We start from the raw sequence: 57,671 nt of genomic DNA on the forward strand, positions 1-57,671 counted from the left end.
GTAGTCCAGGGTGCGGTCGGACGCCACCTGGATGTCCTGGTCGTCGGGGACGATCTTGCACGAGACGATGATGTTCATGATATGCGGGTCCTTTCCTTCGAAGGCTGAATCCGATAAGTACGCAAGCGGGAGGCGCGACGCGGAGGGGGGGGGTTCGCGCCGCGCATCTCGCCCGCAAGGAGAAGAGGAGGCTTACTGGGCGTACTTCTTCGCCACCTGGCGACCGGCGATGTAGGCCATGATCTCGGGCGTGCCGCCACCGAACATATTGCCGCGCATGTCGGCCCAGATGCGGCCGATGCGCACCTCGGTGGTGTAGCCCAGGCCGCCGTAGATGGCCAGCGCCATGTCGGCCACGTTGAAGCACTCGGTGCAGCCGTAGCGCTTGAGCAGGGCGGAGTCCAGCTGCACGGAGATGCCGTTGTCCAGCTCCCACAGCGTCTTGTACAGCATGTTGCGGGTGTTCTGCACGCGGATCTCCATCTCGGTGAGCTTCTCCTGGATCATCTGGAAGTTCGCGATGGGCTTGTTGAATGCGATGCGCTGGTTGGCGTAGGCCGCCGCGTCCTCGAGGGCCGCCTGCGCCAGGCCCACCTGCTCGGCCACGAGGAAGGCGCGCTCCACCTCGAAGTTCTTCATCAGCATCATGAAGCCGTCGCCCGGCGCGCCCATGCGGTCGTCCTCGGTGAGCACCACGTCGTCGAAGTACACCTCGCAAAACGGGATGCACTGCTGCCCTATCTTGTGCAGCGACGCGGTGGAGATGCCCGCGCGGTCCATGTTCACCAGCCACAGACTCATCTTGGCGTTGTCGCGCGACGGGTCCTCGTCCTTGGCCACCACGATGGTGTAAGGCAGGTGCTCGCCCATGGTCACCCACGTCTTCTGGCCGTTCAGGCGGTAGGTGCCGTCGTCTTGCCTCTTGGCCGTGCAGCTCATGTTGCGGTTGTCGGAGCCCGCGCCCGGCTCGGATATCGAGAGCGAGCACAGCGGCCAACCCGTTTCGAGATAGGCGTCCATGCACTTCTGGATCTGCTCGGGCGAGCCGAACTCCACGATGTCGAACATGGTAAGCGAGTTCTGGTACAGGATGTGGTTGCAGCCGCTCGAGTGGTACAGTTCCTCGATCATCAGGCCCAACGTGACTTTGTCAGCCGGAATTCCGCCGTACTCCTCAGGGATGCCCATGAGGCCGAAGCCCATGTCGCGGTACGCCTCGGCCACCTCGTCGGGCATCTTCTGCGTCTCGTACATCTCCTTGATAACGTCTTCGGTGAAGTAACGCTCGCAGAACTCGCGCACGCTCTCAAGAAGAAGCTCTTGCTCGTCGGTCAAAGAAAAGTCCATCTCGTCCTCCGTTCATTTCCGAACATAGCGCCGGAAACACCCGGCCTCTTGAGTCAAAGGATACGCCGCACGTTCAAACGAATGGACCAGCAAATCTTTTGATCTGGGTAAAAACGGAGCACTTTGTTATCCACTTTTTGGTTTTTGTGGTCATAATGAGGGCAGCGGGAACAAGGATGACGGGGGCACCGTGGAGGTGCGCGCCTCGTCGTTCGCCTGCTGCGATAGACAGGGTTCGTTTTTTGGGAGGTTGATCATGGGATCGCCAGCAACCATGCTCGAAATCGCCGAGTCGTTCGTCGCCCTGACGGAAAGCAAACCGCCGGAGAAGATATCGGTGTCGGACATCATCGCCCAGGCAGGCAAGAATCGCAAGACGTTCTACTATCATTTCACCGACAAGAACCACCTGATAGCCTGGACGTTTCGCCACGATCTAGCCTGCGAGCTGCACCGTCGTTTCAACGCGGGCCAGCTCGTGTTCGAACAGCCGACGGACGATCCGTGCTCCTCCCTTCCCTATTACGTTTTCATCAAGAAGGGCGTGCGCTCGCTCGACGGCTCGGAGTTCTTCGAGGCGTTGGCGGCGTGCTTCGAGGGGAGGCGTGCCTACTACGCGCGCGTGCTGCGCATGAGCGAGGCGGGTTGCCTGAAGGACTATCTGTACGACCTGTACCTTCCCGCCGTGCGCTCCGACATCGCGTTCGTGTTGAGCAACCGGCGGCTCAAGGATGCGAGCGTCGAGTTCCTTGCCGAGTTCTACACCGGCGCGTTTCTGTCCTATCTCGTGCGGCGCACCTGCGACCTGCATCGCGCCCGCCTCATGGAGGGCGTTGGACCTTTCGCAAACATCGTGCACTCCTCGTTGGAAAACGAGATCAAAGAGCAGCAGCTTCGGCGCATGCTGTAGAAGCCGCCACGCCCGACTGCGAGCGAGAGAGGCGGGGCGCAAAAACGGGGCGCCGAAGCGCCCCGTTCCTTCTAGCATCCGTCACGTTTGCTTACTTCTCGGGGTAGAACCCGCTCGGCTCCTCGCCCAGGTTGATCATGATGTTCTTCGTCTGGGTGTAGTGCTCGAGCATGATCTTGTGCGTCTCGCGGCCGATGCCGGACTCCTTGTAGCCGCCGAACGGCGCGCCGGAGGGAATCTGGTTGTAGGTGTTCACCCACATGCGGCCCGTGCGCACGCCCTGCGCCACGCGGAAGGCGCGGTTGATGTCGCGGGTCCACACGGCGCCGCCCAGGCCGTACACCGAGTCGTTCGCCAGGTCGATGACCTCTTGCTCGTCGGAGAACTTGATGACCACGGCCACAGGCCCGAAGATCTCCTCCTGCGCCACGCGGCAGGAGTTGTTCGGCACCTCGATAAGCGTCGGCTTCATGAACGCGCCCTTGGCGAGCTCGCCCTCCGTGATGCGCTCGCCGCCGCAGAGCACCTTGCCGCCCTCCTGCTTGGCGATGTCCACGTACTCGAGGATCTTGTTGAGCTGGTTCTGGTCCACCTGGCTGCCCATCTGGGTGTCGTCCTCCCAGGGCATGCCCACCTTCACGTTGCCGAACACCCGGCACGCGTCCTCGACGAACTTGTCGTAGATGCTCTCGTGCACGAAGATGCGGCTACCGGCGCAGCACACCTGGCCCTGGTTGAACAGGATGCCCAGCTGGATGCCGTCGAGCATCATGTCCCACTTGCAGTCGGGGAAGATGATGTTCGCGGACTTGCCGCCCAGCTCGAGCGTGGCCGGGATCAGGCGCTCGGCCGCAGCGCGGGCCACGTCGCGACCCACTTCGGTGGAGCCGGTGAACGCGAGCTTGCTGATCTTCGGGTTGTCGAGGATGTACTGGCCCGACTTGGAACCGCGGCCCGTGACCACGTTGAACACGCCGGCCGGGATGATGTCCTCGGTGAGCTTGGCCAGCTCGAGTACCGTGAGCGAGGTGGTGGAAGAGGGCTTGAACACCGTGCAGTCGCCGGCGGCGAGCACGGGGGCGAGCTTCCAAGCGGCCATGAGGAACGGGAAGTTCCACGGCACGATCTGGCCGACCACGCCGATGGGCTCGTGCAGCACGAGCGACATCATGTTGCCGGGCAGCAAGTCGGCTTCGCCCGTATCTGCCAGCAGCACGCCGGCGAAGTAGCGGAAGTGATCGACGGAGAGCGCCACGTCGATAGCGCGCGTCTCGCGAATGGGCTTGCCGTTGTCGAGCGACTCAAGAAGAGCGAGCTTCTCGGCGTTGGCCTCGATGACGTCGGCGACCTTGTTCAGGATGATGGCGCGCTGGGCCTTGTCGGTCTTGCCCCAGGTCTCGAATGCCTTCCACGCCGCGTCGACCGCGCGATCGACGTCGTCCTTCGTCGCGTCGGCGATGGTGGAAAGCTGCTCGCCGTTGGCCGGGCAGAACACGTCGATCGTGCCGCCGTCCGAGGCGTCGACCCACTGGCCGTCGATGTAGAGCTGATAGGATTTCTGAGCGGGATTTTCCATTCGTGCATCCTTTCATCCGGCGACGGCGGCGCCGTCACCCCCAACCTCGCGGCCAACCCGACCGCTCCCGTCAGCATACCGCGCGCATCGCCCACCTGTCAGTCGTTGTTTTGTGGAAACCCGTCAACGGTCGGGAAACGCTGTCGGCGCAGTAACAATTCAAAGCGGATCGTTGGGGATTGCACGGCGTCAACGCGCGGCGGACGGCCAGCCGACACCGCCAAGCCGGTCCCGGATGCGCAAAAATCACCGATCTCCCCCTCCAGGAGCCCGGAAGCGCCTCGCCACGCATGCGCTCAGCACTAATGAGCTAGCGTTTTTCCTGCTCGCAGGAAGCATATACTGCAAGACAGGCCGCGCCGCCTCGTCAAGTAGGGGGAGATCGGTGATTTTTGTGCAAGCAGGCCCGGACGGGCTGCCAAGGCGCGCTCGCGCCGTACCAACACTTCGGGTGAAGCAAAGAGGATGCCGACTCCCTCTTGAAAGCCAGGGCGGCCCGTCCGAAGACGGGCCGCCGCAAAAAACTCCGGAACGTGCGCGCCGCGATTAGCCGCGCTTCTCCTGCTTGTCGTTGAGCAGGCGGTTGAGGGCGTTCAGGTACGCCTTCGTGGACGACACCACGATGTCGCCATCGGCGCCGCGGCCCGTGTAGATGTCGCCCGACGGGTCGGTCACGCGGATGGTCACCTCGCCCAGCGCGTCGATGCCGCGCGTGACGGACTGCACGGCGAATTCGGTGAGGTCGTTGTCCACCTGCACGATCTTGTTCACGGCCTTGCACATGGCGTCGATGGGGCCCGTGCCGTACTCGCATGCCGTGACCGTCTGGTCGGCCGCGTTCTTCAGGGTGACGGTGGCCGTGGGCGTGAGCGGGAAGCCGCAGCTGATCTGCACGCCTTCGAGCGTGTAGAGCGCGCTCTCGTTGCGATCGCGCTCGTTCACGAGGCTCTCGAGGTCCTCGTCGTACACTTCCTTCTTCTTGTCGGCCAGGTTGAGGAACGCCTCGTACACCTGGTCGAGCGCCTCGCCCTCCAGCTCGTAGCCCAGCTCCTCCAAGCGGTGCTTCAAGGCCGCATGGCCCGAGCGGGCCGTGAGCACGATCTGGCTCGTGCCGGCACCAACGTCGGCCGGGTCGATGATCTCGTAGGTGTCACGCTTCTTCAGCACGCCGTCCTGGTGGATGCCGGAGGAGTGCGCGAAGGCGTTCGCGCCCACGATGGCCTTGTTGGCCTGCACGTTCATGCCGGTGATGGACGACACGAGGCGGCTCGCCTTGCAGAACTCGCGCGTGGCGATGTCGGTGTGGGCGTCCAACTCGTCGCCGTGCATCTTGATGGCCATGACCACTTCCTCCATGGCCGTGTTGCCCGCGCGCTCGCCCAGGCCGTTGATGGTGCACTCCACCTGCGTGGCGCCGTTCTTCACGCCCTCCATGGCCAAGGCCGTGGCCATGCCCAAGTCGTTGTGGCAGTGCACGGACACCGTGACGTTCTCGATGCCGCGCACGCCCTCCATGAGGTACTTGATGCGCTGGCCGAACTCGGTGGGCAGCGAGTAGCCCGTCGTGTCGGGGATGTTCACCACGGTGGCGCCGGCGTCCACGACGGCCTGGATGACGCGCACGAGGAAGTTGTAGTCGGAACGGCCCGCGTCCTCGGCGTAGAACTGCACGTCCTCCACGTACTTCTTGGCGTATTTCACGCATTTGACGGCGCGCTCCACGCACTCGTCCTCGGAAATGCGCAGCTTGTCGCGCAAGTGGCTGGGGCTCACGCCCAGGCCCGTGTGGATACGGGGGCGCTTGGCGTACTTGAGCGCGTCGGCGGCCGAGTCGATGTCCTTCTCCACGGCGCGCGTGAGGCCGCAGACGACGGCCGCGTCGCCCGCGAGCTCCGCGATGCGGCGCACGGACTCGAAGTCACCGGGACTCGAGATGGGGAAGCCGGCCTCGATGACGTCCACGTTCAGACGCAGCAGCTGACGCGCGACCACCAGCTTCTCCTCGGTGTTCATGGAAGCGCCCGGCGATTGCTCGCCGTCGCGCAGCGTGGTGTCGAAGATGTCGATCTTGCGCGTCATGTGCGTACGTCCTTTCCGTCACGTGCCCGTCGCCATCGCGCCCGGTGGAAACCATAGACGACGGGCGGCTCAATTTGGTTTGACTATCATAGCAAATATGCCGAGTGCGGAAGTGGGAAATCACGACGAACGCGCAAAGCGGCCCCGCTTCGTCGCTCGTCGCCCGATCTTACTTCGACACGCGCCGCTTGCGGGCCGCGAGCGCTGCAGCCGCCGTAGCGAGGGATGCCAGCGCCAAGCCCACGACGAGCGGAGCCGCCGCGTCGCCCGTGCTCGCGAGCGCCGGCGACGAGGGAGCCTCGCCACCGCCCGACCCGGTGCTTTCGGCCGCAACGGACGCGGACTCGAACACCGGCTCGTCCGCATCCTCGCCCGCGCCGAACCTCCACGCGCCCGCCCCCGCGCCGACCAGCCGCGCGCCGTAGCGGCTGTACAGCGCGTCGCCGTCGACCGCAAGTCGATAGAGCTTACCCGCCTCAAACGCTTGCGGTAGAACCAGCCTGACAACCAAGCCGTCCTCCGAAACCTGCACCTGCGAGCCGTTCGCATCGAGACGGGCCAACTCGGCGCCGTCGGGCGCGCGCACCGCGAAGAAGCCGTGGCCCCGCTCCACGGGTTGGCTGAACGTCAGCTCCAACGTCGCGGTGGCCGGGTCGTAGGAGACCGCGCCGTTCGCGGCTGAGAGCCGTGTCAGCGTGAGCGGCGCCGTGCACACGTTGAGCGACACTTCGGACTTCGACGTGCACGCCCCCGTCGACGACTTCCCCACCTCGATGGTCTCGATGATTTCCTGGGGCGTGTCGCTCGTGATGGCGAGCGAGGTCTTCCACTCCGCGCTTCTCTGGTCGCGTATGCGGTCGTAGCCGTCGCGTCCGTCCGGCGCGATGGTCACGGGGCCCACGTACCAGTCGTCGTGGCCGTTGCCGCCCTTCTCGCCGCTGACGGAGTAGCGCCCCTCCGCGCTGTCCTGGGTCACCGTGAGCGTACCGGGAAGCAAGGTGATGTCGTAGCAGTCGTCGCTTGCGCCGTAGAAAGCGATCTCATGCGTGCCGAGCTCCCACCAGCCGGAGATGCGCGGCGCACCCACGCTGTCGATTACGTCGGGCGTCTCGCCGTTCACCAGCCCTTCCACCGTATACGTGTAATCCGGCTCGTCCTCGCCGTACAGGATGGCCTGGTCATCGGCCTTGATGGCGCAGGGGGCCTTTTCGACGGTGAGATACCCGGTGAAGCACCCGTCCTCGTCCCTGTCGCCGTTCGCCGTGTAGTACGGCTCGTCGATGGCGATCTTGACCATATAGCGCCCCTCGCTCACCTCGGTGCTCGGCAACGTGGGCGGCTCGGACGTCAGCGTGTACACGTTGTAGCCTAGATCCTCGCGCCACAAGGGCCGCCAGTACTGCACCGTGTAGTGCGGGTTGCCGGGAAGCTCCAGATCGAAGGCTGCCGGCTTGCCCGTGTAGGTCTTCGTCTGCACGAGATCGTCGGAGTCGAGGTCCACGACGCGGTTCTCGATGCGCGGCCACGGGTAGCCGTCGCGCTCGGCCAGCACGGCGGGCGCGGGGAAGTTCATGGTTTGCGCGGGCACGCCCTCTTGCGCCGCAGCCCCCTCGTTCGCCCGCGTCTGCCAATGCGTCGGCTCCGAGAACTTGAGCGCGGACAACGCACCTTCGCCGGTCATATCGACGATGGAAAGCCCGCCCACGTTGTCGTACTCGTCGTCCTTCACGGAGCCGCCGTTGGATACAAGCGCTCCTTCGATCTGCATGTTCGATTCCGTTGCATACCAGCAGTTCTCCACCTTGCCCCGCAGTCCCGACGAGTAGGACGCGACGCCGCCGGCATAGCTCGCCTCGATGGCGGGCGCGGTCACGCGCCCGCCGTTGTAGCAGTCTTCGATGGTGCCGTACGCATAGTAGCGGCCGACGATGCCGCCCACGTAGGCGTGCTCCTGCTCCTCGACGGAAACCTCGCCGATGTTGAGGCTCTCGGTCACAGAGCTGTCGGCGAAGGGAACGGAAGAGGCCATCTCGCCCACAACGCCGCCCGCCTCGTTTCTGCCGAGCACCCGGGCATGGTTGGCGCATCCCTTGATCCTCGACGGGTCGCCCGAAGTCGGGCCTTCCGAGGACCCCGCGACCCCGCCCACCCCTTCGCCGCCCGTCACCTTGCCGGTGTTGTACGAAGCGTACACGCCGTCGATGCGGTAGACGGAGCCGACGAGGCCACCGGTCGCATCGTTGCCCGTCACGCTGGCCGTGTTCGAGCCGGACTCGATCCGCGCGCCGTCGCCTTCCGCGCGTCCGACCAGGCCGCCGGTCGAGTAGCCGCCCGTCACCTTGCCGTCGTTCCCGGCAGAACGCACGACGGCGTTCGCAGCGGCCATGCTGCCCACGATACCGCCCGTGCACCTGTCGCCGCTGATAGCGCCGACGTTCGAGCATCCGTCCAGCACGGCGCCCGCGCCCTCGATGCGGCCCACCAAGCCGCCAACCCCCTCAGGGTTCTTCGCTTCCTCGTCGACGGACACGGCGGCGGCGTTGGCGCATGCGGACAGGATCGCGCGCGCACCCGTCACAAGCCCGTAGATGCCGCCCACGCCGCTGTCGCCGCGCACCGGTGCCGTGTTCGTATACGACGCGAGCGCGAAGTCGTCCGCCGCCAGCTCGCCGACGAAACCGCCGGTCGCGTCATGCCCGACAACGCCTCCGCTGCAGGAAACGTCTTCCAAATGCGCGCCCGCACCCGACAGTCGCCCGACGACGCCGCCGATCTTTCCGCCCCAGCAGGAGACGAGACCGTCGTGGGAAGCCCCTTCCACCTGCACGCTGATGCCCGACAGGCTGCCCACGAGCCCGCCGGTTATCGAGGCGCCCCAGGTCTTGCCGACGCACGAGCAGCCCGTTATCCGCGCGTTCGCACCGGACAGCTCGCCCACCAGACCGCCCGTCATATCATCGCCTTGAACCTCGCTGCGCACGGTGCAATCGGAAATCTGCGCGTCATCGCCCGCAAGCCTTCCCACCAGGCCGCCCGTGCGATCGCCGCCCCACAGGAAGTCCGTTTCGACGCGGCAATCCTGAACATGCAGCCGATCGCCGGTCACCGCGCCCACCAGACCGCCCACGCCGTCGGCATCCGGCGCCATGATGTCCTCCTCGCACGCGCACGCGCGGATGAGCACGTCGTCGCCGGACACGAGGCCCGCCACGCCGCCGGCCATGCTGCCTTCGGGCATCGCGCTGCCTATGCAGTTGTACAGCATCGCGTTGCTGCGGACCTCGCCCGCAAGGGAGCCGCACGGTTCGCCGTCGGCGCGCGGAACGCCGTCCACCTTCACGTTCATGATCCTACCGCCGTCGAGCACGGCCGCCAATCCAGCCATGTCGTATGACAGCGTGACGGTATGTCCCATGCCGTCGAATTTGCCGCGATATCCCTGCGCGCCGCCCAACCCGGCGAACGCCGTGCCCAGGTAGATGTCGTTTGCCAGCACGTAGTTCTGATCGGGATGGTTCGCGGCCTCAAGCAGATCGTCTGCGGTGTAGAGGAAGGCGAACTCCTCGAACACCGGCTCCTCCGAACCGTCGAGCTCCTGGCTCTCGAAGTCGTGCCGCGACACGACGCCGGAGTATCCGACGCCGAGCGCAGCCGCCGCCCCACCCGGCGCGAACGGGGCCAGCAGCGGATAGCAGCGCAGCTCGAACGCGCCGTCATGCGATGTCGAGCGCGCGCTCGTGTACGACCACCGGCCGTCGCCCAGCTCGTCGCGCAAGCCCTCTTCCAACATCTGGTCGGTCGTGCGCCCCTCGACGCGGACGTCGTTGTCGTTGGTCGAGTTGTTGCCCACCGGGGAGAGGTTCACGCGGTCGGCGTTGTAGTACAGATCGCTCAGGCGGGAGTTCCCCGTGCTCTTGTTGCGCGTGCCGACGAATGTTCCCACGTCGTCCGAGCCCGAAACGCCGCCCGCCACGTAGCATTCGCTCAAGCTGCGCGGCTGGGGCGTGTCCGTCATGTCGCCTGCGATGCCGCCCACCGCGCTTTCGCCCTCCACGTCGCCCGTGGAGTAGCAGTACGCGATATCCGCACTCGCGTCGCCCACGACGCCGCCCACCCGCAGGTTGCCGTGCACGGCTCCCTCGCTGAAGCAATCTTCCAGGTAGTGGCCGCTCAGATAGCCCACCACACCGCCGCATCCCGTACCGGTTCCCGTCACGGCGCCGTAGTTGGCGCATAGGCCGAGCGCGTGGTCCAACCCGATGGGCACCTTGAAGATCACCCGCGAGGCCGACGTGGAGCCAGCGATGCCGCCCACGTTGTCCACGCCGCTCACGTCGCCGTCGTTCAAAAGCGACTGGGCCATGCCGAACGTCTTGTTGTCGCCGATCACGCCGCCGACTTCTGAGCGGCCCTGCACGGTGCCGTGGTTCACGCACAGTAAGACGCCGGCGTTGTTGGCGCCCACGATGCCGCCCACGCCGTCGCCCGTGCCCGACACGGCGCCGTGGTTCACGCATCCCGTGATGTAGCAGTCGTAATCGATTTCGGGGCTGATGCTGCCCACGATGCCGCCGACCGAGCCGTCGCCCGACACGGTGCCGTGGTTCTCGCAGTTCTCCAGAACGCCCTTGCCGTCCAAATGCGCCAGGATGCCGCCCGTCAGCGAGTTGTTGTCGGAACTGGTGTTCGTCACGGCACCGTGGTTCGCGCAGTTGATCGCATGCGCGTCGTCGTTGAAGTAGAGGAAGCAACCGGCCGCATCGGCAACCGTGCCCGTGATGTTCCCGTAATTGACGCAGCTTTCGAAAACCGCGTTGCCCTCCGCGCGGGCTGCGATGCCCGCACCCTGCCCCTCGAGGTCGAGATGGCTCTCGCAAGACGCGATGCGGCCCGACGACGACAGCGCGATGCCGCCGACGGCCGTTCCCTGCAAGTCGCCGTCCGCGGTGCAGCCTTCGATGACGCCGCCGGCCTCGTTGAAACACGCGATGCCGCCCACCAGGCCCACCGGCCCGATGGCGCAGTCCAGCTTCACGTTGCGGATGGTGCCGCTGTTCTCGTACGCCAGCGCCGAGGCGTACATGGCGGCGGCGGGTTCGAGGGAATTGGACGTGGTGACCGCTCCGGTTATGAGCAGGTTCTCGATCAGGCCGGCGTTCTTGCGGAACATCGACAGGAAGGAGATGCCACCGTCGGCCGTCCCACGCACGAAGCGAACGTCCATCGCGAGCTCGATTCGCGCGCCGTTGCCGTCGAAGCGCCCGGTGAACGTCGCATCGATGGGAGCGAAATCGGACTTCGGCCGAAACGTCGAGGGGGCGAGGTAGTAGTTCCCGTCGGCCGGATACGCGGGGTCTTTCCCGACCTTCGCCAACTCGGCATCGTTTTCGATGTAGATGGCCTCCTGCGGGCCGCTCCCGTCACCGAAATCATGCTGCTTCATCGTGGGAGCGCTCGCGTCGAGAACGTTGGAAGCCGCATCCTCGGCACCGTCGGGCGCGGGCGCGTCCGCGGCGTCTTCAGACGACGGGGCCTCGCCGGACACCGTGTTCTCGGGCACGGGCTTGGCGGCGCCGTCGGCTGCGGTTTCGCCCGTCGCCTCCGGCGGGGTCTCGCCGGGCGCCGTCCCGCCGGTTGCGGTTTCGCCGGGAGTAGTCTCGCCGGCCGGGGGCGTCGCCCCAGGCTCCTCGGCGAAGGCGGCCGCGGGCACGAGCCCCAGCGCCAAAACCAGCGCCATCGCCATCGAAAACGCGCGCTTCCCCAAAGTTTCCATGCGACCACCCCGTTCACGTCGAGCCGTCCGAAGTCGTCCGCACGAACACGGCCAGCCTGTGCGGCGCGGGCGATATCGGCTATGAAATAAGTGTACGTCGCATCGTGACCAGGGCGCGGATCCGTACCTGCCAGATCGGCCCCATTCGTGCCAGAACCGCCGCACCTGCGGCAAAAACGTCCTGGTTGGGGACTGTCCCCAATCAGGACATGTTCAGCACTTGCACTATCGGAACAACGGCCGCTACCAAGTCGGTCTAAAGGAATGGCCCCGGTGCAATACCGAGGCCATTCGATCAGAGCCGCTTGAGAACTTTATGCAACCGTCCAATATTCGGAGTCTCGTTCATTTTCGATGCAACCCCTACGACAAGAACGTTGTTCCGTGTGCCTAGGCAGACTTTTCCAAGAGAATCATTCCCGCATTGCAATCGGCTTCCTTGGTGGATGCGGTTCGTTCCCGGGAAGCGTACCCTGCAGCCGAAACCGTCAGGCGGTAATCCGCCTCCTTCAGGTCCCTGAACCAGAAGTCGCCGAATTCGTCGGTTGCCGTCTCCAGGGCCTCGAAAGAACCGTCAAGAGGCTCTAGGGACACCGTCGCCCCTATGACCACCTCGTCGGCCGCGTCGTCGATGACCTGACCAGCGACCCAGCGCTGGGGAAGATTGAGGTAATAGACGTTCGATTCGGGGTCGAGCCTCTCCGCCTTGCCGATCTCTTCCGCAAAGTCGCTTTCATCGCCGAAGCGCAAGCCTCCCACCGGGCAGGCGTCGACGCAGCGCGGGACGCTCCAGCCGTCGTCTATCAGGTGCGCGCAACCGGTGCATCCCTGGGGGATCTCCAGCGCCTCGTTCCAATAGATGCCCTCGAATTTCTCCGCCAAGTCCTTGCGGCCCTTCGCCTTCTTCGGATCGATGACGATCAGCCCGTCGTCCCTGTCCATAAGCAACTCGGGAGCGTAATCCCGAACAGCATCGCTTTGAGCTCCGATTATCGGCGTGTACGTGATGTTGACCTTCGGGACGCTTCCGTGCACCTCCTCCTGCACCTTGCACCAGAATTGCCCCGTGTCCGGCTGCTCCGCGGCATACGGAAGCCAAGCGGTACCGCAGTGCTCGTCCTTGCAGGCAATTTGGCAGCTATGGCAGCCATTGCACCTATCGACGTCTATTACAAACACTTTCCTGGACATATTTCCATCCTCTCCACGGAGTCTCATTTAAGCTTGAACGATTTTCGTGCTGGCGAGAGCGCCCTCGGACTTGTCGAACGGCCGATTGAACTGGTCGGGGTATTTCTCGGCCAATTCGAAAACATCGACCTTTTCGATGCCGACGAGGAAGCCGTTGGTCACTTCGCCGGGCGCGTTCTTGGACGTCGTTGCGGTCGGGCAGATGAGGTTGTTCGCGCCGCCGCGATCGAGCCCGCCCGTGCCGAGGACGATGCCGTCCACACGCGCTCCATGGTCTTGGCTCAACACGTTCTCGCGGATGCGCTCGGTTATCATCGCCCCGCCCAAAACGCTGCCGCGTTCGTTGTGCAGACGAACGATGTCGCCGTCCTCGATGCCAAGCCTTTCGGCATCGCGCGGGTTGATCCAAACGGGTTCGTACTGGTACCCGTCGGGCCCGGTGACCTTGCATGTCGCAATCTCGCGGAACCAGGTGATGTCGTCTCCCTGCGCATGAACGCGCCAGCGAGGATGATTCGACATGAGCAAGAAAGGATAGTCCTTGGCCCGATCGCTCGACAGGCGCTCTTTGTGCTCGTCGGACTCTTCGATCCAATGCGGAACCTCAGGTCGCTCAGGGTCGTTCGGCCAATGCTCGTGGATGCTCAGCGAGTAGAACTCGATCTTGCCCGTCGGCGTTTCGAGCGGGTTGTTCTCAGGGTCTTCGTAGAACGCGCGCATGCCGACAGGATCGCTTTTCCAATCGGCTTCGTCCTTGAAGCGAATGGGCAGGTATCCCTTTTCTTGGAATTTCTCAAACGGCATATGCTCGCTGCATCCGCCGAATTCGTAACCGACGCGCTTCATCGTTTCAAACGACGGCTCGCCCATGATGTGGCCTACCTGGTCGGGCGCGATCTGTCCACCCGACTTGCCGGCAACGGCGCCCTTCAAATCGGGGGAATAGCACCACTCTTCCATAAGCTCTTCCGCCATGCCGAGCTTTTCAGCGATAGCCAATACGGCTTCCGCATCGGACTTGGCCTCGCCAAGCGGATCGATCGCCGGCAACTCGTCGACCACCATGTCGTTTTCACCGCACTGGAACGACGTCCCGATGTCGTCCTGCTCGAATTTGGTCGAGATGGGCAAGATGATATCGGCGAACAGCGTGTCGTTCTCCATCCAAGGATGCTGCACCAGGTAAAACTCTATCGATTCGTCGCGCAGGGCCTCTTGCATGGTGTTCCCGCCGTTCCAGCACGTCGACCAGCAAGGAGTGTCCGTCCAGATCATATGTATGCGCTCGGCACCAGGAAGCGGGAACTCGTAGTCGACGTACTGATCCTCCAGCGGCATGTTACACACGACGCGTCCCGGCCAGGTGAGCTTTTCCCCTTCGGGCATGAGGATCGCTTTCGGAACCAGCGTTTGCGGGATGAAGCTCGTGAGGTACGTTCCTTGGACATGCCCGGAATAAGCCGCCCACATGAAGGTGCCCCATTCGCCCTTGGGAAGCGAGTTCAAGCCCTCCATGCCGAACAACCCCCACTCGATGAACTTGAACATCGTGCGGCCGGGAGCCCCCACGCCCTGCATCGCGAGAAGGGCGACCTCTAAACGCGCGGGCTCCGTCGAGAAGCAGCTGCGGATGTACCCGCCGCCGTTGCAGTGAGCCGTTGAGACGTTGTGCGTTGCCCAATAGCGCGCAAGCGCCTTGATCTCCGCCGCCGGAACGCCGCATTTCGACTCTGCCCACCGAGGGGTTTTGGGAATGCCGTCCTCGCCGCCCATGACGTAGCGTTCGAACCAGTCGAACCCGTCCGTATGCGTTGCGACGTACTCTTTTTCGTACGTTCCCTCCTCGATCCAGGTATAGGCTATTCCCAGCCAAAGGGCAGCGTCGGTGTTCGGAAGCGGGGTTATCCATTTGTCCGCATGGATCGCCGCGCCGTAATTGAGGTCCGGGCAAATGTATATCTGCTTGATGCCGATCTCCGACCAGAAATAGCTGATCTTGGAGGCCATGAATCCGCCCCAGCCCCAGGGCGTGGTCTCGGGATCGCAACCGACGCAGATAACGGCGTCGGCATTTTCGCTGATATCCCAAAGCGTGTTCTCCTGCAAGGCCTGCTGGCCGAGCGGATTCATGCCCCACATGTGCTTGGCGCCCCAATACCAGCCTTCCCAGCTGTCCGGCTGCCTTGCTTGAAGGGTGAAGCCGCCCATCAGGCCCATGAGACGAGTGTTGCAGCCATGGCTTGCATGTATGACCTTGGTTTCGCCATGCCCGTCGCCCTGGCAGAGAATCGAGTAATTCCCGTACGTGTCTATGACGCGACGAATCTCATCGGCGCAAATCTGGGTCGCCTCATCCCAGCTGATGCGCTCGTACTTCGAGATGCCGCGGTTTTGCGGGTTCCTCTCGCCCTGGGGGTCCCAATCCACGCGTTTGAGCGGGTAAGGAACGCGGTTCGGAGAATAGACGCGCTTCTTGTAGGCAAGCGCCATGGGCGACACCGTAGTGGTCATGCCGCTCGTAAGGGTGTGGCCCCTCACCTCGATCTTCCATGGATTGATCTCGTCTTCGGCGTATTCCTCGTCGAAATGCACGGGGCGGATGCGGGCGATCTTGCCGTCTTTGACGTCAACGGCAGCCGTATTGCTGCCCGATGCGAATCCGCACCATCCCGTGGTCTTGTAGACCGTTTTGTCCTGTGTGCTTGCCATGGCCTCCTCTTTCTCTCATCCGACCAACAAAGAAACTTGTCGATCGAGCTCCTGAAAACAAGCCTAGAGCAAGCAGGTCTTTTTCATTCCCGCTCTTTGCTTCACTATAGTTAAGCAAACCTGAAGGTTGCCGGATGGTCGAGCCCTACCAGGTTCTATTCGTCGTTCTTTTTTGCGGATTCCTCGATCGTCAGATTTGAAGACGCGCTGAATTGGAGCAGCTTCGGAATGACCGATATAGCCGATGCGGCCTGCACTCCCCTTTTCAGCGTTTTCAGAATAGGCTCGAGGTCATCGGTTTTCACGGTTGGATACATCACGAGTATGGATCGCCATATTTCCGGCTCCACGATCGGAAGATGCCGTTTTTCCGAAAGCATCGTTAGGGGCGCGGTCATGAGAGACGACCGGAAATGTATCACGTTCGGGTCGACCATGGATGCAAAGTACTCTTCCGAGCTGGATTCCTGAACGTTTTCCCAGTTCATTCCGATCTCGTCGAGAAATTCATAGTACCAAGGGCTGACGCCATCGAGATCGGTCGGCACGGTAACCTTCAGATGGGTTATCTCGTTGCATTCGATCGAGTCCTTGTCCGAGAACGGAGGTTTGTTTGGAAGCGATACGAAAAGCTGCTCTCTCGTCAATTCAAAGGAATCGAAGCCTGGTACGGAACGAGATTTCGAGAGGAAAACAAAATCGTATAGCCCTTTGATCAATCCCGATAGAACCGCAGGCTCGTCATCGATCGTCACCTTGAAATTCAAATCCGGATGAGCGTTGGCCACGTACACCATCTCCGAATTGGCCAAGGTGGGATAGAAAGAGCCAACCCTTATCGTTCGCGCATCGATTCGTTTCCGACGCGCTATCTCCTCCTCGATCTCGTTCGCGAGAAAAAGGATTCTTTCAGCGCGGTCGAGCACGATTTTCCCATAGAGGGTCGGCTTCAGGGGAGAATGCGTGCGATCGATGAGCGTGCATCCCAATTCGGATTCGAGCTTCTTGATGTTTTGGCTCAGGGCGGACTGCGAAATATAGAAGTTATCCGCAGCAACCTTCATTGAGCCGCTGTGGATCGTGTTCACAAACAAATTCAATTGGAATAGATTCATCGGCGATCCCCCCCCCCGCACAGAACGAACTTCATTCTTGCACAACGGATTCCACCTTTGCAAGCATGCGGATCTGCGGCGGATGGCGGATTCGAACAAAGGCGGCGGCGAGCGCGCTCCATGCCCTCTTCGTTCGTTTCATCTGCCCTTCTATGAAACAGGGCGATTCCTCTCCGGAACCGCCCTTCTCGCCTTCGCAGTCATTCAGGTCCGTGCGATTGACCGAATGCTCGCCCTTTTCGCTACAGCTTCACGTACCAGAGGTTCTTCAGCTCGGGGATCTCGGCGCGCAGGCGGTCCAGCACGGCGTCATCGATCGCGCCTTCGACGTTCATGTAGACGAGTGCGCACTGGTCCTCGGGCTTCGCGCCGATCTGCATGGTGGTGATGTTGATGCCGGCCTCGCCCAGGATGGTGCCGATGGTGCCCATGCGGCCCGGAGCGTCCACGTACTCGAATATGAGCGACTGGCGGCCCGGCGCGATGTCTATCTTGTACCCCAGAAGCGACACGATGCGCGCCGTCTGCGCGGCGTCGCCGCGGGTGCAGGCCACCTCCGTGCCGTCGGCCATGACGGCCACCGTGGAAGCGTAGCCGTCGGCGTCGGGGCGCGCCTGCGTCTCCACCTTGATGCCGTGGCGCTTGGCCACGGCATCGGCGTTCACGGGCGTGACCGTGGCCCGGCCCTGGTAGGACAAGAGGCCCTTCACCGTGCCCGCCACGAGGATGGACGGGTCGGCGGCGGCGAGCGCGCCGGCGGCCGTGAGCTTCAGGTACTGCGGCACCTCGCCGTGGATCTGCGCCAGCATGCTGCCCATCATCTGGCAGGCTGGCACGTACGGCCCCACCGCGTCCATGACCTCGGGCGGCACGGGTGCCATGTTCACGGCCGTAGGCACGATGGAGCCCGCGAGCCCGGCGGCCACGTACTCGGCCGTCTGCACGCCGGCGCGCAGCTGGGCCTCCTTGGTGGACGCGCCCAGATGCGGCGTGAGGATGGCGTTGTCGAACTCGTGCAGCGGGCTCTCCGTGCAGGGCTCGCTCTCGTACACGTCCAGGCCCACGGCGCCGATCTTGCCGGCGGCCAGAAAGTCGGCCAGCGAGTCCACGTTGTAGATGCCGCCGCGCGCCGCGTTCACCAGGATGACGCCGTCCTTCATGCGGGCGTACTGCTCGGGCCCGAACATGCCGATGGTCTGCTTGGTCTTGGGCAGGTGCACGGTGATGAAGTCGGCCAGCGGCACGATGGCGTCCACGTCGTCGTAGAGCGTCACGCCCAGCTGCTCGGCGCGCTCGGGGCTGCAGTACGGGTCGTAGCCGACGAGCTTCATGCCGAACGCGCTCGCCCGCTCGGCCACCAGGCCGCCGATGCGTCCCAAGCCGAAGATGGCGAGCGTCTTCTCGAAAAGCTCTACGCCCGTGAACTTGGAGCGCTCCCATTTGCCGGCGTGCATGGAGGCGTTGGCCTGGGCGACGTTGCGCGCGCAGGCCAGCATGAGGGCCATGGTGTGCTCGGCGGCGCTCACGATGTTCGACGTGGGGGCGTTGCACACGATGACGCCGCTGTCCGTGGCGGCCTCCACGTCCACGTTGTCCACGCCCACGCCGGCGCGGCCGATGATGCGCAGGTTCTTCCCCGCCTCGATCACGTCGCGCGTGACCTTCGTGGCCGAGCGCACGATGAGCGCGTCGTAGCCGGGAATCTCGGCGACGAGCTCGTCGGGCGACATATCCAGCTTCACGTCGACCTCGTAGCCCTTGTCGCGCAGCAGCGCGACGCCCGCGTCCGCCAGCTTCTCGGCAACCAGAACCTTCTTCGTCATAACGGCAACCACCTCTGCAAGAGTTCGATTCCTATGTTTTTCGCTTTACTGCGCTGGAGCATTCTATCTTCCGCCGGCGCAACGGCCCCCATGATAAAACGAAACCGCCCGCCCTTTAAGGACGAGCGGCGAAATAACCTATGAATTGCGAAAGCAGCGAGCGCATCTAAGCCCTCTGTGCGGCCTCAAGCAGCATATCCCGCGAAACGGGTTCAAACGTCGAGAGCTCTTCGGCGCGACGCCTGACAAACGACGAGAGGGAGCTCAAGAAGGCATCGGGGAAAGGATGCGCCTCGCTGTTGGTGAATTCGAAGGAGGCCAACCGGTTCAGCTGCCCGACCTGCACCTCGCCTATCAAACGCCGCGCCTGCTCGTCGAACGTCACCTGCGGCCACGAGGGCAGCACGAAGTTCGATTCCGTCGCAAACGAGTCCGCTTGGTCGAACGTCAAGTTGAAGAACAGCGAGCGTCCATTGTCGAACACGGGAGCGCATCCCAGATACTCGCCCGTGCGGCTTGCACGCAGCACGCCGAAGTTCGTCAGATGGCGATCCGTGTTGTATACGAGGGAGTCGAACACCATCATCGACGCGTAGTGCTCGAACCTGTCCAAGCCCCAAAGAAGGTACGATCGGGCCGCCGCCGTGTGCGATGACTGGTCGAACGCCAGCGCTTGGGGCACGTAAGACACCTCGGGCGTGCAAAAGCAGTCGCAGGTCGAGCATACGTCAGGAGAGGCATCGTCCCATCGCGACAATCCGTACCGCACGGAATGCAATCCCATGGCCTCGGCCACTTGGGACGCCAAGAATTCCACGCGCGCCTCGCCGTACTCGGCGCGGGCATCGGTGCTGCCCTTGTAGAGCCGTCTGGTTCCGTCCGACTCGATGCGCCATGCCTTGCGCAAAGCGCCGTTGGTGGTGAGTTCGGGCGTGGCGGGCGTAAGACCGCGCTGGTCGCTCACGACGCCGGTGTAGGCGACGGCGGCCAGCACCGACGAAAAGCCGTTCTCGTACAGGTTGCAATCGGCGAAGGAGTCGTCGCATCCCTCCGGCACGATCCAATAGGAGTCGTTGAGGGAAAGACCGCGACTCACGGCGAGGATGCCGCTGCGGTCGTTCACCGACAAGCCCAAGGACCGGCAAAGCTCGGTGGCGAACCGACGGTTCTGCGGCAGAGCCCGCGTAGAAAGCCAATGCCAGAGGCCTTCGTCGGTGAGGCGCAACCCTGCGGGAAACAAGTTCTCGCACGCGGCGTCGTATTCGTGGAGCACGGCGGGCTCGTCCTCGCCGAACGAGAAGCGCGCAAGCGTTCGGTCGAAGAGTCGGAGCTCGTATATGTCGGCGCTGCGGATCATAGCGGCATTGTAGCATGCGAAGCGCTCCGGCCGACGGCCGTCACCGCGCCGAGAACCAGAGCGCGCCCGAAAAACAAGGCGATGCGCATGCGCTGTCGGCCCAAAAACGCGCTTTTCAACCCCAAAACGCGTTTTTGGGCCGACAGCGCATGCAGGAGAGGGGCCGGGCAATTCAGTGTCGGGCCCCTCTCCGTTGCGGCCGGTCGGCGAACCTACCGGCGCGCGAAGTTGAACATCGAGCGGATGTTGGCGCCCACTTCCTCGATCTGCGCCTCGGCGTGCTCCTTGCGCTGCTCGAGCAACCACTTCTGGCCGTTCTTGGAGTCCTCCATGAACTCGTGGGCGAAGCTGCCGTCCTGGATGCGCGCGAGGATGGTTTTCATGGCGGCCTTGGCCTCGTCGGTGATGACCTGGGGGCCGGCGTAGTAGTCGCCGTACTCGGCCGTGTTCGAGATGGAGTAACGCATGTTCGCCATGCCGCCCTCGTACATGAGGTCCACGATGAGCTTCATCTCGTGGAAGCACTCGAAGTAGGCCATCTCGGGCGGATAGCCCGCCTCCACCAGCGTCTCAAAGCCGGCGTTGATGAGCGCCGTCACGCCGCCGCACAGCACCGCCTGCTCGCCGAACAGGTCGGTTTCGGTCTCGTTCTTGAACGTGGTCTCGATGACGCCGGCGCGCGCGCCGCCGATGCCCCAGGCATACGACAGCGCCACGTCCTTGGCCTGGCCCGACGCATCCTGCTGCACGCAGATGAGGCACGGCACGCCCGCGCCCTCGGTGAACACGCGGCGCACCATGTGGCCCGGGCCCTTCGGCGCGATCATCACCACGTCCACGTCCGCGGGCGGCTCGATGTAGCCGAAGTGGATGTTGAAGCCGTGCGCGAACGCTAGCGTGTCGCCGGCTTCGAGGTGCGGGGCGATCTCGGCCTCGTACGTGGCGGCCTGCCCCTCGTCGGGCGTGAGGATCATGATGAGGTCGGCTTCTTCGGCCGCGTCGGCCACGCTCATGACCTTGAGGCCCGCCTCCTCGGCGGCCTCGCGCGACTTCGAGCCTTCGCGCAGGCCCACGCGCACGTCGCAACCCGAATCCTTCAGGTTGAGCGCGTGGGCGTGGCCCTGGCTGCCGTAGCCGATGATGGCCACCTTCTTGCCCTGGATGAGCTCCGGGTTCGCGTCCTGCTCGTGGTAGATCGTAACAGCCATGGTTGGTTTCCTTTCTGTTGGCTGGTTTTACCTTTCTATAGCCGGTTGCCCCGTAGGGGCGATCTCCTTGTCATCCTCAGCGAGCGCGGCCCCCTTCGTCATCCTGAGCGGAGGCCGGAGGCCGGAGTCGAAGGATCCCGTGCGGCGTTAGCCGCTACGCTTACTGCTGGCGCCGCACGGGATCCTTCGACTTCGGCGCTGCGCGCCTGCGCTCAGGATGACAGCTGTAGAGCTCGCTCAGGATACCGGTGAGCTCGACGTCCACTCAGGATGACAAGTTGCTACACGTCCTTCGAGTTCCTCGACATCGCTATCTTGCCGGTGCGGGTGATCTCCTTGATGCCGTAGGCGCGGAAGAGGTCCTCCATGCCCTTGAGCTTGCTCTCGTCGCCCGTGGCCTCGATGGTGAGCGAGCTTTTGCCCACGTCGACGATCTTGGCACGGAACACGTTGGCTATCTCGATGATCTCGCTGCGCCGTTCGGGGCTGGCGTTCACCTTGAACAGCACGAGCTCGCGCTCGATGGCGTTGTCGTTGGTGAGGTCGGTGATCTTGTGCACGCTGATGAGCTTGTGCAGCTGCTTGGTGATCTGCTCGTAGGCCACGTCGTCGGCCTTCACGATGGCCGTGACGCGCGACATGGTGGGGTCTTCGGTGGGGCCCACGGACAGCGACTCGATGTTGAAGCCGCGCCGCGAGATGAGCCCCGTCACGCGCGACAGCACGCCGGGCTTGTTCTCCACCAAGACGGACAGGATGTGCCTCATCGCTCTCCCCCTTTCCCGCCTGCGGCGCCGTCCGCCTCGGGCACGTCCGTGCGTACGGCGCCCACCGCCACGTCGATGGCGCCGATGACGTCGTCGAGGGCCTTGCCGGGCGCCACCATGGGAAACACGTTCTGCTCGCGCGAGATGGCCACGTCCAAGAGGTACGGCCCCTCGGCGGCCAGCAGGGCGGCCAGCGCCGCGTCCAGCTCGTCGGGGTCCTCCACGCGCGCGGCCTGCCAGCCGTAGGCGTCGGCCAGCTTCACGAAGTCGGGGTTGGCGTCGAGCAGCGTGGACGAGTAGCGCTCGCCGTAGAACAGGTGCTGCCACTGGTGCACCATCCCCAGACAGCGGTTGTCCATAACGAGCACCTTCACCGGCACGCCGTGGATGGCGGCCGTGGCCATCTCCTGGCTGTTCATCTGGAACGACCCGTCGCCGGCCACGCACACCACCGTCTTGTCGGGGCATCCGATGGCGGCGCCGATGGACGCCGGGAAGCCGAAGCCCATGGTGCCGAGGCCGCCCGACGATATGAACGAGCGCGGCACCTCGCGCGCGACATGCTGCGCGGCCCACATCTGATGCTGCCCCACCTCGGTCACCACGATGCTGCGCTCGGGATCGAGCGCGTCGGAGAGCTTCTCCATGACCACCTCGGGCACGATCTCGTTCGGAGCGTCGCCCACGTTCGGGTGGTAGAACGGGTGGCGCTGCCGCCATTCGGCGATCTGCGCCACCCACGCCGCCGTCTCGGGCTGGGCACCCTCCTTCTCAAGCTGGGCCACGATGCCCCCGAGCACGCCCTTCAGGTCGCCCACGATGGGGATCTGCGCCTCGCGCACCTTGCCGATCTCGGCCGGGTCGATGTCGATGTGGATGACCTCGGCGTGGGGCGCGAACTCGTCCAGACGCCCCGTCACGCGGTCGGAGAAGCGCGCGCCGGCAGCGATGATGAGGTCGCTCTCCGTCATGGCCAGGTTCGCGTACTTGGAGCCGTGCATGCCCACGGGCCCCAGGTTGAGCTCATGCGAGGCGGGGAACGCACCCTTGCCCATGAGCGTGGTGACTACGGGAATCCGCATGAGCTCGGCGAGCGCCTTCAGCTCCGCCGCCGCGCCGGAGGACACCACGCCGCCGCCCACGTAGAGCACGGGGCGCTCGGCACGGCGGATGCGGGCCACCGCCTGCTTGACCTGCTTGGCGTTGCCGCGGTAGGTGGGCTTGTACGAGGGAAGGTTCACCTCGTCGGGGTACTCGAACACCAGCTGCTCGCTGGCCAGGTCGCTCGGCACGTCGATGAGCACGGGGCCGGGACGTCCGGTCTTCGCGATGTGGAACGCCTCGCGGAACGTGGTCGTGAGCTCGTCGACGGTCTGCAGCAGGTAGCTGTGCTTCACCACCGGCATGGTGATGCCCACGATGTCGGACTCCTGGAACGAGTCGGTGCCGATGACGCCGCGCGGCACCTGGCCGGTGATGACCACGAGCGGCACGGAGTCCATGTAGGCGGTCGCGATGCCCGTGACCGTGTTCGTGGCGCCGGGGCCGCTGGTGACGATGGCCACGCCCACGTTGCCCGTGGCGCGCGCGTAGCCGTCGGCCTCGTGCACCGCGCCCTGCTCGTGGCGCGACAGCACGTGCTTGATCTGCTTCGAGTCGTACAGCGCGTCGTATATCTTGATGGCCTGGCCGCCCGGATAGCCGAACACCAAGTCCACGCCCTCGGCCTCGAGCGAGGCCACGACGGCCTGCGCCCCGGTCATGGTGGCGCCCTGCTTGTCGGTCTTGCTGCCCAGGCCGCGCGGCGCGCCCTTGACGGCCGCCGTCGCGCCGGGACGCGGCTGCTGCTGGTTCTGATGCGGTTCGGTCATGAGACGTACGCCCCCTTGTCTGCGGACGAGACGAGCTTCGCGTACTTCGCGAGCACGCCGTGGTCGTGTTTCGGCGCCGGCGGCGTCCACGCCGCGCGGCGGCGATCCAGCTCGGCGTCGCCGATATTGAGCGTGAGCGCGCCGCCCTCGATGTCGACGGTAACGGAATCACCCTCCTCGATGAGCGCGATGGGGCCGCCGGCCGCCGCCTCGGGGCTCACGTGCCCCACGGCCGGGCCCTTCGTGGCGCCCGAGAAGCGCCCGTCGGTGATGAGCGCCACGCTCTTCGACAGGCCCATCCCCACGATGGACGACGTGGGCGTGAGCATCTCGCGCATGCCCGGGCCGCCCTTCGGCCCCTCGTAGCGGATGACCACCACGTCGCCGGCGACGATCTTGCCGGCGTTGATGGCCGCGCAGGCCTCCTCCTCGCTGTCGAAGCAGCGCGCGGGACCGGTGTGGCAGAGCATGGAGGGGTCCACGGCCGACTTCTTCACGATGGCGCCGTCGGGCGCGATGTTGCCGTGCAGCACGCGCAGGGCGCCCACCGGCGAGAAGGGGTTGTCGTGCGCGCGCACCACCTCACCGTCGGCGGGCTTCGTGCATGCGCGCAGGTACTCCTCCATCGGGCCCATGCACGTCACCGCGCTGCGGTCGATGAGCCCCAGCCGGTCCAGCTCGTGCATGACCACCGGCACGCCCCCCACCTCGTAGAGGTCGGTGAGCGGGCGCGGGCCGGAGGGTTGCAGCTTCACGAGGTGCGGCGTGCGCGCGCTCGCGGCGTCCCAGTCGTCCATGGTGATGGGGTGCCCCGCCTCGCGCGCGATGGCCGTGAGGTGCAGCACCGTGTTCGTGGAGCCGCCGAAGGCCATGTCGCATTCCATGGCGTTCTTGATGGCCGCCTCGCTCACGATGTCGCGCGCGCAGACGCCGCGTTCCAGCAGCTCCATCACCTTCATGCCGGCGTGCTTCGCCAGGCGGATGCGCTCGGAGTACACCGCGGGCACGGTGCCGTTGCCGGGAAGCGCGATGCCCAGGGCCTCGGTGAGACAGTTCATGGAATTCGCCGTGAACATGCCCGAGCAGCTGCCGCAGGTGGGGCACGCGGTGTCCTCGTAGTACTTGAGCTCGTCCTCGGTCATGGTGCCGTTCTGCACGGCGGCCGCCCCGTCGAACAGCGTGTTCAGGTCGGTGGTGGGCCCGCACCCGCCCGGCTGCTTGCCGGCGAGCATCGGCCCGCCCGACACGAACACCGTGGGGATGTTCACGCGCAGCGCGCCCAACAGCATGCCGGGGACGATCTTGTCGCAGTTGGGAATGCACACGAGCGCGTCGAAGGCATGGCCCTGCACCGCGCATTCCAGGCTGTCGGCTATGGTCTCGCGCGACACGAGCGAGTAATGCATGCCGTCATGGTTCATGGCGATGCCGTCGCACACGCCGATGGTGGATATCTCGAACGGCACGCCGCCGGCCATATAGATACCGGCCTTCACGGCCTCGGCGATCTTGTCCAGGTTGTTGTGGCCGGGGATGATGTCGTTACGGGAGTTGAACACGGCGACGAGCGGCCGCTCCATCTCCTCGTCGGTGATGCCGTCGGCCTTGAGCAGGCTGCGGTGCGGCGCCCGCGCGACCCCGGTGGTCACGGCTTCGCTTCTTCGATGCATGCCGATCCTTTCTCCTCGTGCGTACCGCCCGCGCGCCCTCGGCGCTGCGGCTGCGGCCCGTGTGCCCATAAAAAAATCCCGCTGCAGGCAAGTCGCTGCACCAGGACCACGGTTAATGAGAAAGGATGCACCTCGACTGACGGAGGTTGCACGCTTCGACGGGTAACGGTTGTCGCCGGCTCAGCCTTACTTGCCCCGCGCGCGGAGCGGAGGTCATCCGTTCGCACGCGAAACGTTCATGCCGAACTGCTCGGAGGGGGCTTTCGGACCGTCCACCGCCGGCTCGCAGCTAACCGCCGGCTCTCTGTCAGATGGATTCGTCCCTACTGGTCCTCGTCATCGCATTTCGATCTATGAGGTTGTTGGGCGTTAGTATACTCCACGATCGTTGAGGCGCAAGAAAAACTTTGACGCTCGAAGGATTCCCGCAGGAAATTCACACGGATGCGGTCGGAGATAGGGGCAGAGAGGTCGACGAGATCTAACGTGCGGCCCGTTGATGCACAAGCGCTTCCACTCGCACAAGATCTTGTTCGGGGTAAAGCGTGTACACGAGGTCGAACGGATTCACCGCCACTTTGCGAACGCCTTCGCCGAACTCTTCCTTGATCGATGCCGGAACCATCGAAGTACCGAATTCGCCGAAACGTTCGATGTTGTCCAAATTCTCAAGGATGCGGTTTTCCACCTTCGGCGACGTCACCGACGCGAGATCGTCGGCGAAACGCTCCGCGTACTCCATCCTAGGCATGCGAGGCCCGCTTGTCGCGCACTGCGGCCATGAGATCCTCGCGAGACGAATAATAGCGCCCGTTCTCGAAGTCGTCGCGGGATTGCCGAAGGGCCTGCGCCATACGCTGCTCGTAAAGCGCCTGCTCGACGGCATCGTCAATTTTCCTTTGCAAAACGTCCTCCGACATGAAAGCGTACTTTCCGCGACCGTTCTCGGTGATGTAGACGATCTCGCTGTCCGCAATCTCCTTGATTTCGCGCTGCTGATTTTTCAGCGCGGTGGAGGGGTAAATAGCCGGCATAATCGTTCTCCTTAATAAGGTTCTTAATTGCGGTCTTTATTAGGAACCTTATTTTACCCTCTTTCAAGCCCGGAGTGCAAAGACAACTGCCCTCGCCACACTACCGATGCGGTAGGCAGTGCCAATGAGTTTTTAATCGCAGGAAGAAAACCCGGCTTACTTACGGAGGATCGAAGATGCGGCCTTCTTGAAATCCAAGAGGTCGCACAGCTCCACGTCGAGCGCAACCGCAAAACAGCGAAGGCCCGCGGTCCTATTCGGAGCCGCGGGCCTTCGCCTCGATGCGCTTCTCGCTAAATAGCCTTACGAATGCGCCTGCTCGAACTTGTCCATGAACGCCACGAGGGCCTCCACGCCGGCCTTCGGCATGGCGTTGTAGATGCTGGCGCGCATGCCGCCCACGCTGCGATGGCCCTTCAGGTTCTCGAGGCCGGCGGCCTTCGACTCGGCCACGAACGCGGCGTCGAGGTCGGCGTCGCCCGTGACGAAGGGCACGTTCATGAGCGAGCGGTCCTCCTTGCGCACGGTACCGCGGAAGAGCTTGCTCTGGTCCAGGTAGTCGTAGAGCAGCGCCGCCTTCTCCTGGTTGCGCTGCTGCATGGCCTCAAGGCCGCCCTGGTCCTTCAGCCACTTGAACACCTTGCCGCAGATGTAGATGCCGTAGGCGGGCGGCGTGTTGTAAAGCGAGTCGGCGTCGGCCTGCGTCTTCCACTTCAGCATGGTGGGCGTGCCCTCGAGCACGTCGTCGCGGATGAGGTCCTCGCGGATGATGGAGATGACCACGCCGGCCGGGCCGATGTTCTTCTGCGCGCCGCCGTACATCACGCCGTACTTCGTGATGTCCACCGGCTCGGACAGGAAGCACGAGGACACGTCGGCCACCAGGTCCTTGCCCTTGGTGTTCGGCAGCGTATGGAACTTCGTGCCGTAGATGGTGTTGTTCTCGCAGATGTAGACGTAGTCGGCGTCGGCGGACACGTCCAGGTCGGAGCAGTCGGGAATGTAGGAGAACGTCTCGTCCTCGCTGCTCGCGATGGCGCGCGCGTCACCGTAGATCTTGGCCTCCTTGAAGGCCTTCTTCGCCCACGATCCCGTGATGATGTAGTCGGCCACGCGGTTCTTCATGAGGTTCATGGGCACGGCGGCGAACTGCTGCGACGCGCCGCCCTGCAAAAACAGCACGCGGTAGTTGTCGGGAATGCCGATGAGCTCGCGCAGATCGGCCTCGGCGTTCTCGATGATCTCGCCGAACGCCTTGGAGCGGTGGCTCATCTCCATGACGGACATGCCGCATCCGCGGTAGTCCAGCATCTCGGACGCGGCCTCGGCCAGCACCTCCTCCGGCAAGACGGCGGGACCTGCTGAAAAATTGTACACCCTGGCCATGCGCGCTCCTTCTCTCTGTCCTGTTCCCCGGTCGGCCGCAATGCGTGTCGGCGAGCGCGTCGTCGCGCAAGCGGGCGGTGGATATGGATGCATTGTACTATGCGCGCGCCGCACGCGTGCAGACGACGGCAGAAAAGATCAGCGGGCGGCGAACCTGCCGCGCAAAGCCGGCACGGGAGGATGCCGGGAAGGCGTCGGAAGGGGAAACGGGGTGTCGGCTTGCTGACTGATCGGCCATACGCGGGAAACGGATGGGCCGATCGCAGGCGGGAAACGTCGCGCGGAGCCTAAACTCCCTCTTCGCATCATGAGAAACCGTTGGACGAATCGGCGCGGCACCGCGATCGGGCGCACGGCGGGCCAACGACTGGAAGGAGGCACGGCATGCCGTACCGCGGACTACCCTATTTCGTATCCGAGCAAGCGGGCGCGGGCAACCGCGTGGACCCTTACGCCTCCGAGCGCCATGCCCTGCCCGACTGCGCTCAAGGCGTTCGCTATTCAAGCGCGCCACGCAGCGACGAGCGCCGGGTGACGCCCTACCGCGCCTGCCAGACCGTGTGCCCGCCACGTGCCCGCGCGTCCCGAGTCGACGCCCAGCCCGCGCTCTCCGACGTCGAGCCCCTGCGCATATTGGCGGCGGTCATGCTCATGGCCGTGGTCGCCGTGGTCGCGGCGTTCGTGGGCATCGGCGTGGCGAACGGTTTCACCGGCATCGTCGACGGAGCCGTCCTCAGCATCGACTCGTCCAATACCGCAAGCGAGAACGTGGCGCTCAGCACGGCGCCGTCGGAATGGGAGCAGGGCACGGTGCCCCAGCTGTACCAGGCCGACTACCAGTGGGCCGATCGCCCTTACGGTTCCGGCACCATGGGTTCCGCCGGCGCGGCTCCGCTGAGCCTTGCCATGGTGCATGCCTGCCTCACCGGCGACACCGCCACAGGCCCCGTCGAAGTGGCCTCCCTGGCGCAGCGCAAGGGCTACGCGGACCAGCCGGACGCCACCGCCCTGCTCACCGACGGCGCCGCCGAGATCGGGTTGACGGCGCGCCCCGTGGAAGCCAGCGAGCTTGCCCTGCGGCGCCAGCTCAACGCGGGCTTCCCCGTCATCTGCGCCGTGTCGTCCGACGCCTTCGGAGGGCACGCCACGTACATCGTGCTGTGCGGCATCGACGAGCACAGCCGCCTCGTCGTCTGCGACCCCGGCAGCGTGGACCGGTCGGAGAAGCGCTGGAGCTTCGACGACGTGCTGTCCGCGAGCACGTCGATGTGGGCCTACGGCGTGGCCGGCTGACGGGCGGCGCAGCCTAGGCGCTCGGCGGCCTCGGAGCTTCGGGGGCCTGGGGCGCGCTCGGCGGCTTCGGGATGCCGGGGGCTCCGGGCGCTGCGGGAATGCCGGGCGTGGGTGCGGCCTTGGCGCCGCAGCTCGGGCACTCGTCGAGCTTAGGGTCGACCTCCGCTCCGCACTTCGGGCACCTCACGGGGCCCATACCGGTCGTTGCTGGTCTGAAGCACATGGTGTCTCTCCTTCTGATCGAATGGTTTCTTCTATCGCTCACGGTCTTGGAACCGGGAACTTCTCCGTTTCACCTCGGCCCGCAGCCGCCGACCGTGGATCGCAGCGGCAAGCCGTTGGCGCCTAACCCGCCGAAACGTCGACATCGCAGGCCTCCGCCGCGGCACTGCCGACCCCTGCGACGATCTCGTTGCGTCGTGCCGCGTCGCGCTCACGCACCTGCCGCCGAAAAGCCCAGCTCAAACCCACGTAGATCGCGAACGCCATGGGAGCCGTCGTCAAGAACGGCACCGCCACGACGCCGGTGGCGTACAGCGCTCCGTTGACGGCGCTCACCACGACCAGCGTGGTCACGCCGCGCCAGTTCACGCTCTCCACCCGGTCGAGCGGCACCCCGCGCGAACCGATCTTCATCGGGCCGCGCACGACGTAGTAGTCGGTGACGAGTAGCACGCACCATCCGATGGTGAGGATGCTGCCGAAGCTCATGAACGCGTTCACCTGGTCCAGGATGCCGCCCAGGATGAAGGCGAGGCCCACGGCGTTGGCCACCACCACGGCGACCGGCCACGCGAGCTTCACGCCGAACAGCGAGTCGAACAGGTTCGACACGGCGTTCGCCCCGCCGATGGAGTTCGACGTCTCAACCTTCATCTGCGACAGGCAGATGATGGCCAGCCCCACCCCGCCGGCGGCGAGCACGAGCGACACGCCGGGATTCGTGATGGCGGCGTGGGCCGCGCCGGCGGCGTCGTAGCCCAGGCCGGAGAAGTAGGCGGCCGACCGCTCGAAGCCGTAGTAGGTGATGAGCGCGCCGAACAGGTACGTGACCACGGCGAACAGGCTGCCCACGAGCGATATAGGCACCAGGTCGCGCTCGCGGCGGGCGAAGCGCGTGAAGTCGGCCGCGAACAGCGCGAGCAGCCCCGACGTCATGATGGCGTAGTTCACGCCGTAGGCGAAGCCCTCCGCCTCGTCCACGCCCGGAATCAGAATGCCGTGCGTGAGCGCGTCGCCCATCTGCCCGTTCGCGGCCACGAGGTACACCACGTAGCCCATGATGCAGAACAGCGCCACCACGAACACCGCGTTCATGCGCGCGATGACCTTCGTGCCGGACAGCGCCATGAACACCCACACGCACGAGATGCCGATGAACAGAGCCCAGCGCATCCACTCCTCGCTCCAGCCAAGGGCGAACAGCACGGCGTTGCCCAGCTGCACGGTGCCCACGGCCAGCACGCCCACGAGCACGAATATCCACACGAGCGACCCGGCCGCTGAGCCCTTGGTACCGAAGATGTACAGCCGGCTGACCACGTTGTTGGGCAAGCCCTCGCGGAGGGTGATCTTGCCCACCAGGTAGGTGAGCGCGAAGCTCAGAGCGAACGTGACGGCCATGGCCACCCCGCCCAGCTGGCAGCCCGCGTAGAACGCCACGATGCCGCCGCCCATGAGCTTGGAGAGGCTCGACACCACCCCCGACAGGATGGACGCGATGTCGGGCCATGCCAGCCGCTCGCTGTCGGGCACGCGCTCGAACAGCGACGTTCGCGCCGCCGCGTCGGGCGCCCTCCCCTGCGCCGGCGCCTTCACCTCGGTGGAGGCCTTGCCGGCAACGGACGACTCTTTCATGATGCACTCCCCCTTTTCCCGCCGAACTAGAAACTCCCGTAGGGGCGGCCTGCTGGCCGCCGGGCGCGGTGAGCGCGAAGCGGATCGGCCGATCGGCGAGCGCTCTGCGCTCGCCGCACGATCGCCTTCCTTGCGAGATCGCCTCGCCGGGCGGGCAGCAGCCCGCCCCTACGAAGCGCCTCCCGCTTTGCGGGCAACGCCGACGGCCTGCTGCACACCGCAGGCCCGCACCCGCACGGCGTGCGGATCCGACACCGCCGCAGGCCCTTACACGATGCCGATGTTCGCCATCACGATCATGACCACCAGCGCGCACAGGCCGGCCCCGATGGAGATGGCGGCGATGTGCTTGTAGGAGTTCTTGTGGTTCAGGCCCATGGCCGCCAGCATGCCGAACATGGCGCCGGAGTTCGGCAGCGCGCCGCCGATGGTAGCCGACGTGGCGATGATCTTAGCAAGCGCGGCGGGATCGACGCCCGTGGCCAGATACGGGTCGAGGAAGTTGCCGGCTATGATGCCCACCGCGCCCGAGCCGGAGCCCATGACGCCTCCCAGAACCGCGGCCATGGTGGCGGCCGACACGTACGTGCCGCCCGGCATGCTGAAGATGGCCTCGTAGATGACGGTGAAGCCCACGGAAGCGGCGGCCACGGTGCCCACGCCCACGGCGGCGGAGGTGAAGAGCGCCGGCCCCAAGGAGTTCTTGGCGCCGTTGCCCATGACGTCGCGCTGGCTCGGGACGTACTTGTTGAACGCGACCATGGAGGCGACGACGGCGACGATCATGGCGATGTAGACGACGTTCGCGATGCCCATCTGGGAACCTGCGATGATGATGACGATGAGCAGGATGAGGGGCAGCAGCGCGACGAGCAGGTTCGGGTTCTTCTTGCCCTCGTCGACGGCTTCCTCGCCTGCGGGGGCTTCGTACACCTCGCCCTTGGCCTGGGCGCGCTTCAAGGCGAACTTGATGTAGAGGCACGACACGACGATGGCGACGACAGAGCCCACGATGCCCATGACGGGCGCGGCGGTCAGGGACACGCCGCAGCCGTTGGCCGCGTTGATCCACGCGATGGCGGGCACGCCGGGAATCATGGCCATGGTGAACGAGCAGGCGGCCAGCGACCAAGCGGCGCAGAACAGGTGCCACGGAATGTTGCATTCCTTGAACAGCGGGCGCGCCAGCGGGATGAGCGCGAACATGGCCACGAACATGGAGATGCCCGCGTAGGTGAGGATGGCGCCCACCGCGGCTATGCCCAGAAGCACCAGATACGGGCTTTTCGTGCCCACCTTGTTCATGATGGCCTGGGCGATGGACCTGGCCGCGCCCGACTTGTCGATGTACTCGCCCAGGATGGCGGCGCCCATGAATATGAGCAGGTTCTTCTGCACGAAGCCCGCGAGCCCGGTGACGTAGGACGACTCGCCGCCCACCATGGCGGCGGCGATGTCCATGCCGTTGGTGAGCGCGATGATGACGGCGGTTACGATGGACGTGACCAGCACGTTCCAACCCTTCATAGCCGCGATGACGAAGAACACGAGCCCGACGACGATGCCGGCGACTCCTATCCATTCCATAACGTTCCCCTTTCGTTGGTTGGTATCCCGATTCCTTCTTGCCCCTCGGCCACGCCACAGGGGCGCTCTCCAGAGCGCCCGCTCGTGCGAAGCGCGAGAAGACGGCCCTCGGTTGCTTTTCCGGCTTCGCCGGAACGGGCGCTCTGGAGAGCGCCCCTACGGATGGCTCTGCACCTTCTCAGTTGGCGCAGTAAGCCGGGGAAGGCCCGCGGCGTCGGTTTCGCTCCGGCGGCCTGCAGGCCGCCGGAGCCGAGAACCGCCTACGCCATGTCGTTGCGCGTGGCCCTCATGAACTCCGCGGTCGAGGCGTGCTTCATGCGCAGCTCGTTTCGGCGGATGGCGCCTTCGTCGAAGCTCTCCAGGTCCTCCTCGCTTTCGAACAGGGTTCCCAGATCGCCGCGTTGGCGGTTGAGGGCGACGGCCTCATCCACGTCGTACGGCACGAGCGGCGTTTTCTCGCGCGGGTTCCATATGAGGAACGCCGGTTTCGTGGCGTCGGGCGCGGGCATGCCCTCGCAGTAGCGCACGTCGCCGTACTTCTCGACCAGCTCGTCGAGCGGTCCGAAATCGAACGCGCGCAGCGGGCAGCTCATCGTGCAGGCCGGCTGCATGCCCTCCGCCAGACGGTCGACGCACATGGTGCACTTGCTCATCTTGCAGTCGGGCTCGTCGGAGGCGAACCGGGGCGCCCCGTAGGGGCACGCGTCGTAGCAGGTGCGGCAGCCCTTGCACTTGTCCTGGTCGACGAGCACCGCGCCGAACTCGTCCTCCTTGTAGATGGCGCCTTCCGGACACGCCTTCACGCACGACGGGTCCTCGCAGTGCGCGCAGGGAAACGCCAGCGAATGAAGGCGGATGCGCGGAAACGTGCCGGTCTCCCATTCGTAGACGCACATCCACTTCTCGGCCCCGGGCTCGAGCCCGTTCCAGTCCTTGCACGCGATGCTGCACGCCTGGCACGCGTAGCAGCGGTTCGCATCGAAGAAAAATCCGTACTGGGTCATCGCCCTACTCCCTTCCCTCGCCGAGCGCACGGCGCAGCTTCAGCGCCACGCTCGCGCCGCGCATGCCGCCGCGCTCGGATTCTCCGCCGAAGCCCTCCGCATCGCCGTCCGCGACCTTCTCCACCTCGACGAGCCCGGCCGTGATGAGCGCGCCCAGGATGTGGGGCAGATGGCCGTCGTCGAGCAGGATGTTCGGCGTGCCGCGCAGGTCCTGGCCGTACTCGTTCATCTCGGCCGGCGTGCCGTCGGTCTGGTACCAGGCGCCGTGGTGCACGGCGGCGGTGCCGGGCATCATGCGGTTGGTCACGTAAGCCGTGAGCAGGACTTCGCCGCGGTCGCTGCTCACACGGCAAACGTCGCCGTCCTTGATTCCGCGCGCCTGCGCTTCTACGCCCGAGATCCACACGGCATGGCGGTAGCAGTCCTCGCGCATGAAGGGGTTGTTGTCGTTGCTGGAATGCTGGCGGTAGATGGACACCGGCGATACGAGCGAGAGCGGGTAGTCCTTCGCCTTCGGGTTGTAGAAGCCGTCGTTGGAGGCCGACCCGATGTCGCCCTCCACGTAGCTGGGGCTCCACACCGGCATGGGGTCGATCTGCCCGCGCCAGCGCGTCTCGGTCATGTCGTGGTCCTTCACGAAGTTCGACGAGAACTCTATCTTGCCGCTCGGCGTGCCGAAGGGGCTGGCTCCCCGCTCCATGGTGGTCTTGAACGGGTAGTACGGCACGTCGATCTCGGTGCGCACGACGGGATGGGCGTTGAACTCCTCCCACGTAGGCCGACGCTCGTAGCCCAGGTACGCCATGACCGTCTCGTTGTCGGCCCACTTCTCGAAGGCCTCGCGGTAGATGTCCTCCTGGGCGTCGACCCAGTGCTCCGCGTCCACGTCGGCCAGACGCGGGTTGTAGCCCTGTACCACCTCGTCGCCCAGGCGCTTGGCGATCTGCGTCCACACCCATTCCTTCGAGCGCACCTCGCCCGGGAAGTCGAGGCCGCGAGCGCAGAACGTGAAGTAGTTGCGCATGCCGTTGGGGCCGCTCACGAAGCGCTGGTGGCCGTACATGTACTCGTCCATGCCCTCGAACTGCCACACCGGGGCGGGCAGGATGATGTCGCAGAGCTCCGCTGTGGGCTGGTTGACGTGCCACTGGAAGCCCCAGTTGAACTCCGTGGAGGCCATGCCGGCGAACCGCTTGTTCACGTTGGAGTGGTTGTTGGCGTAGTTGTTCTCGAAGATGATCATCTGCACGTTCGGCAGCGGCGCGTCGTTGGTGGGCGACCCGATGCGGTGGCGGAACTCGCTCTCGCTCATGCGGCCTTCCCAGTAGTCTTTCTGGCAGGCCAGGATCTCGGTCAGGCAGTTGTTGTTGAACAGCACCGGCACCTGGTAGTCGCCCGGGTTGCGGCCGAAGTCGGCGAGCGGCGCGGGAACGCGGCCCGGGGTGGGCAGGCAGGCGCCCGTCTGGCAGCCGCCGGCGCACGCGATGTTGCCGGTCATGGCCTGCAGCAGCATGGAGGCGGCGGCGCTGTAGTCGCCCATGTGCCGCTTGGCGCAAGAGTAGAAGTACTGCAGGTGCACCGGCTTCGCAGTGCCGTAGAGGCGCGCGAACGCGCGGATGGTGTCGGCCGGGACCGCGCAGATGGGAGCGGCCCACTCGGGCGTCTTCTTGACGCCGTCGGCGCCCTCGCCCATGCAGTAGGCGCGCCACTCCTCGAAGCCCTGCCTGTCAACCCACGCGTCGACGAACTCGTGGTCGTAGAGGTCCTCCTCGTAGAGCACCTGGGCCACCGCCAGCATCATGGCGAGGTCGGTGCCGGGGCGGATGGGTATCCACTGGTCGGCCAGGATCTCGGCCGACTGGGTGTAGCGCGGGTCGATGACGATGGTCTTGCACCCGTACTCGTGCGCGAGCTGCATGTAGTACGACGTGGGACCGAACCACGCCACCACCGGGTCCATGCCCCACATGACGAAGAGCTTCGAGTTGAAGATGTCGCTCGCCTCGAAGCCGGGTAGCGCGTCGGAGAGGCCCTTGGCAGTTTTGGAGAGGTCGACGCCCAGATGCAGCATCTCGCCGGCCGCGTGACCCGACGTGGAATGCTCGCCCCATGCGCCGAAGCCCGCTTCCCACCAGGGAGCCAACGGAAACCCGTTCTTCTCGAAGCTAGGGTACTGCGAGTGGAAGATGCCGTAGGGGCCGTACTTCTCACGGATCTCGACCATCTTCTCGGCGATGGTGTCGAGCGCCTCCTCCCAGCTTATCTGCACGAAGTAGCCCTTGCCGGCGCCCTTCTCGCCCACGCGCTTCATGGGATGCAAAAGGCGCGTCTCGGCGTGGAGCTCCTTCTTCCACGAATGGCCCATGGCGCACGGGCGCATCTGCACGTTGCCCTTCCAGATGTTCTCCCAGCCGCAGTCCTCGCGGCTGTCGTTTTGGTTGACGGAATCATCGGGCTCTATCGCGATGATCTCGCCGTCTTTCACGTGGCACTTCAGAACGCACGCCGAGTCCCAGCACCCGTTGGCCGGGCACGACGTGTAGAAGATGCGCTCGCCCTCGCGCCGCCTCTTGCTCGCATCGATGATGCCTTGTTTGTCCATCGGCTCCTCCTCTTCCGATTCCGCCCCTCGTCTGCGGGCGGTTATCATGCACGGAAGAATAGACCGTTGGAAGGCGACGGTTTGCGCGCGGAGGAACATTCGCCGTCGCGATTGCTTGCGGCGGCGGTCAAGGAAACCTGCCGGTAAAGCGGTGGTTGCCGCGGCTGTCAACGGCAGGTTACAGCAGGCGGGGAGTTCAGTGCTTGCGGAAGTACTTCTCGGGAGCGTTGTCGCGGATGAAGTCCTTGAACTCGAGCGCGAGCGGCGAGATGACGCGGCCCGTGTGCCACGCCAGGTCCACCGGGTAGCGCAGCGGGTCGGTGTCGACCTTGAACCAGATAAGCCCCGGCTCGTTCTTGTAGCGCTCGCGGATGCATTCGGGCACGGTAGCCCAACCCAGGCCCGCCTTCGCGCCGTTCATCATGGCCTCGTGCGTGTCGAAGCGCGCCACCATGTTGTGGTCGCGCAGCGACAGGCCGTAGCGCTCGCGGAAGTGGCGGTTGCCCACCATGTGGCGCCCGGAGTTCCACTCGTAGATGATCATGGGCCACTTGAGCAGCGTCTCCACCTTCACCGGCTGCGGCGTGGAGTTGTAGGGCGGGATGTCGGCCGCGCAGAACGCGAGCTGCTTGTAGCCGAGCGTCTCCCGCGATATCTCGTCCTCGAGCGGCTGGTTCTCCAAGAGCGCGAAGTCGAGCTTGCCGTTCTTGAGCTTCTCCAGAAGGTCGGGCTCGTAGCCCGCGTCCAGGTGCACGAGCGCCTCGGGGTGCAGGTCGTGGAACTTCTTCACGAGCGCGGGGAGCAGCGTCACGCCGTCGGCCAGGCTCATGCCCACCTCGATGGTGCTGTCGAAATGCTCGTCCACGGCGGCCAGCTCGGAGGCCATCGCGTTCTCGAGCGCGGTGATCTTCTTCGCGAACTTCGTGACTATCTGCCCGGCCGCCGTGGGGACGACGCCCGTGGAGGTGCGGTTGTAGAGCTTCGCGCCGTAGCGCTGCTCGATGGCCGCGATCTTCTGTGACAGGCCGGGACGCGACATGTACAGGCGCTCGGCGGCCTGCGAGAGGCTCTTCGTCTCCGCCACGGTCATCAATATCTCGATGTCGTCAAGCTGCATGCGCGATACCCCCTCTTGAACCCTCAAACCCCTCCGTGCATCTTAGCAACCGGCGACCCGGGCGCGCCGTCGCATTTGTTTGCCGCCGCTGCAAACGAATCGTTACAACGCGCTATGACACCACGTTGACCGGGCGCTCTCCTGCGGCCACGCGGGCGACGTTCTCCCATACCGCGCGATGGGCGCGATGGAACATGCCCTCGGTCACGCCGCCGATGTGGGGCGAGAGCACCACGCGATGGGCGGCTTCGGCGGGCAGGGCGAGCAGCGGATGGTCGACGGGAACGGGCTCGGGGTGGAGCGTGTCGCAGCCCGCGGCCCCGATAGCGCCGTTCGCGATGGCGCGAGCCAGCGCCTCCTGGTCGACGATCTCGCCGCGCGCCGTGTTGACGAGCACGGCGTCGCTTTTCATGCGGGCGAGGAAGTCATCGTCCACCATGCCGCGCGTGGCGTCGGTCACGGGCACGTGCAGGCTCACGATGTCGCACGTGGAGACCAGCCGGTCCAGCTCCTCGAAACGCACGCGCAAGCGCTCCTCGTCCTCGGCAGGCAGCGGCGTGCGCTTGTTGTAGACCATCTCGCAACCCCACCTCGCCAGGCGCTCGGCCGTGGCCTGGGCGATGGCGCCGAAGCCCACGAAGCCCACCTTGCAGTCGCCCAGCTCGCGGATGCCCTCCACCATCATGCGCTCTTTCGTCTGTATCTGCCGCCCCGCACGCACCGCGGCGTCGCCCGCCACCGCGTCGCGCAGGCACGCCAGCATGAGCAGGACGGTCTGCTCGGCCACCGCGCCCGCGTTGACGCCGGCGTTGTTGCACACGTGCACGCCCCGCTTGCGCGCCGCGTCGAGGTCGATGGCGTTGTAGGCCACGCCCTCGGAGTGGACGAGCTTGAGGTTCGGCATGGACGAGATGAGCTTGGCGCTCACCGGGCTGATGGCGTCGGCCATGATGAAGTCGGCGTCGCCCGCCTGCGCCAGGATGGCGTCGTCGTCGGTGCCGCGCGGCACGACCTTCAGGTCGACCTCGCCCACGATGGGCAGGTCGGGCAGGTACTTCCTCGTGCGGGCCTCGTCGCCTATCACCAAAAGCAGCATGTGCAAACCCCTTCGCTCGAATACGCCGTCAAAAGCTGCGTCAAAACGCCGTTCGTCGGTCTTGCAGGGCAAGGGCTCTGCCCTTGCCGCCCAACAGGGAACGTTTCCGCGGGCTGACGGCAAGGGCAGAGCCCTTGCCCTACAAGGCGGCCTCGAAGGACGCGCGTTTCCACGGCTTTCGATACAACCCCTTCGATTCTAGCCTTCCGGGCGGTGTTTGGCGAGGGCGGAGGAAGGACGGCGAAGCGCATCCGTCCCTAGGAGAAACCATACGCCCAGCGCCCTGCGGATCACCTCGCGCTCGTCGCACGGCATGAAAAACCGGCTGCCGACTCACCCGAGGGGGAGCCGGCAGCCGGAAGACGGTGAAACCAGGATGAAGCGTGTTCTCGCTAGCCGCGCAGGCGCCTGCGGGCGATGAGGGCAAAGCACGCGCACGCGAGGACGACCGTGAGCCCGGCAGCCAGAACGGGCATCGCGGCGTCGCCCGTGGAGGCCAGGGCCTTGATGCCGCTTGCGGAGCGGGGCGAGCCAACCGAAGCGCCGCCCGCAGAGCCGGCTTCGCTCCCTCCCTGCTCGAACGTGCCGAGCTGCTTGGCGGAGGCGAATGCGGCTTTGGCCTCGATCAGGTCCTTCGTCGCCGCGTCGACCTCGTCTTGCAGAGCGAGGGGGTCGTCCAGCACGGCCTGGGCCCGGGCTATCGCCGCGCGGTACGCGTCGAGCACCCCTTGCGTGACGAACTCGGCACCGGATGCGACCTCGCCGGGGCCGGCCGCCACCGTCGCGGCGGAGACTTCCTCGCGCGCCTCCTTGACCAGCGAGGCCAACGCGGAGGTGTCGGCCTTCAGGCCCGCCCGCTTCGCATCGTCGAACGACGACGAGGCGGTCGCCAGGTCCCTCAGGGCGGCGTCCACGCCGTTCTGCGTGCGAGACGCGTCCTGCAGCTCCGATCGCGCAGAGGCCAATGCCTGCTCGTATGCGTCGAACTGTCCCTGCGTGACCCACTTGTTCCGAGCGAGGACGTCGGTTCCGTCCACGCTCACCGTCGTGGCGGAAAGGTCTTCGGTGCCGGCCTTCACGGCTTCGGACAGCGCAGCCGTGTCGACAGCGGCGGTTTTGACGTGCGCGTTGAACGTCGCCAGGGCTTCGTTGAGGGCAGCCAGGGAGGCGTCCACCCCCGCCTGAGACGTGTCGGCCGCAACGCCGTTGCCAGCCGCCGAGGCGATGGCGTCGACGACGTCTTGCGACGCTCCGATGGCGTTCTCGAGCGCCTGCAGATCCTCCGAGGTGCACCACGTCTTGCCATGGGGCACGTCTCGGCCGTCCGTCGAGATCGCCGGCCCATCGGCGGCGGCGCGCGCGATGGACAAAGCCGCGGCCAACGAGACCGTGGAGGGGTTGGCGGTGTTCGTAGAGGCTTCGAAAGCCGCCGTTGCGCTCTTTACCGCCTGCAGCGCGGCGTCGACCTCGTTCTGCGTCACCGCCGTGTTCGAGGCGACGGCGCCCTGGGCGTCGACAACGGCCTGCAGCTGATCGACGTTCTCCTGGGTGGCCCAATCCCGGCCGGCGGGCACGTCGTTGCCGTCGACGCTGACGACGACCGCGTCCTTGGCCGCGGCGGCCTCGGCAAGCGACGACTTCAAAGCATCGTAGTCGGTGACCGCCGTCTTCACGGCAGCGTCGAAGCTCGCTCTCGCGTTGCCGAGCGCTTGAGCGGCGGCGTCGATCTCGTCCTGCGTGGCATCGGCCTTCTCCGCCACCGCCTTCGCGGCGGCTATCGCGTTCGTCAGGGCGCTCGCGTCGCTGGAAGCCACGTAGGTCGAACCGTTGGCGACGTCCTTGCCGTCGGCGCTGACCGCGACGGCTTCGAGGGCGGATTCGGCCTCGGAAACGGCGGCCGTCAGCGCATCGAAGTCCTGCACGACCAGCAGCCGGTTGGAACCCGACCAGTCGTACTTCGAAAGCGACTCGTCCTTCGACGTCGTGTAGGTTGCCAGCAAGTTGCTCGGCGAGTACGGATCGTTGACTTTGAACGTGTTCGTGAGCCCGGTATTGGGGAACGCGAACCCGTCGGGCAAGCGCACCAACGAAGTGCAGTTCATAAACGCACTCGTCATGTTCGTCACCGAGGAAGGAACCAGCGGCGCCTCGGTTATCCCCGAGCAATTCTGGAAGGCGCTCTGCAGCGAGGTCACCGATCCGGGAATCGCGGGAGCCGTTTTGAGCGAAGAGCAACCCGAGAACGCCTCCCTCATGTTTTCAACGCCTTCGCTGAGTTCGGGAGCCTGCTCGAGCGCCCTGCAGTTCTGGAAGGCCCGCCACATGTTCGTGACGCCCTCGGGAATCTTGGAAGGACCCGTTTCCATGGCAATGCAGTTCTGGAACGAGCCGAACATGCTTTCCTCGACGCTTTCCGGAATCTCGGGCGCCGCCTTCAAGGAAGTGCAGCCGTTGAAGATATTGGTGATGTACTTCACGCCGTTCGGCAAAACAGGAGCCGTTTCAAGCGCGGCACAGCCGTTGAACGCTCCCGACATGTTCTCAACGGAATCGGGCAATGCAGCGATGGCTTTCAACGAAACGCAGCCGCTGAACGCGTTCTGCAGGTTAACGGCGCCTTCCGGAATGGTTGGCATGGCCTCGAGCGACGCGCAACCGTAGAAGGCGTTGTTCATGTCCGTGACGCTTGAGGGAATCGAAGGGGCCTCGGACAATGCTCCGCAACCGGAAAACATGCTTGCGATAGAAGTCACGCCCTCTGGCAGCTCAGGGGCCTCATCCAGCGACAAGCAGTTAACAAACATGCCTTCCATGTTCTCGGCACCATCGGGAATACGAGGCGGCTTCACCATGGAGGTGCAGCCGCCGAAAGCCGCGTGAAGGTTCTCCACGTTCTCGGGAATGGCAGGGGCATCTTTCAGCGACGAGCACCCGTTGAAGGTTTGGTCCAAACTCGTCACCGTGTCAGGCAGGCTCGCAACGACTTCAAGTTTGTTGCACTGGATAAAGTAGTTCGAGATGTCCGCCGGAGAAACGCCCTCGAAACGAACCGACTTCACTTCAGATTTATAGGCGTTCGCGCACCAAGGCGGTTTGCCGACCGCGTCATAGGTCTTCAAATCTCCCGAACCCGCTATTACCAACTGCCCATCGCTGTAAAGCGTCGCCGTCGCATCGGACGGCGTTTCCTTGCCGATGTCCCACGACCCGATCGCCGTAACGGGGGCCGCGGTGACGAACTCGTACACGATGGGCTTGCCGAGCGATCGAGTGGTCTGCGGCTGCAAGTCGGCGCCGAACACCAGGTAGTACGTCTTGTTGGCCTCAAGACCGCTCGCCGTGATCTTCACGCCGTCGTACGAAGGCCAATCGCGATCCGGGTTCACCAAGGAGAAGCCCAGCGTACCGCCGGCGGCGGAGGCGACCGGCGTCAAAGCGCTCGCGTCGAACGAGCCACCCGCCGTCGGGTCGCTGTCGTACACCAGCACTTTGTCGGCGCACGTTCCGGTCCAGGTGTTCAGCAACTGCCAATTCGACCCGCTGCCGTCGGCATGGATCACCATCGAAACCGAACCGTCGTCGGCCAGAGTCATCGGCTGCCGCATCTTGTTGAACCAGCAGGAGCCTATCTTGGAAAGATCGGTGACGACTTCGGACGGCGAAGGGGACATGATGCCGAGCTTCGTTCCACCGTTGCCCTGTTCCCTCCCGTAGCCCGCTTGGTATTCGTCCCCGCTCCACACGGCCGCCTTGTCGGTGAAAGTGTTGAATTCGAACACGATGTTCGCGTACAGGCGGGCCCACTGGCCGGCAGTGCCGTTCTTGACGACGAAATAGTACGTTTGATCAGGGTCGATATTGCTTGCATCGACGGTGCAGACGATGTTCTTCCACCAGTTGTCGGAGGTGCCCAGCACGGACACGTTCGAAGCGTTCCCCTCCCAAACCACGTTGGCGGGATCGCTCCACGATGCGGGATCGTCGCTTTTGGTGACGAGCAGCCCGCCGTGGCCGTCGAACAGGTACACGGGGTTCACGCCCCCGGCGCCCACGTACGTCAACGTGAACTGCAAGGTCGCGGCGTTCGCGTCGTAGGAAGGAAGGATGATGTTCTTGTAGTAATACGGATCGCTGTACGTGCCCGAGCCGGACGTGTCAGTCTTGTTCATGTCGGTGAGCACGGATATCGTCGACCCCGTGACCGCCCCGTTGTCGTAGCCGGTGACTCCCTTCGACAAAGGATCGGTGAGCGACCAGGCCGGGAACCCTTTCCTCGAGGTGCCGCCCGACGACGCGTACCACGGATCGCTGGCCTCGTCCCAAGGCGAGTCCTGCCAGCCCTGGTACGGCTCGTAGCCGTCTTGCTGGCTGTAGACGATCGGCGTCGTCTCGGCATACGCACTCGAGGAGAGCCCGGGAGCCAGCGAAACGGCAAGAATCGCAGCGATCGCGAACGCGAGCGCCAGCCCCAACCTCCTTTTCACGCCCCGGTTTCTCACGGCTTCGCACCCCATACCGTTCCTCCTTGTTCTCCTAGATGGACACGCTTGCGCCAAGCCTCCGCAAACGCGAGGCTGACGCTGTGCAATGGATTTCGCTTTCGCAGCCCTTCGATCGAGAAGCTGCGGAAGCGAAATCTTCGACCTCGATCTCGCCCTCCGAGGCGCATGCGCGCCCCGGAGGGGTTCTCATCGCGAGCGGCTCCGCCGCTCAACCGGTTACGAGATGGTGTAGTTGCCTCCGTACACGATGCCATGGAACGTGACGTTTCCCTCGGCATCGGCGGTTGCCGTGTAGGACGTGCCAACCGGCGTGTCGGGCGTGTTCACCGTCGCACCGGCAGTGGTGCTTCCGTAAGACAGATCGGTCGCCGTAGAGGCCAGGTCGGCTCCGTACGACGTGCCGCGGCTCGTCTGGGACGCGACGTAGCCGCCGTAGTACGTCAAAGTGATTTCAGCGCCCTTGGCCGAATCGCCCAGCACCGAAGCCGCATTGAAAGAGAAATCCCATGTATCGAAGTAGGTTCCGAAGCAGCCCTTCCAGTTGAAGCCGACCGCTGCGTTCCCGCTCGGATCCGTTCCGAACGTTGCCGACGGGCACACGCGGAAGGCGTAAACCCAGTCGCCGCTCCACACGTCGGCGGCCTCGGCAGGATCGGTCGTTATGTTGCCGACGTACGAGCCGGGAGTGCCCGAACTCGAGCCGTCAGTGTACAGAGGGCCGTATGCGGCGACTCCTGCATGGGCATTAGCCATATCGAAAGACATCGAGGAGTTGTTTGCAGCATTCTCAAAATGCACGGCAAAGGAGCCAGGGCCACCGTCCATAGAATTGAAGCCCCAGAACTTGCTGGGGGCCGTGAAAGCCGTCGAGTCGACGTCAACCAAATACGCACCAGAAGAATCGGTGACTCCCCCAGACGCACTGTAAGGAGATTGCATCTGCCCGCCAACAGCGAAAGCCGGGATCGCCAACGACATCGTCAACGCCACAGCCGCGACAAGGCTGACAAGAACGCGCTTCGTCTTGCCCTGTGCCAGACCCTTCTTTTCCTCTTGCTCTGTCAAAACCATATGCGCTCCTTTCATCGGAATACCGCCGTTAGCGGCTGCGTTCTATCGTAACGCCCACGCATTGCCTGACAGGTAATATTCTAGTAACGAAATAATTCAGTCGAACGGAGAAAATCTCATGTTGGCTGTTCGCCGAGAACTGGCCGTTATCTTCCGCCATATTGTCACTTATTCACCGTTGGGCGAACGACCGACGTTTTTCGAAATCCGTGCGTCCGCGAACGATCCGGCCGCAAGCAGGCTGCCCCGACGCGCTGCGATGCGGGACCGAAGGAGAAAGGCTTCGCGGCGCAACGGCTTCGCAACGCCAACAACGTTGCACGGCATGGTCACGTGGCGCTTTGCATCCCTTGCGATGAACGATGCCGCCGTTTCGTGAAACCGGCGCGTTGCCGTATGGTGAAGCGCGAAGGAAAAACCGAGGGGATCGCTCGAATTATCGGACGGCGGCGCGCCTCGGGCCATCCGCACGACGGATGGAAGCAGCATGGTCTACGACAACGTGCTCGAAGCCATGGGGCGCACGCCCCTCATCCGCCTGAACCGCCCCGCAAGACCGGTTCGCCGGCGACCCCCATGGGCTCCAGAACCGCTCTGCCCCTACCCCGCCTGCCTCATGCGGGCGAGCAGGGGCTTGCAGGCGTTGCTGAACACGAGCATGACCAGGGGGCGCACCACAAGGAAGCAGAGCGCGTAAGCCGCCGCGGCGGCAAGGGGGAGCGTGCCGACGTAGGCACCGGCGAACGCGCCCAGGGGAACGCCCGAGAGCGTCACGCCGATGGCGCACATGACGGGCGCCATGATGCACACGTTCACCAGCACGAGCACGGCCGACACGCCCACGCCCTCGCGCCTGCCGCCGCAGATCTTGTCGAGCAGCCAGAAGCTGAGCCTGTTCGCGAACAGGCTTCGCACGGTGAACGCGATGCAGAACCACAGGGGAAACGACGCGAGCAGCGCCAGCGGGTCGAACGAGGGAGCCGGGTGCACGACGACGTTCACGAACAGGATCATGGTCGTGGCCATGCCCACCACGAACAACGTTTGGAACAAGGTGCCCTCGCCTTCCGAGGAGGGCGCGTCGAAGTCGCCGCGCAGGCAGTCGACGTAGGTGTAGTGAAACCGGCGCTCGCCGGGGTTCTCGGAACGGGTCATACGGCACCTCTTCTTCTCGCGATCGCGCCGCACAACGGCGGACGCACGCGGACGCGCAGGCGGCGCGTCCGCGAAACTGATGTCCAGTGGTTTGTTGGTGTTGGTGCCGATCGGGAAACCCGGCGGCGCTGCTCCGCCCCACAAAGGCAAGCAAGATGGCTCCAGTGTAGCGCGCATCGCGCACCAGCGGCACGGTTTCTCCACATTCCGCACCGGCGAACGGCTAACAACCGGCTTTCTCTCCGGACGTTAGCTCAGCAGAGGAACAACAACCGTCCAATTCAAGTATCCGATCAGGCATAAGGCCAGCAGCACGAAAAATTCGGCCGCGACGGATCCAAGCAGCAGTTTTCCCGCAAGGCCGTTTACGGACTCGACACCTGCCCCCATCCTCGCCGCCGCCCAAATCGCGCCAGCAACCGACACCGCGATCGAAGCGGCTAGTATCGGCCAGGCGAAGCACGCGGACAGCACCACGAACAACCCCGCCGGCAGCATCCAAGCACTGAGCATGACCACGATGTTCGCCACCGATGCGATCCCGAGCGAGCAGCCGATGACAAAGCTCCCTTCGGGATGCTTCCGGGCCAACCAGCCATCCAACAAGGCGACCGCAACGAACAGAACCGCAGCCATCGCCGCAGCCGACAAGGCGCCTGGCGACAGCCAGGTATACTCCCCCATCTGGAAAGCAATCAGAGGGTCAAAAGACTCGCTCGCTGGCCCGTCTCCGAACATCGCATCAGCTCCTTGCCGGCATCTTGCAACAGGCTAAAACGGCGGGCATCCGCCTCGGCGCAACCCGCGACTCCGCCGTCTTCGCGCGTGCTCCATTTGCCCAAACCGTCTTCTACTGGTCCCCCTCCGGGGCCACCACGTAGAGTTGGCCGGTTTCCTCGTCGCGGTAGACGGTGCCGAGGTTCTCGTAGGTGCTACCGCTCGCGGCGATGCCTTCTTCCACCGCCTCCAAGTCGCCCTGTATCTCGCGGATGGCGGGGCTGCCGCCCGACGTGCGCACGCTTTCCAAATCGACGTTCCAGTTGGCGATGAGCGCCAGCAGAAGGCCGCAGGCGAACACCAGCATCACGTCCATGAGGTTGCCCATCGACCCCATGGGGTCGCGCTCGCCGTCGTCCAGAAGCTTCGAGCCCGCCAAACGGGAGGCCTTCAGATCACGCTTCGGCATGGAGGGCCGCCTTTCCCTCGAGTGCCGAAGCCGCGGCGCCGGCCGGAAAGCCCGCCCGGCTCGGGAACGCGAACCCCTCCGCATGCAGGACGTCCGCCTTCTCCAAGATCGTGTTCATGGCGCCCTCGACGCTGATCAGGTAGTCGGCGTACCAGCGACGCCGCACCTTCGTCACCAGGAAGCACACAACGGCCACCGCGAGGCCGGCCACGGTCGTGTCGAACGCCACCAAAAGCGACGACGACAGCGTCTCGAGGTCGCCCGAGCTCAGCGCCACGATGCCCGGGCCCAAGGGGATGAGCGTGCCCATCAAGCCCAGCATGGGGGCGATCTTCACGGCGGAATCGGTGAAGGAAAGCGCCTTCTGGTACCGCGCGCTCTCGTCGGCCAGCAGGCGCTTGGCCACCTCGGTGAGGGCGTCTTCGGGCAGGTACATATACGAGACCAGCTCCCTCAGGCCATTCCTTTGGGAGTCCAGCAGGCCGCTTCGGTCGATCACGCCGTCGAGCTGCCCGTAAGACGCCGCGTCGAGGTCGGCGATCAGCCGCGGCAGCGCCACCCGGTAGCGCCGGCGCTCCACCGCCACCTCCACCACCAGCGAGCCGAGCGTGTACACGGCGTACGCGGCCAGGATCACCAGGCAGACGACGGTGGGTATGAGCAGCCCCTGCGATAGCGCGTGCAGCGCGTCGTTGGCGAAGAATTGGTTGAGGAAGTTCATGAGGTCGAAATCCTTTCAGAGAGCTCGAAGATGCGGAGCGGGAAGCGGTTGCGCACTCGGGGTCAGGTTGCCTGCACGACCAGGTCCCGCGCGCATCGGAATCCTCCGGCAACCCAGCGCCGGTGCAGGCAGTTCTTGCACGACGGCCTGCGGTCGATGCATTCTTCCGCGTCGTTGTCCCACTCGAAGGCGGGGCACACGCGCGACCAGCTGTCGTCCGCGTTGCCGATCTCCCCCAGGTCGACCTTGGAGCACGGATGCGCCACGCCGTCGACGACGTCGCACACGACCGTGAGCGCGCCGTCGTGCAGGACGGGCTTCCCTTCCGCGTCGAGGGCGAAGGGAAGGTTGGGGGGCAGGCCCTCGCCCCGCGCGTCGACGAGCCGGACGGGGCCGCGGAAATCGCGGGCGAGACGGCAGGCGACCGCCGCCACGTCGCAGGCCGCCTCGCCCGCGCAGAGCTTCGAGAAGTTCCACTTGCCCCGGAAGCGCCCGTCGTTGCCCCCTAGGCGCAGGCCCACGCCGGCCAGGGCCCCCACCACGCCGGACCCGTCGCCGCCGTGCTCGCTCAAGCTCACCCAGGGGATGCGCCCCGCCAGATCGTAGGCCGATTCGATGCTGCAGAAGTCGACCTTCGCCCGGTACCCGAACGCGACGAGCGCCTCGACCATCCGTCCGTCCTCGCCCTCGAGGCCCGTCCCGGCCCAAAGCGCGGCCCTGGGCACGCGCGCCACGCAGAGCCCCGGGTCCGACGTGGGGGCGCGGTGCTCCGCGATGATGCGCATCGCGCGCAAGCGCATCTCCCCGATGCGCGACGGCGGCATGAGGGCCTCGAACACCATCGAGGAGTTGTGCGAGGTGTAGGGCACGTCGTCGCGCAGCAAAAGCTGGTGGCGCGTCACCTCGAGCCGCAAGCTCCCTCCCAGCTCCACGGCGGCCGATGCGACGAGGCTCGCTATCTCCCCGGTGGACGTCGCGCGGGTCTCGTCGTCGGTGTCGTCGACGCCCACGACAACCGCGACGAGGTCCGAGGCGGCCGAATCCACCGGCGTGTTCATCAGATGGGCGCGCATCTACCTTCCCCCTCCGCTTCCGGATCCGCTGCCTTGGCCCTCTTGCCCGCCGGACCCTTCGGCACGCAGCCCCTCGCCTGCCACGATGGCTTCCCACGTGGCGTCGTCGATGTCCAGCCCCACCACGTCGCGGTAGTAGGAGCGCACCGTTTCCTCCAAATCGACGTCCTCGTAGAGCTGCGGGTACAGCGTCTTTCCCAGCCAGAGCATGCCCAAAAACGTCTCGGGATCGCCGCGCTGGCCCCAGCGGCTCGTGGACACCGGCAGGTTGCGCACCTCGCCCGCCGCCACGGCGGCCATGCCCTGCCACTGCGCGTCGCCCAGGATGGCGCTGCGGGCGTCGGCGGTGCTGCACACGATGACGTCGGGGTTCCACGCGTACACCTGCTCGAGCGTGGCCGTGTAGTCGCCGGTGCCGCCCACGCCGGCCTCGCCGGCGGAGACGTCGACCGCGCCGCAGCGCGCCACCCAATCGGCGCCGAGCGATCCGGACCCGTCCGTCAGCAGCGGGTCGTTGATGGAATGGTACACGCGCTTCCGCTCGCTTTCGGGAACGCTCGCGGCGCGCTCCTCCACGAGGGCGGCCGTTTCGCGGTAGTACTCCGCGACGGCCGCGGCCTTCTCGGCGGCCGCGGGGCCGCACACCCGGCCCACCAGCTCGATGGCGTCCTGCTGCTCCTCCACCGTGGAGTAGTCCACCACCACGTACGGGATGCCCAGCTTGTCGAGCTTGGCGGTCTCCTCGCCCCCGTCGTACAGGTCGCGCTTGACCAAGGCGACGTCGACGCCGGCGGAAAGCAGGGTCTCCACGTTCACGCTGTTCCCCGAAAGCTGCTCGACCGATTCGAGTCCGGGACAGAGTTCTCGCAGCAGCTCGTTGGACAGGACGCCGCCCGGCGCCCCCATGAGCTTGTCGCCCGCCCCCGCCAGCACGCACACGTTGCCCGAGAAGGCGTCCAGCGCCGCGATGCGCTGCGGGTCCGCCGGCACGCTCACCGTGCGGCCGAGCGAGTCGACGACCTCCTTCGTCTCCGTCGCGGAGCCCTGCCCTGCAACGGCCGAGACGTCGAACAGCGTCGCAAGCGAGCCCCCGTTCAGCGCGAACAGCCCCAGGCCGCACACCGCCACGATGAGCAACCCCACCGCTGCCGACGCCAAGACCGTTTTCGCACCGCGTTTCTGCGTTGTCATCGAGCATCCTCTCCCGTCTCGCTCCCCGTCGTGCTCAGGGGAACGATCTGCCTCACGACGGCCGCGCGGCCGTCGTCGAAACCCTCCAAGTCCCCGCCTCGCCGGAACCGAACCTCGGCGACGGCGGCCGCCACGCCGAAGTAGCGCCAGAGCGCGTCGGGCGTCAGCACCTCGTCGGGCGTCCCTTCCCGCGCCACCCGCCCGTGCGACATGAGCGCCACCTTCACGTTCAGCCCGGCGGCCGCCAGGTGGAACGCCTGGTTCGGCGCGTGCGTGGCCATGAGGACGGTCGCGCCGCGCTCGCGCACCAGCCGTTCGACCGTCTCAAGGAACACCAGCTCGTTTTTGAAGTCCAAGTGCGCCGTGGGCTCGTCCAGCACGATGAGCGGCGTGTCCTGCACGAGGGCGCGCGCCAGCAGCACCATCTGCATTTCGCCGCCGGAAAGCGCCGTGCACGCCCGCTCGCGCAAACGGTCGATGCCGCACGTCTTCAGCGCCTCGAGCGCGCGCCGCCGATCGTCCGCGTCCGTCGACCCGAAGCCCGCCTGGTAGGCCGTGCGGCCCATGAGCACCAGATGCTCCACCGTGTAGGGGAACGTGCGCTCGTGCATCTGGGGAACGTAGGCCAGAAGGCGCGCCCGCTCCCAGGCCCGCATGCCAGCCGTGTCGCCGCCGTCGACCTCGATGACGCCGGACGCCGGCCTGTTCTCGCCCAGCACGCAGTCGAGGAACGTCGATTTTCCGCACCCGTTCACGCCCATCAGGCAAACGACCGACCCCCGCTCCACCTCGAGCGAGAAATCCTGCAGCACGCGATGGTCCCCCCATGAGAACCGCACGTCGCGCGCCTTGAGCATCGGAGGGGACGCCGACCGGGCGGCTTCGGCCCCCGCCGCGCGGCCTGCCGTCGGCGACGCCGACGCGCTTGCCGATCCGGTCATCGCCAGCCACCGCCCTTCGTCTTCTTGAGCAGGTACACGAAGAACGGCGCGCCGATGAGGGCCGTGAGTATGCCGAGCGGCACCTCGCTCGCCCACAGGCAGCGGGCGCAGGTGTCGACGACAACGAGGAAGGCGCCGCCGAGCGCCATGGAAACGGGGATGAGGCGCCTGTTCTCGCTTCCCACCAGCATGCGCCCGATGTGCGGCACGATGAGCCCCACCCATCCCACCACGCCGGCCATGCACACGGCGCCGGACGTGGCGAACGTGGCCGCCGCCACGATGACGCCCTTGTCCCGGCCGACCTCGAGCCCCAGCGAGCGCGCCTCCTTGTCGCCCATGGACAGCACGTCCACACGCCCCGCGAACAAGACCAGCACGACGCAACCGGCGGCCATGACGGCGACCGACCAGAAGTTCTCCCATCCCACCGACGAGAGGCTCCCCATGAGCCAGTACACGATCGACGGCAGCTGCGTGTCGGCGTCGGCCACGTACTTCATGAGCGACACCAGCGCCGAGAACACGCTCGACACGATGGTGCCGCCCAGGATGAGCATGATGGTGGGCGCGCTTTTGTACACCCGCGCGATCCAGTAGCTGGCGCATACGGCCACGATCCCGAACAAGAACGCCGACGGGTAGACGGCCGCGCCGCCGCCGAACAGCACGATGGCGAGCGCGGCGCCGAAGCCCGCGCCGTTGCTCACGCCCAGAAGGCCCGGGTTCACCAACGGGTTGCGGAACACCCCTTGGAACGCCGCGCCGGAAGCCGAGAGCGCCGCGCCCACGGCGGCGGCGGCCAGCGCGCGCGGCAGGCGCACCTGCAGCACCAGCGTCGCGGACTCGGGCGCGGGGGCGGCAGGGCCTCCCGGCAGCCACGACACGAGCGCTTGGCACACCTCGGGCAGCGTCAGCGCGTAGCGTCCGCAGAACAGCGACGCGAACACGCAGACGAGCGGCAACGCGAAGATCGCCGCCGACCTGAGGAAGCCGCCGTCAGAGCGCGCCATGCGCGCTCCCTTCGCAATCGCCCGTCGCCACGAGCGCGGCGCCGGTGCGCGCGACATCGCTTTCCAGCACCTCGCCCATGCGCACGGGGGCTTGGACGCTCAGGCGGCGGCAGGCGCGGGCGACGTCGAACAGCCGGTCCTTCGGCACCGGGCGCTCCGTGCGCACGGGCACGAGCGGACGGCGGCCGCCGGCAACGGCGACGGTACCTGTGAACATCCGCGTGGGACAGGCCAGCTCGCGCCGGGCGAACTCTTCGCCGCGCGGGCAGGTGTTGCCCGTCACCCCGCCGTGCTCGGACGCCTCCATCACGCATCCGGTCGGGCACACCGTGCACACGATGCGCTGGACGCCGGCGGGCAGGTCGCCGCCCACGTCGCCCATCCTGCCTTTCGGCTCGCTGACGGAAAGGCCGACCATGCGCGCCAGGTCGTCGGGCAGCGCGGGAGCCGGTTTTCCGGACAGCGCGGCCGCATGGGCCGCCGCGGCGATACCGGTGCGCAAGCCCTCCTGCGCCACCTGGTCCACCAGGTCGTGCGGCACGTTGGCGTTGCCGCAAAGGAACAGGCCCGAAGCGTCGGGCGCGAGCGCCGGGGAGTCCAGCACCTCGCGCTCGGGGACGAGCCCGCACGCCACCAGCAAGACGTTGCAGCGCACGTATTCCTTGCGCGCCAGGTCGAACGATCCGTCGGCCCGCAAGGGCGCCACGGTGACCCCTTGCAGCTGCCCGTAACCGTGGACGCTCGCCAAGCCCCAGCCGTAGCGAAGGGGGATGTCGAAATCCTGGATGCACCGGATATGGTTGCGCACGAGGCCCGTGGCCTCCTGCCCCAGAACCAGGCGCACCTCGGCGCCTTCCAGCGTCATGCGCCGCGCCATGATGAGGCCGATGTCGCCCGACCCCAGAACGACGGCCTTGTCGCCCGGAAACTGGTTGGCCACGTTGACCATGTACTGGGCCGACCCCGCCGTCAGCACGCCGGCCGGGCGGCCTCCCGGTATCTGCAGCGCCCCGCGCGTTCGCTCGCGGCACCCGGTCGCGCACACGGCGGAGCGCGCGACCAGCGTCGCTCGGCCGCCCAAGGATGCTCCGAGGGCGTCGATGCGCAGCAGCCCGTCGGCCGACGGGCCCTCCACCGACAGCACCGTCGCGGCAAGCGCCGTCGGCACGTCGTCGCCGCGCACGCGCTCGATCCAACGATGGGCGAACTCGGGGCCCGTGAGGGGCTCTCCGTACAGGTACAGGCCGAACCCGTCGTGGACGCACTGGGGCAGCACGCCGCCCAGGTACTCCTCGCGCTCCAGCACGAGCGTCCGGTACGGGCCGCTCTCCGCGACGGCGGCCGCAGCCGCCAATCCCGCCGAACCGCCCCCTATGACGACCACGTCGAACACGCCGTCCACGTCGACGCGCCCTTTCGCGGCCGGAAGGTCCAGCCCTTCCGCTACCGGCTTCCCCATGCCCGCTTCACCTGCCTTTTGACCACGCGTCCGCCACGCTCGCCCTTCGCGATCTCCCAAGGCGCGCACCCCAGCTCGTCGGCCATAATCTCCAGGATGCGCGGCGTGCAGAAAGCGCCCTGGCAGCGCCCCATGCCGCAGCGCAACCGGCGCTTCAACCCGTCGAGGGTGCGCGGCGGCAGCGTGTCATGCAAACAGCTGCGGACATCGCCTTCGGTGACGCGCTCGCAACGGCACACCACGTGCCCGTAGCGCTCGTCGGCTTCGAGCAGCGCGCGCTGCTCTGCGGCGGCGCAGTCCATGAAGGGCCTCCGGTGCTCGGGGCCCTGGTCGCGCGGATCGAAGCCGGGCGACTCCTCCAGGCGCAGGCCTTGCTCCCCCAGCAACCGAAGCGCCCGGTCGGCAAGCGCCGGAGCGCTGGTCATCCCCGGGTTCTTGATGCCGAGCGCGCTGACGAAGCCGGGCGCCGACACGCGCACCACGAAATCCTTCTTCTCCTTCTCGACGTTGACGATGTTGGCCCGGATGCCAGAGAACTCGGTGATGACCTGCCCGAAATCCAAGTCGGGCACCAGCTTGCGCGCGACGCGCTTCACGTGCTCGATGCCCGCCTTCGTCGTGGCGTTGTCGGCGAAGGACCGCACGTTCTCGCTCGTGGGACCCGCCAAGAGGTTGCCGTCGACGGTGGGGGCGAGCAGCGTGCCTCCCTCGTCGGTCTCCTGCGCCTGGAACAGCACGTGGCGGATGGGCTCCTTGCCCGCAAGGCCGCCTTCCTGCTTGTCGAACACGACGAACTGGCCTCGGCGGGGGCGCACCACGATGTCGGCCGCGTGCACCTGCACGTCCAACAGCGCCGCCTCCTCTCCGGCCATGTTCACCACGTACGGCGCCCTCGCCCGACGACCGTCCTTCGTGCGCAGCTCCCATCGGCCCGAGACGCGCTCGATGGCGTCGACCTCGAAGCCGAACTCGAACCGAACGCCGTTGGCGGCGGCGTTGCGCGCCGTGGCCAGCGCGAGTTCGAACGGCGAGACGATGCCCGTCGTAGGGGCGACGAGCGCCGCGACGACGCGCTCGGACAGACGCGGCTCCAAGCGGCGGGCCTCGTCGCCCGAGACGACCTCCAAGTCGCCCGCCCCGTTCAGCCGCGCGCGCTCGCGCTTCTCGGCGATATGCTCCACCCCGGCAGGGTGGAACGCCACGTACAGGGCACCCACGCGCTCGAACGGCACCTGCAGCTCGTCGGCGATGGCGTCGAAGCGCACGTTTCCTTCGACGCAGCTCGTCCCCTTCAGGCTGCCGCCCCGCGGGTGGAACCCGGTGTGGACAAGCCCGCTGTTCGCCTTGGTGGCGCCTTCGCCCACGTCGTGGGCGGCTTCCAGCACGCACACGTCCAGCCGGTACCGAGCCAGGGCGCGCGCCATGGTGCACCCCAGGATGCCCGCGCCGATTATCGCTACGTCAACGTCCAAAATCGTCTTCCCTCTCGTCTCTTTCGCCGCGTTCCCGTCGCCCGTGCAGGACGCCCCCCTTGCGGCCAAATCGCTTCTTAATGCGCCGTGCGCCTGCGCCATGCCACGGCGCGCTTTCCCGCTCCCAGCAACGCGAGGCAAACGGCTATCAGGCCCAACGTCAAAACGAACTGCCACGTGAGCTCCGGAACCTCGACGGGAACCGCATCGGTCGCCTTGCCCGTATCGAGGCCGGCCGCTCCTATGGTGTAGAGCACGCCGCCGCCCAGCCCGGCCGCACGGCTCTCGCCGTCCTTCGCCGACGATTCGACGGCGGCTTCCTCGGGCGCCGCAACGGCCTCGGAGGACGCGTCGGGCGAGGTGCCGGTCGATGCGCCCGAACCGTTCGCTCCGCTCTGGTCGAGCCCGCCGCCGGTGGAGTCGGAACCCGCCATGCCGCCCGACCCGCCCCCGCCGTCAGGCACGACGGGCACGGGGTCGGGCGGGGGCGGAGGCGGATCCGGCGGTTCCTCCACCGGCTTCTCGCCGGCGGTGGTGAAGGCGGCGTAGAGGCCGTCGTACACATGGTTGCCGATCGACATGATGCCCGGCGTGACGGACAGATAGTAGGTGGTGCCCGGCTGCAAAGGAGGAACCTGCAGGTAGAGGTACTGCCGCTGCATGCCGTCGTCGGGGTTGTCGCCGTCGGGCGCGCCCTCCCCGTAGTAGAGCCGGTACACCGAGCCGCTTCCCGCGACGAGCGACCCGTATTCGTCCGTCAGGCTGATATGCGCGGCGTTGGCGGCGAACACCGCGCCGGCGGCCACGTTGTTCCCGAAGTACAGCGTGATGGTGCCCAAACCGGTGCTCACGCCCACCTCGCCGTCCGCGACGGACGCGGACACCGGTGCGGCGTGAGCATCCTCGACGTCGAAGAGGAGGCCGAGCAGGCCCGCGCTCAGGCAAAGGCAGAAGGCCGTCGAAAGCACCCTTGCGATCGCCCGTGCGCGCACGTTCGTATGTCCTGCCTGCCCAGCCATATCGGAACCCCTTCGAAGCCTCCCGCGCACGTGAAGGATCGAACCCCTCCTCGCTATTAATCTCTATTCTAGAATAATCTCTTTTTGGGAATAATGCAAACCGCTGCAGAAGCAACCAGCGCCGCCACAACCAGCGGCACGATGGGGGCCTCGTCGCCCGTCTTGACGAGCGGCGCGGCAGCCCCGCCCTGGGAAGCCACGGACGTCCCGCCGGTCGCGGATCCTCTCGAACCGGCTCCGCCCTCGCCCGGGTCGGTCGCCGCGCCCGAGCCGGAGCCCTTGGTCCCCGCCTGCTTGGCCGCGTCGAAGGCGGCGAGCGCCTTGTTCAGCTGCAGAGAGGCGGCGTCCACCTCGGCCTGGGTGGCGTTGGGGTCGGCCGCGACCGCGCGCGCGGCAGCGATGGCGGCGTCCAAGGCGTCCGCCACGTCCTGGGTCACCCAAGACGCGCCCTTGTCCACGTGGGAGGCGTCGGTGTCGACCGCGACGCCCTTGCGGGCGGCTTCCGCCTCGTCGGCGGCGCCGGTCAGCCCGGAGATCGCCGCTTGCGACGCCTTCAGCCCCGCGACGGGCCGGAAGGCCGCCTTCGCGTCGGCCAGGGCCTTGGCGGCGGCGTCGACGTCGGCTTGCGAGGGCTTGTCCTGCTCGGCAAGGGCCTTCGCGTCGGCCAGAGCCTTGTCCAAAGCGTCCTTCGCCGATTCCGTCACCCACGTTTTGTCGGAAGCGACATCCGAGCCGTCGGCGCTGACGACGACCCCGTCGGCGGCTTCGGCGGCGGAGGCGGCGGCGCTGCCCAGCGCGTCGACCGACGCGGAGGCGGCCATGGTGCCGGCGGCCGGCTTGAACGCGGCCAGCGCGTCGGCCAGGGCCTTCGCCGCCGCGTCGACCTCGGCCTGATCGGGGTTCTCCTGCTTCGCGAGCGCCTCGGCGGTGGCAACGGCGTCGTCGAGCGCTTGGGCGACGTCCGCGCCCACCCACGTCTTCGTCGACTCGACGTCGGTGCCGTCAGCGCTGGAGGCCACGCCCTCGCGGGCCGCCTTCGCAGCCGCGGCGGAGGCGGCGAGGTCGCTCACGTCGCCGTCGACGGCCTTGGTGCCGGCAACGGGCTTGAACGCGGCCTTCGCGTCCGCGATGGCCTGGACGGCGGCGTCGACGTCGGCTTGGCGGGGCGCCTCTTGGGCGAGGACGGCCTCGGCGTCGGCGACGGCCTTGGCCAGATCGCCCATGGCCTTCTCGGTGACCCACGTTTTGTTGGAGGCCACGTCGGTGCCGTCGGCGCTCACCGCCACGTCCGCCATAGCGGCCTTGGCGCCGTCGACGGCCGGGCGCAGGGCGCCCATGTCGACGGGGGACACGGTGTAGACGCCGTCCTTCTCCGCCGCTTCGAAGCCGGGGCCGGCCTTGACGGCGCCCGTGAAGGCGAAGCCGTTCTCGTCCAGCGTGAAGCTGACCGCGCGGGACACGACCACCTCTTCGGCGTTGTCCGCCAGAAGCGCGACGGTCTGCCCGTCGGCCACGGCGTCGACCGCGGCGGCCAGCGTGTCGTAGTGCGCGCCGCCGATCTTGGCCGCGCCCGCGTCGAGCACCTTGAGCGCGCGGTTGTCCTTTGCCCAGTTGTACATGACCAGCTTGTCGTCGGCCGGAGCGTAGATCGTGATATCGGCCTTCGAGCCGTCGGCGGATTCGACGTAGAACGCGTTCGACGCGCTTCCGAGGTTGCATGGGATGGTGAACCCGTCCGGCAGGTGGACGAGGGACGAGCACCCGTAGAACGTTTGGAACATCGACGTGACCGTCGAGGGGATCAGCGGCGCCTCGACGATGCCGGAGTCCTCGAACGTCATGACCATGCCGGTGAGGCCTTCGGGGAGGACCGGCGATTCCTTGAGGCTCGTGCAACCTGCGAACGTGGACTCAAGGCCCACGACCGTGCCGGGGATCTCCGGAGCCTTCTCAAGCGACGTGCAGCCGGAGAACATCTGGGTGAGTTTCGTCGCGCTCGCGGGAATCACAGGCGCCTCGGTCAGCTGCTGGCAATCCGAGAACATGCCCGTCACGCTTTTCACGCCCTCGGGGATAGCCGGCGACGCGGTGATCGCCGTCCCCCGGAAAGCGTACGAGGTGTCCGTCACGTTCTCCGGAATGGCGGGGACCTGCGCCAAGCTCGAGCAACCGTCGAATAGTGCGGAGATATTGGTGACCGAGGACGGGATGGCGGAAGCATCCGCAAGCTGCTTGCAGCTCGAGAACGCGCCGCGCATGGTTGCGACGGTGTCAGGCACCGAAGGCGTCGCCTCGATCGCCGTGCCGGAGAACGCGTAGTCGAGCGTCGTCACGCCCGAGGGTATCTCGGGGGGCTTCGAAAGGGACGAGCATTTGTTGAAGAGCCTCGTCCAGTTCGTCAGCGACGCGGGAACGTTCTTCGCTTCGACAAGCGCCGTGCATCCAGAGAAGCTGCACGAGGTCAAACCGGTGAACTTCGCCAAATCGATCGAGGTG

General features: G+C 65.8%; 40 protein-coding genes (1 of these 40 running past the window's edge). 3 read left to right on the forward strand and 37 right to left on the reverse strand.

Features of this window, described 5'->3' with window-relative positions; translation table 11 throughout:
• Window positions 1-192 precede the first annotated feature (192 nt).
• The gene (locus HCH03_RS11805) at window positions 193-1,347 is read right to left on the reverse strand and encodes an acyl-CoA dehydrogenase family protein (protein ID WP_221689665.1); all 1,155 of its coding nucleotides are present in this window, start codon (window positions 1,345-1,347) and stop codon (window positions 193-195) included.
• 256 nt (window positions 1,348-1,603) lie between these two features.
• Here HCH03_RS11805 and HCH03_RS11810 point away from each other — a divergent pair, with 256 nt between their 5' ends.
• On the forward strand, window positions 1,604-2,257 hold the full coding sequence (locus tag HCH03_RS11810) for a TetR family transcriptional regulator (protein WP_080143287.1): 654 nt from the start codon (window positions 1,604-1,606) through the stop codon (window positions 2,255-2,257).
• A gap of 91 nt (window positions 2,258-2,348) precedes the next feature.
• On the opposite strand, the gene HCH03_RS11815 is transcribed toward HCH03_RS11810, so the two are convergent.
• The 15 genes from HCH03_RS11815 to serC all read right to left on the reverse strand — a co-directional run bounded on the left by HCH03_RS11815 (window position 2,349) and on the right by serC (window position 27,816).
• Window positions 2,349-3,833 (reverse strand): aldehyde dehydrogenase family protein, encoded by a 1,485-nt coding sequence (locus tag HCH03_RS11815; RefSeq protein WP_221689666.1) that lies wholly within the window; start codon window positions 3,831-3,833, stop codon window positions 2,349-2,351.
• Window positions 3,834-4,379: 546 nt separating this feature from the next.
• Window positions 4,380-5,912, reverse strand: coding sequence for a 2-isopropylmalate synthase (locus tag HCH03_RS11820; RefSeq protein ID WP_080143289.1), 1,533 nt, complete (start codon window positions 5,910-5,912; stop codon window positions 4,380-4,382).
• 169 nt (window positions 5,913-6,081) lie between these two features.
• Window positions 6,082-11,685 carry an MBG domain-containing protein gene (locus tag HCH03_RS11825; protein ID WP_221689667.1) on the reverse strand — a complete coding sequence of 1,868 codons (5,604 nt, stop codon included), beginning with the start codon at window positions 11,683-11,685 and terminating at the stop codon, window positions 6,082-6,084.
• 390 nt (window positions 11,686-12,075) lie between these two features.
• Complete coding sequence (locus HCH03_RS11830) at window positions 12,076-12,876, reverse strand: carboxypeptidase regulatory-like domain-containing protein (RefSeq protein ID WP_221689668.1); 801 nt, start codon at window positions 12,874-12,876, stop codon at window positions 12,076-12,078.
• 27 nt (window positions 12,877-12,903) lie between these two features.
• Window positions 12,904-15,585 carry a molybdopterin-dependent oxidoreductase gene (locus tag HCH03_RS11835; RefSeq protein ID WP_221689669.1) on the reverse strand — a complete coding sequence of 894 codons (2,682 nt, stop codon included), beginning with the start codon at window positions 15,583-15,585 and terminating at the stop codon, window positions 12,904-12,906.
• 155 nt (window positions 15,586-15,740) lie between these two features.
• The gene (locus tag HCH03_RS11840) at window positions 15,741-16,745 is read right to left on the reverse strand and encodes a LysR family transcriptional regulator (RefSeq protein WP_221689670.1); all 1,005 of its coding nucleotides are present in this window, start codon (window positions 16,743-16,745) and stop codon (window positions 15,741-15,743) included.
• Between the two features lie 197 nt (window positions 16,746-16,942).
• The gene (serA, locus tag HCH03_RS11845) at window positions 16,943-18,523 is read right to left on the reverse strand and encodes a phosphoglycerate dehydrogenase (protein WP_185905051.1); all 1,581 of its coding nucleotides are present in this window, start codon (window positions 18,521-18,523) and stop codon (window positions 16,943-16,945) included.
• Between the two features lie 166 nt (window positions 18,524-18,689).
• Complete coding sequence (locus HCH03_RS11850; RefSeq protein ID WP_221689671.1) at window positions 18,690-19,880, reverse strand: hypothetical protein; 1,191 nt, start codon at window positions 19,878-19,880, stop codon at window positions 18,690-18,692.
• Between the two features lie 212 nt (window positions 19,881-20,092).
• Window positions 20,093-21,088, reverse strand: coding sequence for a ketol-acid reductoisomerase (gene ilvC / locus HCH03_RS11855; protein WP_221689672.1), 996 nt, complete (start codon window positions 21,086-21,088; stop codon window positions 20,093-20,095).
• A 281-nt stretch (window positions 21,089-21,369) separates the two neighbouring features.
• Complete coding sequence (gene ilvN, locus HCH03_RS11860; protein ID WP_080143297.1) at window positions 21,370-21,855, reverse strand: acetolactate synthase small subunit; 486 nt, start codon at window positions 21,853-21,855, stop codon at window positions 21,370-21,372.
• Entirely contained in the window at window positions 21,852-23,726 is a 1,875-nt protein-coding gene (gene ilvB, locus HCH03_RS11865; protein ID WP_221689673.1) for a biosynthetic-type acetolactate synthase large subunit, read from the reverse strand. Before ilvB ends, ilvN begins: the two co-directional genes overlap by 4 nt.
• A complete protein-coding gene (gene ilvD, locus HCH03_RS11870) occupies window positions 23,723-25,396 on the reverse strand; it encodes a dihydroxy-acid dehydratase (RefSeq protein ID WP_221689674.1) in 1,674 nt (557 codons plus the stop codon). The genes ilvB and ilvD overlap by 4 nt, the downstream gene beginning before the upstream one ends.
• Window positions 25,397-25,877: 481 nt before the next feature.
• Window positions 25,878-26,147 (reverse strand): sirohydrochlorin cobaltochelatase, encoded by a 270-nt coding sequence (locus tag HCH03_RS11875; protein ID WP_221689675.1) that lies wholly within the window; start codon window positions 26,145-26,147, stop codon window positions 25,878-25,880.
• Window positions 26,140-26,430, reverse strand: coding sequence for a sodium:proline symporter (locus HCH03_RS11880; protein ID WP_221689676.1), 291 nt, complete (start codon window positions 26,428-26,430; stop codon window positions 26,140-26,142). The genes HCH03_RS11875 and HCH03_RS11880 overlap by 8 nt, the downstream gene beginning before the upstream one ends.
• 303 nt (window positions 26,431-26,733) lie before the next feature.
• A complete protein-coding gene (gene serC / locus HCH03_RS11885; protein ID WP_221689677.1) occupies window positions 26,734-27,816 on the reverse strand; it encodes a 3-phosphoserine/phosphohydroxythreonine transaminase in 1,083 nt (360 codons plus the stop codon).
• A 384-nt stretch (window positions 27,817-28,200) separates the two neighbouring features.
• Here serC and HCH03_RS11890 point away from each other — a divergent pair, with 384 nt between their 5' ends.
• Window positions 28,201-29,109, forward strand: a complete 909-nt coding sequence (locus HCH03_RS11890; RefSeq protein ID WP_080143305.1) for a hypothetical protein — start codon at window positions 28,201-28,203, stop codon at window positions 29,107-29,109.
• Between the two features lie 13 nt (window positions 29,110-29,122).
• Here HCH03_RS11890 and HCH03_RS11895 read toward each other — a convergent pair whose 3' ends face one another.
• From HCH03_RS11895 to HCH03_RS11935, 9 genes are all read right to left on the reverse strand, one after another.
• Window positions 29,123-29,332 carry a hypothetical protein gene (locus tag HCH03_RS11895; protein ID WP_221689678.1) on the reverse strand — a complete coding sequence of 70 codons (210 nt, stop codon included), beginning with the start codon at window positions 29,330-29,332 and terminating at the stop codon, window positions 29,123-29,125.
• A gap of 122 nt (window positions 29,333-29,454) precedes the next feature.
• Window positions 29,455-30,966 (reverse strand): hypothetical protein, encoded by a 1,512-nt coding sequence (locus HCH03_RS11900; protein ID WP_221689679.1) that lies wholly within the window; start codon window positions 30,964-30,966, stop codon window positions 29,455-29,457.
• A gap of 267 nt (window positions 30,967-31,233) precedes the next feature.
• Window positions 31,234-32,553, reverse strand: coding sequence for a GntP family permease (locus HCH03_RS11905; protein ID WP_185905041.1), 1,320 nt, complete (start codon window positions 32,551-32,553; stop codon window positions 31,234-31,236).
• 260 nt (window positions 32,554-32,813) lie between these two features.
• Entirely contained in the window at window positions 32,814-33,557 is a 744-nt protein-coding gene (locus HCH03_RS11910) for a 4Fe-4S dicluster domain-containing protein (RefSeq protein ID WP_221689680.1), read from the reverse strand.
• A 4-nt stretch (window positions 33,558-33,561) separates the two neighbouring features.
• Window positions 33,562-36,159: a molybdopterin-containing oxidoreductase family protein gene (locus HCH03_RS11915; protein ID WP_221689681.1), complete on the reverse strand. Its 2,598-nt coding sequence runs from the start codon at window positions 36,157-36,159 to the stop codon at window positions 33,562-33,564.
• 196 nt (window positions 36,160-36,355) lie between these two features.
• Window positions 36,356-37,276, reverse strand: coding sequence for a LysR family transcriptional regulator (locus tag HCH03_RS11920; RefSeq protein WP_185905038.1), 921 nt, complete (start codon window positions 37,274-37,276; stop codon window positions 36,356-36,358).
• A gap of 112 nt (window positions 37,277-37,388) precedes the next feature.
• Window positions 37,389-38,372 carry a 2-hydroxyacid dehydrogenase gene (locus tag HCH03_RS11925; RefSeq protein ID WP_221689682.1) on the reverse strand — a complete coding sequence of 328 codons (984 nt, stop codon included), beginning with the start codon at window positions 38,370-38,372 and terminating at the stop codon, window positions 37,389-37,391.
• Window positions 38,373-38,764: 392 nt separating this feature from the next.
• Window positions 38,765-42,886, reverse strand: coding sequence for a leucine-rich repeat protein (locus tag HCH03_RS11930; protein ID WP_221689683.1), 4,122 nt, complete (start codon window positions 42,884-42,886; stop codon window positions 38,765-38,767).
• Window positions 42,887-43,090: 204 nt separating this feature from the next.
• Window positions 43,091-43,945: a hypothetical protein gene (locus HCH03_RS11935; RefSeq protein ID WP_221689684.1), complete on the reverse strand. Its 855-nt coding sequence runs from the start codon at window positions 43,943-43,945 to the stop codon at window positions 43,091-43,093.
• A gap of 118 nt (window positions 43,946-44,063) precedes the next feature.
• Here HCH03_RS11935 and HCH03_RS11940 point away from each other — a divergent pair, with 118 nt between their 5' ends.
• Window positions 44,064-44,324 carry a hypothetical protein gene (locus HCH03_RS11940; RefSeq protein WP_221689685.1) on the forward strand — a complete coding sequence of 87 codons (261 nt, stop codon included), beginning with the start codon at window positions 44,064-44,066 and terminating at the stop codon, window positions 44,322-44,324.
• 221 nt (window positions 44,325-44,545) lie between these two features.
• Here HCH03_RS11940 and HCH03_RS11945 read toward each other — a convergent pair whose 3' ends face one another.
• The 12 genes from HCH03_RS11945 to HCH03_RS12000 all read right to left on the reverse strand — a co-directional run.
• The gene (locus HCH03_RS11945) at window positions 44,546-45,100 is read right to left on the reverse strand and encodes a hypothetical protein (protein ID WP_221689686.1); all 555 of its coding nucleotides are present in this window, start codon (window positions 45,098-45,100) and stop codon (window positions 44,546-44,548) included.
• 249 nt (window positions 45,101-45,349) lie between these two features.
• On the reverse strand, window positions 45,350-45,838 hold the full coding sequence (locus tag HCH03_RS11950; RefSeq protein ID WP_221689687.1) for a hypothetical protein: 489 nt from the start codon (window positions 45,836-45,838) through the stop codon (window positions 45,350-45,352).
• 112 nt (window positions 45,839-45,950) lie between these two features.
• Entirely contained in the window at window positions 45,951-46,286 is a 336-nt protein-coding gene (locus HCH03_RS11955) for a DUF2149 domain-containing protein (RefSeq protein ID WP_221689688.1), read from the reverse strand.
• Window positions 46,273-47,007 (reverse strand): MotA/TolQ/ExbB proton channel family protein, encoded by a 735-nt coding sequence (locus HCH03_RS11960; protein WP_221689689.1) that lies wholly within the window; start codon window positions 47,005-47,007, stop codon window positions 46,273-46,275. Before HCH03_RS11960 ends, HCH03_RS11955 begins: the two co-directional genes overlap by 14 nt.
• Window positions 47,008-47,069: 62 nt before the next feature.
• Window positions 47,070-48,080, reverse strand: coding sequence for a hypothetical protein (locus HCH03_RS11965; RefSeq protein ID WP_221689690.1), 1,011 nt, complete (start codon window positions 48,078-48,080; stop codon window positions 47,070-47,072).
• Window positions 48,081-49,271 carry an ABC transporter substrate-binding protein gene (locus tag HCH03_RS11970; protein ID WP_221689691.1) on the reverse strand — a complete coding sequence of 397 codons (1,191 nt, stop codon included), beginning with the start codon at window positions 49,269-49,271 and terminating at the stop codon, window positions 48,081-48,083.
• The gene (locus HCH03_RS11975; RefSeq protein WP_221689692.1) at window positions 49,268-50,212 is read right to left on the reverse strand and encodes an ABC transporter ATP-binding protein; all 945 of its coding nucleotides are present in this window, start codon (window positions 50,210-50,212) and stop codon (window positions 49,268-49,270) included. The genes HCH03_RS11970 and HCH03_RS11975 overlap by 4 nt, the downstream gene beginning before the upstream one ends.
• Window positions 50,209-51,225 (reverse strand): FecCD family ABC transporter permease, encoded by a 1,017-nt coding sequence (locus HCH03_RS11980; RefSeq protein WP_221689693.1) that lies wholly within the window; start codon window positions 51,223-51,225, stop codon window positions 50,209-50,211. Before HCH03_RS11980 ends, HCH03_RS11975 begins: the two co-directional genes overlap by 4 nt.
• Window positions 51,212-52,684 carry a DUF1667 domain-containing protein gene (locus HCH03_RS11985; protein ID WP_221689694.1) on the reverse strand — a complete coding sequence of 491 codons (1,473 nt, stop codon included), beginning with the start codon at window positions 52,682-52,684 and terminating at the stop codon, window positions 51,212-51,214. The genes HCH03_RS11980 and HCH03_RS11985 overlap by 14 nt, the downstream gene beginning before the upstream one ends.
• Entirely contained in the window at window positions 52,669-54,156 is a 1,488-nt protein-coding gene (locus HCH03_RS11990) for an NAD(P)/FAD-dependent oxidoreductase (protein WP_221689695.1), read from the reverse strand. The genes HCH03_RS11985 and HCH03_RS11990 overlap by 16 nt, the downstream gene beginning before the upstream one ends.
• Before the next feature lie 77 nt (window positions 54,157-54,233).
• Window positions 54,234-55,175 (reverse strand): hypothetical protein, encoded by a 942-nt coding sequence (locus tag HCH03_RS11995; RefSeq protein ID WP_221689696.1) that lies wholly within the window; start codon window positions 55,173-55,175, stop codon window positions 54,234-54,236.
• Window positions 55,176-55,243: 68 nt separating this feature from the next.
• Window positions 55,244-57,671: the 3' portion of a leucine-rich repeat protein gene (locus HCH03_RS12000; RefSeq protein WP_221689697.1), read on the reverse strand. Its footprint extends 2,858 nt past the window's final position; 2,428 of the gene's 5,286 nt are visible here — the last part of the coding sequence; its start codon lies off the right edge, out of view; the stop codon is at window positions 55,244-55,246.

Origin of the sequence: Gordonibacter massiliensis (ex Traore et al. 2017) (assembly GCF_019731765.1) — a bacterium.
In the GTDB taxonomy this organism is placed as follows: Bacteria; Actinomycetota; Coriobacteriia; order Coriobacteriales; family Eggerthellaceae; genus Gordonibacter; species Gordonibacter massiliensis.

Bases quoted from the DNA above. Each gene is read 5' to 3' on its own strand.
- HCH03_RS11805 (WP_221689665.1), bottom strand. From the start codon at position 1,347: ATGGACTTTTCTTTGACCGACGAGCAAGAGCTTCTTCTTGAGAGCGTG.
- HCH03_RS11810 (WP_080143287.1), top strand. From the start codon at position 1,604: ATGGGATCGCCAGCAACCATGCTCGAAATCGCCGAGTCGTTCGTCGCC.
- HCH03_RS11815 (WP_221689666.1), bottom strand. From the start codon at position 3,833: ATGGAAAATCCCGCTCAGAAATCCTATCAGCTCTACATCGACGGCCAG.
- HCH03_RS11820 (WP_080143289.1), bottom strand. From the start codon at position 5,912: ATGACGCGCAAGATCGACATCTTCGACACCACGCTGCGCGACGGCGAG.
- HCH03_RS11825 (WP_221689667.1), bottom strand. From the start codon at position 11,685: ATGGAAACTTTGGGGAAGCGCGCGTTTTCGATGGCGATGGCGCTGGTT.
- HCH03_RS11830 (WP_221689668.1), bottom strand. From the start codon at position 12,876: ATGTCCAGGAAAGTGTTTGTAATAGACGTCGATAGGTGCAATGGCTGC.
- HCH03_RS11835 (WP_221689669.1), bottom strand. From the start codon at position 15,585: ATGGCAAGCACACAGGACAAAACGGTCTACAAGACCACGGGATGGTGC.
- serA (WP_185905051.1), bottom strand. From the start codon at position 18,523: ATGACGAAGAAGGTTCTGGTTGCCGAGAAGCTGGCGGACGCGGGCGTC.
- HCH03_RS11850 (WP_221689671.1), bottom strand. From the start codon at position 19,880: ATGATCCGCAGCGCCGACATATACGAGCTCCGACTCTTCGACCGAACG.
- ilvC (WP_221689672.1), bottom strand. From the start codon at position 21,088: ATGGCTGTTACGATCTACCACGAGCAGGACGCGAACCCGGAGCTCATC.
- ilvN (WP_080143297.1), bottom strand. From the start codon at position 21,855: ATGAGGCACATCCTGTCCGTCTTGGTGGAGAACAAGCCCGGCGTGCTG.
- ilvB (WP_221689673.1), bottom strand. From the start codon at position 23,726: ATGACCGAACCGCATCAGAACCAGCAGCAGCCGCGTCCCGGCGCGACG.
- ilvD (WP_221689674.1), bottom strand. From the start codon at position 25,396: ATGCATCGAAGAAGCGAAGCCGTGACCACCGGGGTCGCGCGGGCGCCG.
- HCH03_RS11875 (WP_221689675.1), bottom strand. From the start codon at position 26,147: ATGCCTAGGATGGAGTACGCGGAGCGTTTCGCCGACGATCTCGCGTCG.
- HCH03_RS11880 (WP_221689676.1), bottom strand. From the start codon at position 26,430: ATGCCGGCTATTTACCCCTCCACCGCGCTGAAAAATCAGCAGCGCGAA.
- serC (WP_221689677.1), bottom strand. From the start codon at position 27,816: ATGGCCAGGGTGTACAATTTTTCAGCAGGTCCCGCCGTCTTGCCGGAG.
- HCH03_RS11890 (WP_080143305.1), top strand. From the start codon at position 28,201: ATGCCGTACCGCGGACTACCCTATTTCGTATCCGAGCAAGCGGGCGCG.
- HCH03_RS11895 (WP_221689678.1), bottom strand. From the start codon at position 29,332: ATGTGCTTCAGACCAGCAACGACCGGTATGGGCCCCGTGAGGTGCCCG.
- HCH03_RS11900 (WP_221689679.1), bottom strand. From the start codon at position 30,966: ATGAAAGAGTCGTCCGTTGCCGGCAAGGCCTCCACCGAGGTGAAGGCG.
- HCH03_RS11905 (WP_185905041.1), bottom strand. From the start codon at position 32,553: ATGGAATGGATAGGAGTCGCCGGCATCGTCGTCGGGCTCGTGTTCTTC.
- HCH03_RS11910 (WP_221689680.1), bottom strand. From the start codon at position 33,557: ATGACCCAGTACGGATTTTTCTTCGATGCGAACCGCTGCTACGCGTGC.
- HCH03_RS11915 (WP_221689681.1), bottom strand. From the start codon at position 36,159: ATGGACAAACAAGGCATCATCGATGCGAGCAAGAGGCGGCGCGAGGGC.
- HCH03_RS11920 (WP_185905038.1), bottom strand. From the start codon at position 37,276: ATGCAGCTTGACGACATCGAGATATTGATGACCGTGGCGGAGACGAAG.
- HCH03_RS11925 (WP_221689682.1), bottom strand. From the start codon at position 38,372: ATGCTGCTTTTGGTGATAGGCGACGAGGCCCGCACGAGGAAGTACCTG.
- HCH03_RS11930 (WP_221689683.1), bottom strand. From the start codon at position 42,886: ATGGGGTGCGAAGCCGTGAGAAACCGGGGCGTGAAAAGGAGGTTGGGG.
- HCH03_RS11935 (WP_221689684.1), bottom strand. From the start codon at position 43,945: ATGGTTTTGACAGAGCAAGAGGAAAAGAAGGGTCTGGCACAGGGCAAG.
- HCH03_RS11940 (WP_221689685.1), top strand. From the start codon at position 44,064: ATGTTGGCTGTTCGCCGAGAACTGGCCGTTATCTTCCGCCATATTGTC.
- HCH03_RS11945 (WP_221689686.1), bottom strand. From the start codon at position 45,100: ATGACCCGTTCCGAGAACCCCGGCGAGCGCCGGTTTCACTACACCTAC.
- HCH03_RS11950 (WP_221689687.1), bottom strand. From the start codon at position 45,838: ATGTTCGGAGACGGGCCAGCGAGCGAGTCTTTTGACCCTCTGATTGCT.
- HCH03_RS11955 (WP_221689688.1), bottom strand. From the start codon at position 46,286: ATGCCGAAGCGTGATCTGAAGGCCTCCCGTTTGGCGGGCTCGAAGCTT.
- HCH03_RS11960 (WP_221689689.1), bottom strand. From the start codon at position 47,007: ATGAACTTCCTCAACCAATTCTTCGCCAACGACGCGCTGCACGCGCTA.
- HCH03_RS11965 (WP_221689690.1), bottom strand. From the start codon at position 48,080: ATGCGCGCCCATCTGATGAACACGCCGGTGGATTCGGCCGCCTCGGAC.
- HCH03_RS11970 (WP_221689691.1), bottom strand. From the start codon at position 49,271: ATGACAACGCAGAAACGCGGTGCGAAAACGGTCTTGGCGTCGGCAGCG.
- HCH03_RS11975 (WP_221689692.1), bottom strand. From the start codon at position 50,212: ATGACCGGATCGGCAAGCGCGTCGGCGTCGCCGACGGCAGGCCGCGCG.
- HCH03_RS11980 (WP_221689693.1), bottom strand. From the start codon at position 51,225: ATGGCGCGCTCTGACGGCGGCTTCCTCAGGTCGGCGGCGATCTTCGCG.
- HCH03_RS11985 (WP_221689694.1), bottom strand. From the start codon at position 52,684: ATGGGGAAGCCGGTAGCGGAAGGGCTGGACCTTCCGGCCGCGAAAGGG.
- HCH03_RS11995 (WP_221689696.1), bottom strand. From the start codon at position 55,175: ATGGCTGGGCAGGCAGGACATACGAACGTGCGCGCACGGGCGATCGCA.